Source organism: Roseivivax sp. THAF197b, from assembly GCF_009363255.1.
Taxonomy (GTDB): Bacteria; Pseudomonadota; Alphaproteobacteria; order Rhodobacterales; family Rhodobacteraceae; genus Roseivivax.
Genome location: NZ_CP045318.1, coordinates 2,437,961 through 2,495,631, shown reverse-complemented (window position 1 = coordinate 2,495,631; position 57,671 = coordinate 2,437,961). Strand labels below are relative to the sequence as shown.

43 protein-coding genes and 4 pseudogenes (2 of these 47 running past the window's edge) are annotated in these 57,671 nt (G+C 63.8%); 21 read left to right on the top strand and 26 right to left on the bottom strand.

Features of this window, described 5'->3' with window-relative positions; translation table 11 throughout:
- The 4 genes and pseudogenes from FIV09_RS12080 to FIV09_RS12065 all read right to left on the bottom strand — a co-directional run.
- Nucleotides 1–106, bottom strand: partial view of a Gfo/Idh/MocA family protein gene (locus FIV09_RS12080; RefSeq protein WP_152450181.1) — the start only. 1,085 nt of this gene lie to the left of the window's left edge; only the first 106 of its 1,191 coding nucleotides appear in the window; its start codon is at nt 104–106; its stop codon lies off the left edge, out of view.
- Nucleotides 96–1,034 carry a PDR/VanB family oxidoreductase gene (locus tag FIV09_RS12075; protein ID WP_152450180.1) on the bottom strand — a complete coding sequence of 313 codons (939 nt, stop codon included), beginning with the start codon at nt 1,032–1,034 and terminating at the stop codon, nt 96–98. The genes FIV09_RS12080 and FIV09_RS12075 overlap by 11 nt, the downstream gene beginning before the upstream one ends.
- Before the next feature lie 144 nt (nt 1,035–1,178).
- Nucleotides 1,179–1,397: a hypothetical protein gene (locus FIV09_RS12070; RefSeq protein ID WP_152450179.1), complete on the bottom strand. Its 219-nt coding sequence runs from the start codon at nt 1,395–1,397 to the stop codon at nt 1,179–1,181.
- A gap of 276 nt (nt 1,398–1,673) precedes the next feature.
- A pseudogene (locus FIV09_RS12065) lies at nt 1,674–2,570 on the bottom strand (LysR family transcriptional regulator).
- 506 nt (nt 2,571–3,076) lie between these two features.
- Between FIV09_RS12065 and FIV09_RS12060 the strand changes: the two are divergent.
- Together FIV09_RS12060 and FIV09_RS12055 are read left to right on the top strand one after the other, a co-directional pair.
- Nucleotides 3,077–3,430, top strand: coding sequence for a cyclophilin-like fold protein (locus FIV09_RS12060; protein WP_152450178.1), 354 nt, complete (start codon nt 3,077–3,079; stop codon nt 3,428–3,430).
- Between the two features lie 51 nt (nt 3,431–3,481).
- The gene (locus FIV09_RS12055) at nt 3,482–4,228 is read left to right on the top strand and encodes an SDR family oxidoreductase (RefSeq protein ID WP_152450177.1); all 747 of its coding nucleotides are present in this window, start codon (nt 3,482–3,484) and stop codon (nt 4,226–4,228) included.
- A gap of 155 nt (nt 4,229–4,383) precedes the next feature.
- Here the strand turns inward: FIV09_RS12055 and rhaI are convergent, their stop codons facing one another.
- Both rhaI and FIV09_RS12045 read right to left on the bottom strand, forming a co-directional pair.
- Nucleotides 4,384–5,667 (bottom strand): L-rhamnose catabolism isomerase, encoded by a 1,284-nt coding sequence (gene rhaI / locus FIV09_RS12050; protein ID WP_152450176.1) that lies wholly within the window; start codon nt 5,665–5,667, stop codon nt 4,384–4,386.
- A complete protein-coding gene (locus tag FIV09_RS12045) occupies nt 5,664–7,703 on the bottom strand; it encodes a bifunctional rhamnulose-1-phosphate aldolase/short-chain dehydrogenase (RefSeq protein WP_371417777.1) in 2,040 nt (679 codons plus the stop codon). Before FIV09_RS12045 ends, rhaI begins: the two co-directional genes overlap by 4 nt.
- A gap of 250 nt (nt 7,704–7,953) precedes the next feature.
- Here FIV09_RS12045 and FIV09_RS12040 point away from each other — a divergent pair, with 250 nt between their 5' ends.
- The 7 genes from FIV09_RS12040 (at nt 7,954) to FIV09_RS12010 (ending at nt 15,154) form a co-directional block, all read left to right on the top strand.
- Nucleotides 7,954–8,757, top strand: coding sequence for a DeoR/GlpR family DNA-binding transcription regulator (locus tag FIV09_RS12040; RefSeq protein ID WP_152450174.1), 804 nt, complete (start codon nt 7,954–7,956; stop codon nt 8,755–8,757).
- Nucleotides 8,758–8,796: 39 nt separating this feature from the next.
- Nucleotides 8,797–9,798, top strand: coding sequence for a rhamnose ABC transporter substrate-binding protein (rhaS, locus tag FIV09_RS12035; RefSeq protein ID WP_152450173.1), 1,002 nt, complete (start codon nt 8,797–8,799; stop codon nt 9,796–9,798).
- Between the two features lie 108 nt (nt 9,799–9,906).
- Complete coding sequence (locus FIV09_RS12030) at nt 9,907–11,430, top strand: sugar ABC transporter ATP-binding protein (RefSeq protein ID WP_152450172.1); 1,524 nt, start codon at nt 9,907–9,909, stop codon at nt 11,428–11,430.
- 9 nt (nt 11,431–11,439) lie between these two features.
- A complete protein-coding gene (locus tag FIV09_RS12025; RefSeq protein WP_172975701.1) occupies nt 11,440–12,423 on the top strand; it encodes an ABC transporter permease in 984 nt (327 codons plus the stop codon).
- Nucleotides 12,420–13,418 carry an ABC transporter permease gene (locus tag FIV09_RS12020; RefSeq protein ID WP_152450171.1) on the top strand — a complete coding sequence of 333 codons (999 nt, stop codon included), beginning with the start codon at nt 12,420–12,422 and terminating at the stop codon, nt 13,416–13,418. Before FIV09_RS12025 ends, FIV09_RS12020 begins: the two co-directional genes overlap by 4 nt.
- 6 nt (nt 13,419–13,424) lie before the next feature.
- Nucleotides 13,425–13,739: an L-rhamnose mutarotase gene (gene rhaM, locus FIV09_RS12015; protein WP_152450170.1), complete on the top strand. Its 315-nt coding sequence runs from the start codon at nt 13,425–13,427 to the stop codon at nt 13,737–13,739.
- Entirely contained in the window at nt 13,736–15,154 is a 1,419-nt protein-coding gene (locus tag FIV09_RS12010) for an FGGY-family carbohydrate kinase (RefSeq protein ID WP_152450169.1), read from the top strand. The genes rhaM and FIV09_RS12010 overlap by 4 nt, the downstream gene beginning before the upstream one ends.
- Here the strand turns inward: FIV09_RS12010 and FIV09_RS12005 are convergent.
- Nucleotides 15,143–16,162: a LacI family DNA-binding transcriptional regulator gene (locus tag FIV09_RS12005; RefSeq protein WP_152450168.1), complete on the bottom strand. Its 1,020-nt coding sequence runs from the start codon at nt 16,160–16,162 to the stop codon at nt 15,143–15,145. The two genes, FIV09_RS12010 and FIV09_RS12005, sit on opposite strands and share 12 nt — an antisense overlap.
- Before the next feature lie 244 nt (nt 16,163–16,406).
- On the opposite strand from FIV09_RS12005, the gene FIV09_RS12000 reads away from it, so the two are divergent.
- From FIV09_RS12000 to FIV09_RS11980, 5 genes are all read left to right on the top strand, one after another.
- Complete coding sequence (locus tag FIV09_RS12000; protein ID WP_216646427.1) at nt 16,407–18,722, top strand: alpha-L-rhamnosidase; 2,316 nt, start codon at nt 16,407–16,409, stop codon at nt 18,720–18,722.
- A gap of 37 nt (nt 18,723–18,759) precedes the next feature.
- A complete protein-coding gene (locus FIV09_RS11995; RefSeq protein WP_152450167.1) occupies nt 18,760–20,037 on the top strand; it encodes an ABC transporter substrate-binding protein in 1,278 nt (425 codons plus the stop codon).
- 71 nt (nt 20,038–20,108) lie between these two features.
- The gene (locus tag FIV09_RS11990; protein ID WP_152450166.1) at nt 20,109–20,969 is read left to right on the top strand and encodes a carbohydrate ABC transporter permease; all 861 of its coding nucleotides are present in this window, start codon (nt 20,109–20,111) and stop codon (nt 20,967–20,969) included.
- Nucleotides 20,966–21,790 carry a carbohydrate ABC transporter permease gene (locus FIV09_RS11985; protein WP_152450165.1) on the top strand — a complete coding sequence of 275 codons (825 nt, stop codon included), beginning with the start codon at nt 20,966–20,968 and terminating at the stop codon, nt 21,788–21,790. Before FIV09_RS11990 ends, FIV09_RS11985 begins: the two co-directional genes overlap by 4 nt.
- Nucleotides 21,791–21,794: 4 nt before the next feature.
- A complete protein-coding gene (locus FIV09_RS11980) occupies nt 21,795–22,775 on the top strand; it encodes an ABC transporter ATP-binding protein (protein ID WP_152450164.1) in 981 nt (326 codons plus the stop codon).
- A 556-nt stretch (nt 22,776–23,331) separates the two neighbouring features.
- Here FIV09_RS11980 and istB read toward each other — a convergent pair.
- From istB to FIV09_RS11965, 3 genes and pseudogenes are all read right to left on the bottom strand, one after another.
- The gene (gene istB / locus FIV09_RS11975) at nt 23,332–24,123 is read right to left on the bottom strand and encodes an IS21-like element helper ATPase IstB (RefSeq protein WP_152452563.1); all 792 of its coding nucleotides are present in this window, start codon (nt 24,121–24,123) and stop codon (nt 23,332–23,334) included.
- A pseudogene (istA, locus tag FIV09_RS11970) lies at nt 24,113–25,674 on the bottom strand (IS21 family transposase). The gene istB and the pseudogene istA overlap by 11 nt, the downstream one beginning before the upstream one ends.
- A 362-nt stretch (nt 25,675–26,036) precedes the next feature.
- A pseudogene (locus FIV09_RS11965) lies at nt 26,037–26,222 on the bottom strand (IS3 family transposase); the annotation flags it as partial.
- Nucleotides 26,223–26,282: 60 nt separating this feature from the next.
- Here FIV09_RS11965 and FIV09_RS11960 point away from each other — a divergent pair.
- The 3 genes and pseudogenes from FIV09_RS11960 (at nt 26,283) to FIV09_RS11950 (ending at nt 30,032) form a co-directional block, all read left to right on the top strand.
- Nucleotides 26,283–26,986 (top strand): annotated as a pseudogene (locus FIV09_RS11960) (IS6 family transposase).
- A gap of 518 nt (nt 26,987–27,504) precedes the next feature.
- Complete coding sequence (locus tag FIV09_RS11955) at nt 27,505–28,560, top strand: polysaccharide deacetylase family protein (protein WP_152450163.1); 1,056 nt, start codon at nt 27,505–27,507, stop codon at nt 28,558–28,560.
- On the top strand, nt 28,557–30,032 hold the full coding sequence (locus tag FIV09_RS11950) for an FAD-dependent oxidoreductase (RefSeq protein ID WP_152450162.1): 1,476 nt from the start codon (nt 28,557–28,559) through the stop codon (nt 30,030–30,032). The genes FIV09_RS11955 and FIV09_RS11950 overlap by 4 nt, the downstream gene beginning before the upstream one ends.
- Nucleotides 30,033–30,090: 58 nt before the next feature.
- Here FIV09_RS11950 and FIV09_RS11945 read toward each other — a convergent pair whose 3' ends face one another.
- From FIV09_RS11945 to FIV09_RS11895, 11 genes are all read right to left on the bottom strand, one after another.
- Nucleotides 30,091–31,416, bottom strand: a complete 1,326-nt coding sequence (locus FIV09_RS11945) for a nucleotide sugar dehydrogenase (RefSeq protein WP_152450161.1) — start codon at nt 31,414–31,416, stop codon at nt 30,091–30,093.
- A complete protein-coding gene (locus tag FIV09_RS11940; RefSeq protein ID WP_216646426.1) occupies nt 31,413–32,519 on the bottom strand; it encodes a glycosyltransferase family 4 protein in 1,107 nt (368 codons plus the stop codon). Before FIV09_RS11940 ends, FIV09_RS11945 begins: the two co-directional genes overlap by 4 nt.
- A 440-nt stretch (nt 32,520–32,959) precedes the next feature.
- On the bottom strand, nt 32,960–34,486 hold the full coding sequence (nhaC, locus tag FIV09_RS11935; protein WP_152450159.1) for a Na+/H+ antiporter NhaC: 1,527 nt from the start codon (nt 34,484–34,486) through the stop codon (nt 32,960–32,962).
- Nucleotides 34,487–34,569: 83 nt separating this feature from the next.
- The gene (putA, locus tag FIV09_RS11930) at nt 34,570–38,232 is read right to left on the bottom strand and encodes a bifunctional proline dehydrogenase/L-glutamate gamma-semialdehyde dehydrogenase PutA (RefSeq protein ID WP_152450158.1); all 3,663 of its coding nucleotides are present in this window, start codon (nt 38,230–38,232) and stop codon (nt 34,570–34,572) included.
- A gap of 335 nt (nt 38,233–38,567) precedes the next feature.
- Complete coding sequence (locus tag FIV09_RS11925; protein WP_254702215.1) at nt 38,568–39,842, bottom strand: ABC transporter substrate-binding protein; 1,275 nt, start codon at nt 39,840–39,842, stop codon at nt 38,568–38,570.
- Nucleotides 39,843–39,885: 43 nt separating this feature from the next.
- Complete coding sequence (locus FIV09_RS11920) at nt 39,886–40,857, bottom strand: branched-chain amino acid ABC transporter permease (protein ID WP_152450157.1); 972 nt, start codon at nt 40,855–40,857, stop codon at nt 39,886–39,888.
- A complete protein-coding gene (locus FIV09_RS11915) occupies nt 40,854–41,768 on the bottom strand; it encodes a branched-chain amino acid ABC transporter permease (RefSeq protein ID WP_152450156.1) in 915 nt (304 codons plus the stop codon). The genes FIV09_RS11920 and FIV09_RS11915 overlap by 4 nt, the downstream gene beginning before the upstream one ends.
- Nucleotides 41,765–42,499 (bottom strand): ABC transporter ATP-binding protein, encoded by a 735-nt coding sequence (locus tag FIV09_RS11910; RefSeq protein ID WP_152450155.1) that lies wholly within the window; start codon nt 42,497–42,499, stop codon nt 41,765–41,767. The genes FIV09_RS11915 and FIV09_RS11910 overlap by 4 nt, the downstream gene beginning before the upstream one ends.
- Nucleotides 42,492–43,265, bottom strand: a complete 774-nt coding sequence (locus FIV09_RS11905) for an ABC transporter ATP-binding protein (protein WP_152450154.1) — start codon at nt 43,263–43,265, stop codon at nt 42,492–42,494. Before FIV09_RS11905 ends, FIV09_RS11910 begins: the two co-directional genes overlap by 8 nt.
- Nucleotides 43,262–44,344: an aldo/keto reductase gene (locus tag FIV09_RS11900; protein WP_152450153.1), complete on the bottom strand. Its 1,083-nt coding sequence runs from the start codon at nt 44,342–44,344 to the stop codon at nt 43,262–43,264. The genes FIV09_RS11905 and FIV09_RS11900 overlap by 4 nt, the downstream gene beginning before the upstream one ends.
- Nucleotides 44,341–44,715, bottom strand: a complete 375-nt coding sequence (locus FIV09_RS11895) for a TIGR04076 family protein (protein ID WP_152450152.1) — start codon at nt 44,713–44,715, stop codon at nt 44,341–44,343. The genes FIV09_RS11900 and FIV09_RS11895 overlap by 4 nt, the downstream gene beginning before the upstream one ends.
- 99 nt (nt 44,716–44,814) lie before the next feature.
- Here FIV09_RS11895 and FIV09_RS11890 point away from each other — a divergent pair, with 99 nt between their 5' ends.
- Together FIV09_RS11890 and FIV09_RS11885 are read left to right on the top strand one after the other, a co-directional pair.
- Entirely contained in the window at nt 44,815–45,486 is a 672-nt protein-coding gene (locus tag FIV09_RS11890) for a GntR family transcriptional regulator (protein WP_152450151.1), read from the top strand.
- A complete protein-coding gene (locus FIV09_RS11885) occupies nt 45,479–46,975 on the top strand; it encodes an aldo/keto reductase (protein WP_152450150.1) in 1,497 nt (498 codons plus the stop codon). The genes FIV09_RS11890 and FIV09_RS11885 overlap by 8 nt, the downstream gene beginning before the upstream one ends.
- A gap of 16 nt (nt 46,976–46,991) precedes the next feature.
- Here FIV09_RS11885 and FIV09_RS11880 read toward each other — a convergent pair whose 3' ends face one another.
- The 4 genes from FIV09_RS11880 to FIV09_RS20415 all read right to left on the bottom strand — a co-directional run bounded on the left by FIV09_RS11880 (nt 46,992) and on the right by FIV09_RS20415 (nt 52,736).
- Nucleotides 46,992–49,013, bottom strand: coding sequence for a S8 family serine peptidase (locus FIV09_RS11880; RefSeq protein ID WP_152450149.1), 2,022 nt, complete (start codon nt 49,011–49,013; stop codon nt 46,992–46,994).
- Nucleotides 49,014–49,022: 9 nt separating this feature from the next.
- Nucleotides 49,023–50,204: a phosphatase PAP2 family protein gene (locus tag FIV09_RS11875; protein WP_152450148.1), complete on the bottom strand. Its 1,182-nt coding sequence runs from the start codon at nt 50,202–50,204 to the stop codon at nt 49,023–49,025.
- Nucleotides 50,205–50,238: 34 nt separating this feature from the next.
- On the bottom strand, nt 50,239–51,897 hold the full coding sequence (locus FIV09_RS20420) for a winged helix-turn-helix domain-containing tetratricopeptide repeat protein (RefSeq protein ID WP_172975700.1): 1,659 nt from the start codon (nt 51,895–51,897) through the stop codon (nt 50,239–50,241).
- Nucleotides 51,898–52,082: 185 nt separating this feature from the next.
- Nucleotides 52,083–52,736 carry a hypothetical protein gene (locus FIV09_RS20415; protein WP_172975699.1) on the bottom strand — a complete coding sequence of 218 codons (654 nt, stop codon included), beginning with the start codon at nt 52,734–52,736 and terminating at the stop codon, nt 52,083–52,085.
- A gap of 311 nt (nt 52,737–53,047) precedes the next feature.
- Here FIV09_RS20415 and FIV09_RS11865 point away from each other — a divergent pair, with 311 nt between their 5' ends.
- Entirely contained in the window at nt 53,048–54,496 is a 1,449-nt protein-coding gene (locus tag FIV09_RS11865) for a hypothetical protein (protein WP_152450146.1), read from the top strand.
- 108 nt (nt 54,497–54,604) lie between these two features.
- Nucleotides 54,605–56,512 carry a hypothetical protein gene (locus FIV09_RS11860; RefSeq protein ID WP_152450145.1) on the top strand — a complete coding sequence of 636 codons (1,908 nt, stop codon included), beginning with the start codon at nt 54,605–54,607 and terminating at the stop codon, nt 56,510–56,512.
- 207 nt (nt 56,513–56,719) lie between these two features.
- On the opposite strand, the gene FIV09_RS11855 is transcribed toward FIV09_RS11860, so the two are convergent.
- On the bottom strand, nt 56,720–57,671 hold the 3' portion of the coding sequence (locus FIV09_RS11855; RefSeq protein ID WP_172975698.1) for an NAD(P)/FAD-dependent oxidoreductase. 14 nt of this gene lie beyond the right edge of the window; the window shows 952 of its 966 coding nt (coding positions 15–966); its start codon lies off the right edge, out of view; it ends in the stop codon at nt 56,720–56,722.

Genomic DNA, 57,671 nt, shown 5'->3' with positions numbered 1-57,671 from the left:
CCGCCGCCACAAGTCTGACGCGCGGGTCGGCGCGAAAGGTGGGCAGCATAAGTACGAAGGCGCGGCCAAGCCCGGCCACGCCGAGGCGGACGGGATCAGAGGTCAAGGACCAGATCCCCTTCCTTGGCACGCGACACGCAGATCATGATGTGATCCGATTGCTCGTGATCCATCAGGACCATGTCGCGGTGATCGGCCGTGCCCGAGATGAGCTTGGTCTTGCATGTCCCGCATGTGCCGCTTTCGCAGGAGCTGACGGTCGACACCCCGGCCTCGCGTAGCGCCTCCAGGATTGAGCGGTCCGCGGGGACCGTCACTGTCTTGCCGGATTTCTGCAGCGTCACCTCGAAGGGGCTGTCGTCTTCGCGCACGACCTCGACCGGTTTGAAGTCCTCGAAGTTGACCCGTCCCTCGGGCCAGTGACCGGAGATCGACACGATCTCCTCCATCAGCGGCTCCGGCCCGCAGCAATAAACCCGCATGTTCTGGGGTTCTTCGAAGTGATCCCAGAAGTCGTAGACCTCGTCTTCGTCGCCGTTGTCGTGATGCACGACCAGCTTCTCGCCGAAGGCCTCGACCATGTCATCGAGGTAGGCCGTATCCTCCTTGGTGCGAGTGCAGTAGATGATGTTGAAGGGCTTGTCTTCGCGCTTGAGGTGCTGCGCCATCGCATAGATCGGCGTGACCCCGATGCCGCCCGCGATCAGCAGGTATTCGGGGGCCTCCTCGAGCGGGAAGCTGTTTTCCGGCTCCTGGATGCGCAGCACGGTTCCTTCGGTCGCATCTTCATGCATGGACGAGGATCCACCACGTGACTCTGCCTCGCGCTTGACCGCGATCTTGTACGCCTCAGGCGCCGTGCCGTCATTGACGAGCGAGTAACGGCGCATCGCCCCGGACGGGGTTTCGATGGTGATGTGGGCACCTGGCTCGAAGCTCGGGAGGGTCACATCCTCCACGGGTTCCAGGGTGAATTCGCAGATATGTTGGGTGAGCGGGCGTCTGGCCGCGACGCGCATTTGCAGATGGTCCATATCTAGGCTTCATCCTCCTCTTGGCGTGCCTGAAGAAGGGGTGGCACGGTCGAATTCTGTAATACTTAGAAACCTAAGTTTCTGTCAAGGGAAGGCAACCAATGGTCGTCTTGGTTACTTTGTGTTGAGGTAAGTTTCTGATATCTATGATAAGAAAATTAGGGTCAGGACAATTCTGCCCAGCTCGCGCTGCACGGCGATTTCTGTGAGGCGTATCGACACAGGAGAAGGATGGGGTGCTGGCTGTTCGGCGAAACGGCCGTAGCGTTCGGAAAGAATCCGGTCTTTGGGCAGGTCGTACTTGCGACGCCAGTAGTAGACGGTTGCGTCTCTGATACCGTGCGTCTGGCACAGATCGGGCATTCTTATGCTCGCTTAATGTTACGTCAGCCTGCAAATGATCTGCGCTCCGCTGAAACGTTACCAAATTATCGCCTGTCACCTCAGTTGGAGAATGGGCCGACCGCAAATCAGGTTCTTGTCGGCATAGCCGGCCCTATGGCGCGGTCCTGAAAGATGCGCTTCGCCACGTCGATCGCCCGCATGTTGATTTTCGTCCCAATTGGTGCGTCTGCGACATAAGCCAAAAGTTGATCGCTTGTGCGGTCACGCCGATTAAGGGCGCGCCTTGTCCTCGCCTCATCCGTGTTCCCGCAACGCATCGAGAACCACTTGGAAGGCCGAGGAAGGGCGCAGGCGGCCTGGGTAGTAGAGGTAGAAACCTGGAAAGGACGGGCAGAACGCATCGAGACAGGTCTCGAGCCGCCCCTCGGCGATCGGTCGCGCCGCGAGGCGTTCGGGCACAAGCGCGAGGCCGATCCCGTCGATGGCAGCCTGCATGACCGGCCCGATCGCATTGAATCAGGCCTGACCGCGCACCTTGATGGTGATCTCGGTGCCATCGGGCTCCTCGAACTCCCAAGCATAGAGCCCGCCGTAGTTCGACAGCCGCAGGTTGACGCAGGCATGATCGGACAGCGCTTGCGGCGTCTCCGGTCGGCCATTGGCCGAGAAATATTCTGGCGCCCCGACGCAGATCATGCGCTCGTCCGGGCCGATGCGCGTGGCAATCATGCCCTCGCTCACCTGCTCGCCAAAGCGCACTCCCGCATCGCATTGCGAGACGGCGAGGTCGGTGTAGCCGTAATCGTTCACCAGCTCGACGTTCACCGAGGAATGCGCGCGCAGCACCGGAGCAAGCTTTGGCCAGAGCAGCGTTTCGATGGCGTAATCGGTGGCGGCAATGCGCACGGTCCCGGTGGGCTGGTCCCGCGCATCGTTGAGTGCCAGAAGCCGCGCCTCGATCTTGTCGAAGCATGGATTGAGCGTCGCCAGGAGGTCCTCGCCTTCGAGCGTCGGCGCGACCGACCGCGTCGTGCGGGTCAAAAGGCGTAAACCGAGCCGCTTTTCCAGCGACTTGATCGTGTGACTGAGCGCCGATTGCGACACGTTCAGACGGGCGGCTGCGCGGGTAAAGCTCCGTTCTTCGGCGACTGCTGCGAGCGCAATGAGGTCGGTGATGTTCTCGCGAAGCATGTGCGCTGCCAGGGGCTTTCGGGTCTGTTGAAACGTTGGGCAAGGATATATGCGCTGGGCTCATATTGTCCACCGATTGTGCGGCAATCCCTTGTCCAATTCGGCATCTGTACCGTGCTTGCCTCGGTTCTCGGCTAACCGCCCGCCACTTCTCTAGAATTGAATGATGAAGAACTGGGGTGCTGACTTTGACATGATGCCATGGCTCGCCCCCGGAACGAGCACCAGATCACGCAGCTCGCCAGCATTTGCTCTGAAAGCCCGTGCCGTTCATGGCGGGGACGCGGGATGCGTTCATGAACGTGGGAGGCCGGGACCGGTTGGACTGATGAGTGGCCTTCATGAGTGGCATTAGGCGACGGCGGATTATCCCGCAGGGGCTCGCCCCTATCTCCTACATATCAAAACGATGCGAGTGCGCGATGAGACAGCAGGATTTGCGAACGGTGGCTTTCATCGCGGCGCTTTGCGCCGGAGGTCAAGCAATCGCGCAAAAGGAGACCGCAATGATCCCGATTACGATCACCATCGGCGACGAGACCCTTGCCGCGACGCTCGACGACAGCCCGGCAGGGCGCGACTTCGCGACGATGCTGCCGCTCGAGCTGACGCTGTCCGACTATCACGGCATCGAGAAGGTGGCCGATCTGCCCCGTGCGGTCGACACGAGCCAAGCCCCCGAGGCTTACACGCCGGAACCCGGCGATATCACAATCTATGCCCCCTGGGGCAACCTCGCGATTTTCTACAAACCGTTCCGGGCGTCCCGCGGTCTTGTCCGGATCGGTGCCTTCGACGACCCCATCGGTCCGCTGCTGAGAAACGGCACGTTCGACGTCAGCATTGAGCGGACCGATTGACCCATCCGGCGGCGCATTCGCCGTCAATGACCTGAAACATGGAGTTAAGACATGACCGACAACATCACCGGAAAAGTTATCGTTATCACCGGCGCGTCCAGCGGTATGGGCGAGGCGACCGCCCGCGATCTTGCAGCAAAAGGCGCCAAGGTCGTCCTCGGCGCACGTCGGCAGGAACGGCTCGACGCAATCGTGGCGGACATCGAAGCGGCGGGCGGGGAAGCTGTCGCGCTCGCCACCGACGTCACCAAGCGCACCGAAGTTGACGCGCTGGTGGCCAAGGCGAAGGAAACCTTCGGCCGTGTGGACGTGATGTTCAATAATGCGGGCCTGATGCCGCTTTCGCCGATGGAAAGCCTTCGCGTGGATGAGTGGGATCAGATGGTGGATGTCAATGTGAAGGGCACGCTCTACGGCATCGGCGCGGTGCTGCCGATCTTCAAAGAGCAGAAGTCGGGCCAAATCATCAATGTGAGTTCCGTCTACGGCCACAAAGCTGTTGCAACCGGCGCCGTCTATTGCGGCACCAAGTTCGCGGTGCGCGCCATCTCTGAAGGCTTGCGGCAAGAGGTGAAGGACTACAACATTCGTGTCACGGTGATTTCGCCCGGCGCTGTCGACACCGAATTGACCCAGCACATCTCCGAGCCTGAGCTTGGCGATGAGATCCGCGGCTTCGTCAAGGACATCGCCGTGCCGTCCTCGACCATGGCCGACATGGTCGCCTTTGCGGTCTCTCAGCCCGAGAATGTGGACGTCAACGAAATCCTCTTCCGTCCGACCGTCCAGCCGGTCTGATCCGCTTCTCCACTTCCCTTGACCCTGCGACTGAGCCCCCGAAAATTTCGGGGGCTCATCATTCAGAACGCTGGTCTTTACCTGGTGCGGTCGCATGCCCAGAGCTGCGCACCGGTGTTGTGCGGCACTGGAAATACGCCGTTGGAATGCAGCGCTCAGACGATCCCGCCGCCTGCACCTGTCACGGCGGGTCGCTCTGCTGCCACGCGGGCGCGGTAGCCTGACTGCCTGTAAGCGGCAATCGGATCGATGGCGGCACCCGCCTCCTTGCGGGCCATTGCGAGGATCGGCTCCACGTCTGTGCGGAAGGCCGCCTTCAGGGTGGCAGACGACATCAGCGCGTCGTTTTCCGCCTGGTATCCGGCCAGCGCCTCGCGATCCACCAAGAGCGCCTGTGCATAGGCGCGGCGCACCTCGTTTGCCGAGCTCATCAGGCTTTCGATGGGATCGGTCACGTTGTGGCTCTGATCAAGCATATGTGCGGGATCGAACCCGGCTTTGCCTTCTGCGATCACCAGTTCGTTGAACACCAAAAACAGCCGGTAGGGATCGATCGAGGCGGTGTCGAGATCGTCATCGCCGTATTTGCTGTCGTTGAAGTGGAAGCCACCCAGCTTGCCCGCCCGGATAAGGCGCGAGACTATCATCTCGATATTCACGTTGGGCGCGTGATGGCCCAGATCGACCAGGCAGAAGGCGCGCTCGCCCAGATGTTGGGCGATCATGAGGTTGCTGCCCCAATCCTGCACCACCGTCGAGTAGAAGGCGGGCTCGTACATCTTGTGTTCGGTGAAAAGCCGCCAATCGTCCGGGATCCCGGCATAAACGTCTTCCATCGCGGACAGGTAGCGGTCGAATTGGCTGCCCAGATCGGTCTGACCCGGGAAATTCGACCCGTCGCCGATCCAGACCGTCAGCGCCTGCGAGCCGATCGCCTGACCAAGCTCGATCGTTTCGAGATTATGCGCCACCGCCTGATCGCGCACGGCCTTGTCGGTATGCGAAAGCGACCCGAACTTGTAGCTCAGCGCCTGATCGGGCTGGTCCTGGAAGGTATTGGAATTCATCGCATCGAAGCGCAGTCCCAGCTCTTTCGCCTTGTCGCGCAGATCGGCCGGATCGGCCTTGTCCCAGGGAATGTGAAGCGAAACGGACGGCGTCGCGGCCGTCAGCTGGTGCACCACACCGCAATCGTCAAGCTTGTCGAAGATCCCCCGCGGCTCGCCAGCGCCGGGGAAGCGGGCAAAGCGGGTGCCGCCGGTACCAACGCCCCAAGACGGGACCGCGACACCGTAGGCCGCCACCTTGGCTTTCACGGCATCGATGTCGATGCCGCGCCGCTCCAGCTGGGCGCCGAGGGCGTCGTAATCCTGCTGAAGCGATGCCTCCGCCTTGCCATTGGCGTCAGCGATCAGGTTTGCATCAATGGGGAGGGTCATCGCGTGAAGGCCTCCTTGTTGCCCGCATCCACGTTGAGGATGTTGCCGGTGGATTTCGCCGAAGTGTCGGCTGCGAAGAAATAGCAGGCCTCGGCGATGTCCTCGGGCAGGACAGAGCGCTTCAGCAAGGAGCGCTGACGGTACATCTCCTCCAGCCCCTCCTTGTCGGTGCCATAGGTGCCCGCGCGCTGTTCCAGCCATTCGCCTTCCCAGATCTTGGAGCCGCGCAGCACCGCGTCGGGGTTCACCACATTGACCCGGATGCCCGCCTCGGCGCCTTCAAGAGCGAGGCAGCGGGCGAGGTGGATCTCGGAGGCCTTGGCCGTGCAATAGGCCGACGCATTGGGGGACGCGGCGAGGCCGTTCTTTGAGGCCACGAATACGATGGATCCGCCGATCCCCTGGGTCCGCATCAATTTGAACGCTTCGCGCGACACCAGGAAGTAGCCCGTGGACAGGATGTCCATGTTCTTGGACCACAGCGCCAGCGACGTCTCCTCGACCGGGGCCGAGGAGGCGATGCCCGCATTCGATACCAGAAGGTCGATCCCGCCGAACTCCACGGCCGCGTCCGCAAAACTGCGCGCCACGGCCTCTTCCGAGGTCACATCCATCACCACGCTGCGCACGACGTCCGCGCTGAACTGGTCTGCAAGCGCGGTTTCAGCCTCGGCCACGGCATCGGCGTTGATGTCCGCCAGCACCACGCAGGCCCCTTCGCGCAGGTAGCGCGCTGCGGTGGCGGCACCGATGCCGCCCGCGCCGCCTGTGACCAGCGCCACACGGCCTGCAAGGCTTTTGGGTTTGGGCATGCGCTGCAGCTTGGCCTCTTCGAGCAGCCAGTACTCGATATCGAAAGCTTCCTGTTCGGGCAGGCCCTGATATTCGGAGACCGCCGATGCGCCACGCATGACGTTGATCGCGTTGACATAAAACTCACCAGAGATCCGCGCCGTCGCCTTGTCCTTGGCGAAGGTGATCATACCGACGCCTGGCACCAGGTAGACCACGGCATTGGGGTCGCGCATAGCGGGGCTGTCGTCCCGCTTGCAGCGGTCGTAATAGGCGGCGTAATCCGCGCGGTAGGCCTCGATTTGCGCGGAAAGCCCCTCGAGCACCGCATCCAGATTGCCCTGTGCTGGATCGAAGTCGACGACCAACGGGCGGATCTTGGTGCGCAGGAAGTGGTCGGGGCAGGAGGTGCCGAGCGCGGCCAGCGGCTCCATATCCTTGGCGTTCACGAATTCGAGCACCGCATCGCTGTCGTTGAAATGGCCGACCATGTGCTGGTTGCCGGACACGAAGCCACGGATCGCGGGCATCAGGCGCGCGGCGATGTCGCGGCGTGCGTCCGCGGCCAGGCTTTCGTGCTTTGCGCCGCCGAAGGCCGGGATGTCGGCAGTTTTCGTCTCCAGCCATTCGGTGGCTGTGTTGATGACGTCGATGGTGGTGTCGTAGCAGGTCTTGGCGTCATCGGCCCAGGTGAACAACCCGTGGCTTTCCAGCACGACGCCATCCGCATCAGGGTTCTCGAGGCAGTATTTTTCCAGCCACAGGCCCAGCTCGTAGCCGGGTTTCTTCCAGGGCAGCCAGCCGATCCGGTCGCCGAAGATTTCCTGCGTAAGCTCTTTGGAATTCTTTGATGCCGCGATGGCGATGATCGCGTCCGCATGCACATGATCGACGTGCTTCCGCGGCACATAGGCGTGGAGCGGCGTGTCGATCGACGCGGCACGGCTGTTCAGATTGAAAGTGCAATGGGGCAGGTACCCCACCATTTCGTCTTCGAACTCGACGCCGCGGTAGAGGCCTTTGAGCGCCTGCAATTTTTCCATGTAAAGCGTGGCGAAGCCGTCCATCTGGATCGAGCCGATATCCCCGCCCGAGCCCTTGACCCAAAGCACTTCAACCGGGTCGCCGGTCAGCGGATCGGTCTCCGTCACCTTGGCCGAGGTGTTGCCGCCCCCGTAATTCGTGACGCGCTTGTCGGAGCCGAGGATGTTGGAGCGGTAGAGCAACAACTCCGATTCGCTCATGCCGGTCGCGCGCTCCGCGTCCCAGCGATTTTCGAGCAGAGATTTCTGTATGCTTTTCAACACATTGTCCTCCAAGGCGACGGATCGCTCGCGTTTCATTTCGAGGCAGATCGTGTTCGGGGTGCGGCGGATTGTCAATCATAAACAGTCAGAATCACTCATGCTGCACCGCAGAATGAGTGAAAATGATTGTTTATGATTGACAGAAGGCGCGAATCCGGCGAGCGTTAAAGCGTCAAGGGAGGCGATAATGCACGAGAAAGAGCGCCACAGGGTCATTCTGTCAGCGATCCAGGATCGTCCTGTGGTGACGGTGGTGGAACTCTGCGCGCTCACCGACGCCTCCGAGGCGACGATCCGCCGGGACATCGCGACGCTGCACACCCAGCGCAAGCTGCGCCGTGTGCGTGGCGGGGCCGAGGCGCTGCATCCGCCGCAATTCGTCGGGCTGGCGGGGCGGCCATACGCGGTCAACGAGACGCTGCGCAGCCGGGAAAAGCAGGCCATCGCACGGGCGGCTGTGGCGCTGTGCGAGGATGGCGAGAGCATCATCATCAATGGCGGGACGACCACATTTCAGATGGTGCATCCGTTGGCCTCGCGTCGCTGTCAGATCTTCACCAACTCGTTTCCCATCGCCGAGCATCTGCTCAAGCATTCGAAGAACACGATCATGCTGTCGGGCGGCGCGATCTACCGAGAGCAGAACATCATTCTTTCGCCGTTCGACAATGACGTGACGCGCAATTTCTACGCCCGGCGCATGTTCATGGGGGCGCAGGGCCTGGGGCCTCTGGGTCTGATGGAGGCAGATCCGCTGCTGATCCAGGCCGAGCAGAAGCTGATCGGTCAGGCGGACGAGTTGGTCGTGCTGGTGGACAGCTCGAAATTCGAGAACCGCTCGAGTCTCGTGCTCTGCCCGCTCAGCCGGATCAGCACCGTGATCACCGATGAAGGAATTTCGGACAAGGCCGCCGCCATGCTCGAGGCCGCGGATGTGGAGTTGATCGTCGCCCGGACGGGCGGTGCTCAGGAAGCGGATGGGGTCGCCTGATACGGCTCCGCCTAAACAGCGAAAAAGGGAGGAAATCACATGATCCGTCGCAATTTCACGAAACTGGTGGCCGGCATGAGCCTGGCCGCAAGCCTGATGGGCACATCCGCCATGGCGCAGGACAACATGCGCATCGCGGTGGTGGTCAAGGCGCTGGGCATCGGGTTCTTCGAAGCCGCCGCCAAAGGCGCCGAGGAAGCCGCGGCCGAGCTGGGCAATGTCGAGATCATCTATACCGGCCCGACCGATACAACCGCCGAGGGCCAGATCGAGGTGATCAATTCGCTGATCGCTCAGGGCGTCGATGCCATCGCGATCTCCGCGAATGACCCCGACGCGGTCGTTCCCGCGCTGAAAAAGGCGATGCAGCGCGGCATCACCGTGGTGTCCTGGGACAGCGGTGTCGCCCCCGAGGGCCGTCAGGTGCACCTCAATCCGTCGTCCAATCCGCTGATCGGCAACATGATCATCAAGCTTGCTGCCGACAATCTGCCTGATGGTGGTCAGGTCGCAGTGCTGTCGGCGTCGGCCACGGCCACCAACCAGAACATCTGGATCGACGAGATGAACAAGGTGATGGACAATTACCCGGGCATCGAAGTCGTCGGCACGGTCTATGGCGATGACCTGGCCGACAAGTCCTACCGCGAAGCGCAGGGCCTGATGCAATCCTATCCCGATCTCGATGCGATCATCGCGCCCACGAGCGTAGGCATCGTCGCCGCGGCACAGGCGGTCGAGGATGCAGGCAAGGTCGGCGAGATCAACGTCACCGGGCTGGGTTTGCCCTCGGAGATGGCAGGTGCCATCGAAAGCGGCGCGTCCAAGTCCTTCGCGATCTGGAATCCGATCGATCTGGGCTATTCGGCCACGATGATCGCCCATGCGCTGGCCACCGGCGAGGCGACCGCGGAGCCCGGCGCGTCGATCCCGATGGGCCGGATGGGAGAGGTCACGCTGGATGACAGCAATTCCGGCGCCATGGCCGATCCGTTCGTCTACGACAGCTCGAACATCGACGAGTTCAAGTCGATCTTCTGAAGCCCGAACGGTCCGGGGATCTGATCTCCGGACCCGCGCCGGCTGCCTTTGACCGGGGCACCGCAAGGGCTGCGTGCATTTTAACCTGCAACGGTGAGAGGAGAGGTCATGCTGATGCAAAGCGCAGAGCAACAGGCGGCGGCCACGGACCGGCCCGTCCTGGCGCTCGACGGCATCACCAAGACATTCCCGGGGGTCAAGGCACTCGATCAGGTGTCGCTGCGGCTCTATCCGGGGCAGGTGACCGCGCTGGTGGGCGAGAACGGCGCGGGCAAGTCGACGCTGGTCAAGACGCTGACGGGCATCTACCAGCCCGATGGCGGACGCATCGAGCTGGACGGCGCGCCCGTGCGCTTTGCCACGGCGCAGGCGGCAGCCGATGCCGGGATCACTGCGATCCACCAGGAAACCGTGCTTTTCGACGAACTGACCGTGGCCGAGAACATCTATCTGGGTCACGCACCGCGCGGCCGGTTCGGTCTGATCGACTGGGCCGCCATGGCCCGCGGTGCCAGCGAGATCCTGCAGGGGATCGGCGCCGACATCGACCCGGATGCGCGGCTGCGCGATCTGGGCATCGCCAGCAAACACCTGGTCGCCATCGCGCGTGCCCTGTCCATTGATGCGCGTGTGGTGATCATGGACGAACCGACAGCGGCCCTGTCGCACAAGGAAATCCAGGAGCTTTACGAGTTGGTCGAGGCGCTCAAAGCGCAGGGCAAAGCGATCTTGTTCATCAGCCACAAGTTCGATGAGATCTTCCGCATCGCCGACCGCTACACCGTCTTCCGTGACGGCCAATTCGTCGGTGACGGGCGCATCGCGGATGTGAGCGAGGCGGATCTCGTGAAGATGATGGTGGGTCGCGATGTCAGCCAGATCTTTCCCGAGCGCAACCGCGAACTGGGCGAGGAAGTCCTTCAGGTCGAGGGCTACGCGCATCCCACCGAGTTCGCCGATATCGGGTTCAGCCTGCGCCGAGGCGAAATCCTGGGATTCTACGGACTTGTCGGTGCCGGCCGGTCGGAATTCATGCAGGCCCTGTTCGGGATCACCCGGCCATCTGCGGGCACGGTGAAGGTCGACGGACAGGAGCGCGCGATCCGGTCGCCCGCCGATGCCATTGCGCAGGGCATCGTCTATGTGCCCGAGGATCGCGGCAAACAGGGCGCGATTACCGCGTTGCCGATCTTCCAGAACGTCACCCTGCCGTCTCTGGGGCGGACATCGCGCAACGGGTTCTTGCGCCTGGCCGAAGAGTTTCAGCTCGCCCGCGATTATACCGAACGGCTGGACCTGCGCGCGGCCTCGCTCGATACCGAGCTGGGCACGCTGTCGGGCGGCAATCAGCAAAAGGTCGTCATCGCCAAATGGCTGGCCACGCAGCCCAAGGTCATCATCCTCGATGAGCCCACGAAGGGCATCGATATCGGCTCCAAGGCGGCGGTGCACGCGTTCATGGCCGAACTGGCCGCGGAGGGGCTGGCGGTCATCATGGTCAGCTCCGAGATCCCCGAAATCCTCGGCATGTCGGACCGGGTGATCGTCATGCGCGAAGGCCGCATGGCTGACGAACTGGAAGGCGATGACCTGACCCCCGAAACCCTTGTGCGGCACGCAGCCGGTATCTGAGGAGGCATTATGCTGACCCGATTTCTTGCCTCTCGCGAAGCGCTGCTCGTTGCGGCCATCGGCCTGCTTCTGGCGGTGATCGCGACGCGTTTTCCCGCTTTCGTCACGCCCGCCAATCTGGCGGATGTCTTCAACGACACGTCGCCGCTCATCCTTCTGGCCATCGGGCAGATGGTGGTGATCCTGACGAAGTGCATCGACCTCAGTGTCGCGGCGAATCTGGCATTGACGGGCATGGCGGTCGCGATGCTGAACGTGGCCTTCCCGGGCCTGCCCGTTCCGCTCTTGATCCTTGCGGCCATCGGCATGGGCACGGTGATGGGGATGGCCAATGGGATTCTGGTGTGGAAGCTGGCGATCCCGCCCATTGTCGTGACGCTTGGCACGATGACGATTTTCCGCGGCCTGATCTTTCTGCTGTCCGGTGGCGACTGGGTGAACAGCCACGAGATGAGTGACGCCTTCAAGGCCTTCCCGCGCGCCGAAATCCTGGGCCTGCCGATGCTGAGCTGGACCGCGATCCTGGCCATTGTCGCCTTCACCGTGCTGATGACCCGCACCACTTTGGGCCGTGCGGCCTATGCCGTTGGCGGCAATCCGCATGCAGCGACCTATACCGGCATCGATGTGGGCAGGACGCAGTTCTGGGCCTTCACCCTGTCGGGCGCGCTTGCCGGGCTGACCGGCTATCTGTGGGTGTCGCGCTATGCCGTGGCCTATGTCGACATCGCCGGCGGGTTCGAGCTGGACGTTGTCGCAGCCTGCGTCATCGGCGGCATTTCCATCGCAGGGGGCATCGGCACGGTGGGCGGTGCGGTGCTGGGCGCGCTGTTTCTCGGCGTCATCAAGAACGCGCTGCCTGTCGTGAATATCTCTCCCTTCTGGCAGCTCGCCATCTCCGGCGCGGCGATCATCATCGCCGTCGCGGTGAATGCGCGCGCCAACCGCACCAAGGGACGCATCATCCTCAGATCCGCGGAGCAAACGGCATGACTGACACCGCACGTTTCATCCCCGACCGTCTGCAATCCCCGCTGGAGCGCCGGTTGAAAAGCTGGGAAAGCCTGCTGTTGCTGGTGGCGATCTGCATCTTCGTCGCCAACTCCTTCGCCTCGCCCTACTTTCTGAACGCGTGGAACCTTTCGGACGCGACCTTCAACTTCACCGAAAAGGCAATGATCGCCTTTGCCATGGCGCTGCTCATCATCTCGGGCGAGATCGATCTGAGCGTTGCAGCGATCATCGCGTTGGCCTCGACCGCCATGGGTGCGGCGGTGCAGATGGGGGCGGGCGTGCCGGTTCTTGTACTTGTGGGACTTGGGACCGGGCTTCTTTGCGGGGCATTCAACGGGTTTCTGGTGACCCGGATGGGGCTTCCGTCGATCGTGGTGACCATCGGCACCATGAGCCTGTTCCGCGGCATCAGTTACATCGTCCTCGGGGATCAGGCGTACAAGGGGTATCCGTCCGACTTTGCCTTTTTCGGGCAGGGCTATGTGTTCTGGGTGATTTCCTTCGAATTCGTCCTCTTCGCTCTGCTCGCGGTGATCTACGGCATCCTGCTGCACAAGACGAATTTCGGCCGCACGATCTATGCCATTGGTAACAACCCCACGGGTGCGCTGTTTTCCGGGATCCGCGTGGCGCGGGTGAAGTTCATCCTGTTCCTGCTGACCGGCCTCATGTCCGGCGTCGCGGCGATCTGTTTGACCTCGCGGCTGGGCTCCACCCGGCCTTCCATAGGTTTCGGTTGGGAGCTCGAGATTGTCACGATGGTGGTTCTGGGCGGGGTGAACATCCTGGGTGGATCGGGAAGCATACCGGGTGTCGTGATCGCGGCCTTCGTCATGGGGCTGGTGACCTTCGGTCTGGGTCTTCTGAACGTGCCTGGGATCGTCATGTCCATCGTCATAGGCGCGCTTCTGATCGGGGTCATCGCCCTGCCGCGGCTGTGGACGATGTGGCGCGCGAAGGCCGCAAAAGGGTAACCGACTATGGAGAAATACGCGTTCAAGATGCAGCTCAACCCGGGCTGCGAGGCTGAATATCGTCGCCGCCACGATGAGATCTGGCCCGAGCTCGTGGCGTTGTTGCACGATACAGGCGTGTCGGATTACTCGATCCATCTCGATGCGGAGACGGGGCTTCTGTTCGGCGTGCTCTGGCGCCGGGACGATCACGGAATGGACGCGTTGCCGGACCATCCGGTGATGCGCAGATGGTGGGCGCATATGGCCGACATCATGGCGACCCATTCTGACAACGCGCCGGTGGCCACGCCGCTCAAGACAGTGTTTTACATGCCATGACCGGGAATATCGCCGTCATAGACATCGGCAAGACCAACGCCAAATTGGCGCTGGTCGAGCGTGCAACCCTGACCGAAAAGGCGGTTCTCACCCGTCCCAACGCGGTCCGTCCCGGCCCGCCCTGGCCGCATTTCGACGTCGACGGCCATTGGGATTTCCTGTTGGAGGGGCTGGCCCAATTCCATCGCGCCCACGGGGTCGATGCAATTTCGATCACGACACATGGCGCCTGCGCGGCGCTTCTGGCTGCGGATGGCACGCTGGCCGCGCCGATCCTGGACTACGAGCATTCCGGCCCTGACGAATTGAGCGCCGAATACGACGCCATCCGCCCGGATTTTGCCGAGACGGGCTCTCCTCGGTTGCCGTTGGGGCTGAACATCGGCGCGCAGCTTTTCTGGCAGTTTCAGACCGATCCGGGCCTGAAGGCGCGCACGCAGAGCATTGTCACCTACCCGCAATACTGGGCGCACCGGCTGACCGGCGTGGCGGCGACGGATGTCACGTCTCTGGGGTGTCACACGGATCTCTGGGCGCCGGGGCAGGGACGGATTTCGTCCTTGGTGGACCGGCTGGGCATCGCCGGGAAGATGGCGCCCCCACGCCAGCCCTCGGACGTGCTGGGTCCGATCCTGCCGGAGGTGGCCGCGAGCACGGGGCTCGCCCCGGACACGCCCGTGGTCTGCGGCATCCACGACTCGAACGCCTCCCTTCTGCCGCATGTGCTGGGCCGCGATACGCCCTTTTCGGTTGTGTCGACCGGGACCTGGGTCATCTGCATGGCCATGGGCGGGCAGGGCGTTACACTCGATCCCGCCGCCGACACGCTGATCAATGTCAACGCCCTTGGCCAACCCGTGCCCTCGGCGCGCTTCATGGGCGGGCGGGAACACGATCTGGCGCTGCAGGGCGCGACGCCGGGTGCCGTGTCGGTGCAGGATCTGGATGCGGTTCTTGACGCCGAGATCATGCTCTTGCCTGCGCTTGCGCCCGAAAGCGGGCCTTTCCAGGGACATTCCGCGCGCTGGATTGGCCCGGAGCCTGCGGTCGGATCGGGAATGCGCAGGGCGGCGGTGGCCTGTTACCTCGCGCTGGTGACGAACCACTGTCTGTCCGAGATCGGACAGGCCGGGCCGATCATGGTCGAGGGGCCGTTTGCGCGGAACCGGGAGTATCTTCAGATGCTTGGCGCTTTGGCCGATGCGCCGGTCATAGTGTCGGACAGCGCGACCGGAACGAGCCAGGGGGCGGCGTTGCTGTTGCCCGGCGCTGACAGCGCGACACGGGACGATGTCGCCGCTGAGCCTGCGGACCCGGCGCGTGCCGCCCGTATGCGCCGCTATGCGGACAGCTGGGCGCAGCTTGCAAGCCAGCGGGCCGATGCGCTGATGTGCACTGGCGCGTCAGGCGCTTGAGCGCCGGATCAGGTCGGGCGTGATGTCGATATGCTCGGCCACGGCGCGCCCCTTAATGCGGGACATCAGGGCATCGGCTGCGTGCTGGCCCAGCTTGAAGCCGTGCTGGTCGATCGAGGTGAGATCCACGAGCGGCAAAGCTGCTGGGGTCGAGTTGTCGAAACCGACGATAGCCACGTCCTCGGGCACGCGAATGCCGCTTTTGCGCGCGGTGTTGAGCATGGGAACGGCGTGGATGTCGCTCCAGCAGAAGATCCCGCCCGGTTTGGGCAGATCGCGCAGCATCTGCAATTGCGTGTCGGTGTCCTCGCCCGTGATGCTGCGCGCCTCGATGACGCGGATATGGTCCTCAAGTCCCGCTTCCTGCATGGCGTCGCGATACCCTTTCTCACGCAGATCGAAGACCTCGAAGCCGCCTGCGCGCGATGGCGCGGTCAGCATCCAGATGTCGCGTCGACCAGTTGCGATGAGTTGGCGCACGGCGATTCGCGCGCCCTGTGCATCGTCGCAATTCACCGTGTCGAACCTGTCCGCCGAGGGTTCGTGATGGCCGATCACAACCGTGGGAATTTGCGTGGCATAGGCGGCAAGAATTTCGGCCGACAGACGCGGTGCCACGAGGATGAGGCCGTCCATCCGCATATCGATCATGCCGTCGATCAGCGACCGCTCGACGGTCATTTCCGCCTCGCCGACGGACAGCATGAGACGCATGCCCTGCGCCGACAGGCTTGCCTTGATCCCGTCCACCACATCGGCAAGGAACGGGTTGTGCATGTCTACCAGAAGGACGCCGACCGTATCGGTCGCGCCGCGCATGCCTCGCGCGGCGAAGCTTGGCCTGTATCCAAGTTTTTCCACGGAATTCATGACTTTGGCGCGCATATCAGCGCTGACGCCATAGGCATTGTTCAGGACTTTCGAGACCGCGGTCACCGACACGCCGGCGTCTGCCGCGACCGTTCGGATCGTGGCCCGCTTCTCCGGTTTCGAAATTTGATCCGCCATGTCCGCTCCCGTTTGTCGCCCCGCAGGCATGCTGCTGCACGCTCACGTTCCATCGCTCCGGCAAGAGACGTCCGGACACGGCGGGCCGGGCAGGGTCTTCCCGGACAATACACTTAATCCTCCGAATTGAGTCTTGCCTGCAAGCAATTTGTGTGTATCGTTTTACGGGAAACGTTTTACAAAAGCGTTCGATGAGGAATTCAGCGCAGCTTCGTCATGGGGCGAGTGGCGCAAGGGAGGACAGATGGGATTGGATCTTTCGGCCGAGATGACCGCGCGCCAGGCGTCGCGCGCCTGGACTGGTGAGATGATCGCTCCTGCGCATGACGCGGGCGAGGCGGGGCCGTCGCGTTGCGTTGCGACCGCTTTTTCGATCAGCGGCGCAGCCCAGCCGGTGCTGCATGTCTCGGCTCAGGGCTTTTACCGCGTCTTCCTCAACGGCACACGGGTGGGCGACGATCTGCTCACGCCGGGGTGGACGGCCTATCACGACCGGATCGCCTATCAGTCCTACGACCTGTCCGGGCTTCTGCAGGACGGTGAGAACCGCATCGAGATCTGGCTCGGCGATGGCTGGTATCGGTCCCCGGTCATGTCGCGCGATCGCAACGCGCCCAATGTCTGGGGCGATCGCGTGGGCGCGATTGCCGAGATCGAGGATTCAGGCGCGATCGTGCTCAAGACGGATGGCAGCTGGCGCGCCGGGCTGACCGCCGTGACCCGTGCGGGCATCTACCACGGCGAGGATTATGACGCGCGTCTCGAAGACGGCGCCTGCGACGAGGCGGTTGAGGTGCTGCCGTTCGACACGGCCAAGCTGGTGCCGCATGAAGCGCCGCCGGTCTGCACGCTCGCTCCCTTCGATCCGGTCGAGAGTTGGCAGGATAATGCGGGCCGCACGGTCTACGATTTCGGACAGAATGTCGGCGGTTTCGTGCAGATCACCGTGTCGGGTGCGCCCGGAGCGGAGGTCTTTGTCGAGCATTCCGAAGTGCTGGGCCCTAACAAGGAATTCGACAACCGCAATTACCGCAAGGCACGCGGCGCCTATCGCTACACGCTTAAGGGCGAGGGCAATGAGACCTACGCGCCGATGTTCACCTTCATGGGCTACCGCTATGCCCGCGTGACTGTGACGGGCGAGGCAGAGATCATCGAGATCCGGTCGGTTCCGATTACGTCGATCCACGAACAGGCGGGCGGGTTCACCTGCGCCATCCCTGAAGTGAACCGTCTTGTCGAAAATACGCTCTGGTCGCAGCGCGCCAATTTCATCGAGGTTCCGACCGATTGCCCGCAGCGCGACGAGCGCATGGGCTGGACCGGGGATGCGCAGGTGTTTGCGGGCACGGCTTGTTGGCTCGGCGATGTGGAGCGGTTTCTGAAGAAGTACCTGCGCGACGTCATGTTCGATCAGCGTGAGAACGGCGCCGTGCCGCATTTCTCGCCCGATCCGACCTATCTGACAGGCACGGACGCCGATGGGGAATGGGCCGGTTCAACCGGGTGGGGGGACGTCATCACCATCGTGCCGTGGCAGCTTTATCTGCATTACGGCGATGAGGGCGTGCTGCGCGAATGTTTCCCGGCCATGGTGAAATGGCTCGATCATCTGTGGTCGATTTCGGACGGCCCGGTGATCTATCCGGCGGGCGAGTGGATGGTCAAAGGCTTCACGTTCGGAGACTGGCTGCAGCCCATCGGCGACAACCGGAAGCCGCGCCCGACCATCGGCGACGATTGCGCGGCGACAATCTACCACTTCATCTCGACCGCGCTTACCTCGAAGATCGCGGGGATCCTGGGCAAGCCCGAGGAGGCCGAGCGGCTCGCAGCGCGCGCAGAGGACATCCGCGCGGCCTTCGTCCACGAATTCGTAGCCCCCTCCGGCCGTCTGGCCCATAACGATCAAACGTCCTATGCGCTTGCGATCCTGTTCGATCTGTTGCCGCCCGAACATCTGGAAAAGGCCAAGTTCCATTTCCGCCGGGCCATCGAGGACGCGGATTACCTCATCGGCACCGGGTTCATTGGCACGCCCGCGCTTCTGCCTGCGCTGAGCAAGGCCGGCATGAACGATCTGGCGGAGAAGGTGTTTCTGAACCGCAAGGTGCCGGGCTGGCTTTATCAGGTAGAACGTGGCGCGACGACGATCTGGGAACGCTGGGACGCCATCGGCGAGGACGGCACGATCTACGAGCCGTCGATGAACAGCTACAACCACTATGCCTACGGGGCCGTGTGCCAGTGGCTGTTCGAATGGGTCGCGGGCGTGATGCCTCAGGAAGACGCGCCGGGTTTCGACCGCGTTGCGCTGGCGCCGGTCATCCTGCCGGAATTGGGGCATGCCGCATCCTGGCACCAGTGCCGCCATGGCCGGATCGAGGCCGGCTGGGAGATCGCGGATAGCCGCGTGCGCTACACCGTCACCCTTCCGGAAGGCTGCGAAGGCGTCTTTGCCGCGCAGAATTACGGTCACGTCACGATTGATGGGACAAAGACGTCCGGGGAGGCGCCGACGCTCGGTGCCGGGCGTCACGTCATTGAATTCGATCTCTGAAGATACGTCATTTGGTTCCAAGCAAGGGAGGAAAGCCATGAAATCCTTGGGATATACGATTGCAGCATCAAGCTTTGCGCTGACGGTTTCGTCAGCGGCGGTGAATGCGCAGGAAGTGTCGATGCTGGTCGGAAGCAACCCCGATACGGTCGCGATCGCAGAGGCGCTGACAGCCGCCTATTCCGCGAACAATCCCGGCGTGACCTTCGATATCGAGATCCGTCCCGGCGGCAGCGAGGGCGACAACCTCGTCAAGACGCGCCTTGCAACGGGTGAAATGGCCGACGTGTTCGAAAACAATTCCGGGGCCCTGCTGGCCGCGCTGCGCCCGAGCCTGACGCTCGAGCCGCTGAACGATCTGCCGAACATGGACAAGCTTCTCGAAAGCTACACCTCGACCGTGTCGGATGCTGACGGAAATATCTACGGTGTGCCGTGGAACATGGCTGTGGGCGGCGGGATCATCTATCATCGGCCCACCTACGAGGAACTCGGTCTCGAGATCCCGACCACCTGGGACGAATTCATGGCCAATAACGCCGTGATCGCCGAGCAGACCGACAAGGCGCCGATCATCCAGACCTATCGCGACACCTGGACCAGCCAGATCGTGTTCCTTGCCGATTACTTCAACGTGCAGGCCGCCGAGCCGGGTTTTGCCGAGGCCTTCACGGCCAACGAGGCAAAGTTCGCCACAACGCCTGCCGCGCTGCGCAGCTTCGAAAAGCTTCAGGAAATTCACGATTCCGGTTATCTGAACGAGGATTACGCTGCAGCCACCTACAATGACGGTCTGCGCATGGTCGCCAGCGGCGAGGGCGTGCATTACCCGATGCTGACGGTGGGCTTCAACGCCATCAAGCAGAACCATCCAGAGCTTCTGCAGGACGTGGGCATCTTCGCGCAGCCCGCGAATTCGGACGCGAATGGCCTGACTGTCTGGATGCCCGACAGCTATTACATGCCCAAAAGTGGCGGCAACAAGGAGACGGTGCGCGACTTCCTGAACTGGGTTGCCACGCCCGAGGGCTGCGAGACGATCGTCGAAGCCGTGGGCGCCAACGGTCCCTTTGTCGTTCAGGGCTGCACGCTGCCCGATGACGTGCTGCCCGGTGTCGCGGAGATGCTGCCCTACTTCGCTGAGGAAGGCCGCACCGCGCCTGCCCTGGAATTCCTGTCGCCCGTCAAGGGCCCGGCGCTCGAGCAGATCACCGTCGAGGTTGGTTCCGGCATCCGCGATGCGAAATCGGGTGCAGAACTCTATGACCGCGATGTGGCCAAACAGGCCAAACAGCTGGGTCTGCCCAACTGGTAAGCCCGCCCGCTTCGCTCTGACACAAGTGCCCGTCCCGCTCAGGGGCGGGCCTGCAACCCAGAGGCCCGAGCATGACGCGACGTTCTCCATATCCTTATTGGTTCGTGATGCCCGCAGCGGTGATCTTCACCGTGCTGTTTCTGGCTCCGACCGCGCTGTCTTTCTGGTTCAGTCTGACCAACTGGGATCTTTTCCAGGCCAGTTTCATCGGACTGGATAACTTCTACGATTTCCTGAGCGAGCCCTATCTTCTCAGAGGTCTGACCAACACGCTGATCTTTGCCATCGTGACCAGTGGCCTCAAGACGGTTCTGGGTCTTCTGTTGGCCGTGCAGCTCACTTCCGGGATTTTCGGGCAGTCGCTTTTGCGCTCCGTGGTGTTCTTTCCCGTGCTGGTGTCGACCATCGGCGTCGGACTTCTGTTTGCGGAAATGATGCATCCGACCGATGGCGCGATCAACGTGGCCTTGTCCTATATCGGGATCGACGGGCCCGGCTGGCTGACCAATCCGTCGCTGGCGCTCTATTCCGTAGCGCTCGTCGATGTCTGGCGCGGCGTGGGCCTTGCGACGCTGATTTTCATTGCCGGTCTGGCAGCCATCTCTCCCGAATACTATGAGGCTGCCCGGATCGACGGAGCCACGCGCACCCAGCAATTCTGGCGCGTGACCGTGCCACTCGTGCAGCCTGCGACCAACGCCGTGATCATCCTGTCGCTGATCGGTGGCCTGCGGCTGTTCGATCTGATCTGGGCGATGACCCGTGGCGGTCCCGGCTTCTCGTCCGATGTCCTGGCCAGCGTGATCTACAAGCAATACCAGTCGGGCTTTTACGGGCTTTCGACCGCAGGCAACGTGATCCTGTTCGCCTTGATCGCATTCATCATCGCGCCGCTGGCCTGGTGGTTGAACCGCCGGGAGGTCGATCAATGACACGCAGAGATTATGTGGTCGGCATCCTCTCGATGCTCGTGGCCTTCGTGATATTCGTCCTGCCGTTCCTGTTCGTCGCGATCAACGCCGTGAAATCTGCGGCAGACGCCTCTGAGTTGGACTTTTCGCTCCCCGAGGAGTGGCTGTTCTGGCAGAACCTCGTGGCGGTGGTGCAGGCGCGCGATTACCAGCTGCTTCTGGCGTACTTCAATTCGATCGTCATCACCGTGGGCTCTGTCGCGATCCTGGTCGTGGTGGGGGCGATGGTGGGCTACATCCTTCAGCGCCGTCCGTCGAAATGGAGCAAGGTGATCTATGCCTTCGTCTTGTCCGGTCTGATGATCCCGCCTGCCGTCGTGCCGACGATCTGGGTGTTGCAGGAAATCAATCTGTTCAAGACGTTACACGGCATGATCCTGATCCAGGTCGCCTACGGGCTGGGTTTCACCGTGCTTCTGTACCGCGCCTTCATCTCCACGATCCCGCGCGATCTGGACGAGGCCGCGTTGATCGACGGCGCAAAACCCTGGCAGATTTTCTTCCGGGTTATCCTGCCGCTTCTGAAGCCCGTGACGGTGACCGTGATCGTCGTGCAGTCGATCACCATCTTCAACGACTTCACCCACCCGCTCTATTATCTTCCCGGCGCCGAGAACGTGACCGTGCAGCTGACGCTCTACAACTTTCAGAGCCAGTTCCTGTCGCAGATGAACCTGTTGTTCATGAACATTCTGCTGGTCACGATTCCGCCGCTGATCGTCTTCATCTTCTTCAACCGCCAGATTGTCGCCGGCATGACCTCCGGCGCGGTGAAAGGATAAACAAATGGCCCGTGTCGTTCTCAAGGATGTCCGAAAAAGCTATGGCGAACACGAGGTGATCCACGGCATCGACCTGACCATCGAGGATGGTGAGTTCTGCGTCTTCGTCGGCCCGTCGGGATGCGGCAAGTCCACGCTCCTGCGCATGATCTCGGGTCTGGAAGAGGTTACCTCCGGCAGTATCGAGATCGACGGGCGTGACGTGACCCATGCGGAACCTTCAGATCGTGGCATCGCGATGGTATTCCAGTCCTACGCGCTCTATCCGCATCTCACGGTTGCCGAGAATATCGGTTTCGGTCTGTCGCTCGCGCGCAAGCCCAAGGACGAAATCCGCAAACGGGTCGAGGACACGGCCAGGATCCTGCAGCTCGAGCATCTGCTCGACCGCAAGCCGAAGGCGTTGTCCGGCGGGCAACGTCAGCGCGTCGCCATCGGCCGCGCGATTATCCGCAATCCTGACGTGTTCCTGTTCGATGAACCCCTGTCCAATCTGGATGCCGCGCTCAGATCGCAAATGCGGATCGAGCTGACGGACCTGCATGCGGAGTTCAAGGCGACGATGATCTACGTCACCCATGACCAGGTCGAGGCGATGACAATGGCCGACAAGATCGTGGTGCTGAATGGCGGGCGGATCGAACAGGTCGGATCGCCGATGGAGCTCTATGACAACCCGGCCTCGGAATTCGTGGCGGGGTTCATCGGCAGTCCGAAGATGAACCTCTACGATGGTGAGGCCGCGGCCAAGATGGGGTGCAGGACCTACGGCATCCGTCCCGAGCATTTGAAGCTGTCAGACAGCGACGGCAAGTGGAAGGGGGCAGTCCGCCATGTGGAGCGGCTTGGCGCCGATACGATCGTGCACCTGGAGACCGAAGCGCTTGGTCCGATGATCGCGCGCGTCGAGGGCAGCCGCAATTTCGCGCCCAATGATACGGTCTATGCCTCGCCCGTTGAGGGGCGCGAGGTTCTGTTTCGGTAAGCGTCGATCGGGAGGTTTTACGCCGTGAGTTGGTCCGGTTTTGGGGTTATCGCTTCGGATCAATCCTAAACGCTGAACGCAACAAACGCCCGTGCAAGGGCATGAGCCAAGCCGCTGGCACGCGGGCACCCTGACGAGGGTTCGGTGAAGGCACCCCGAGGCAAGAATGCCGTCTTGGTGGGTTCTTTAGACAGCATGAGGCAGGGATGGTCATCCCGAGCTGAACTCAGCGGGATAGCGTCGGCTCGACGGTGATGCGCTGACGCAGATCGGTTCCGAAAATCGCGGGCAACCCGATCTCTGGGTGAGGAATGGGACAGAGAACGCCCATCTGCCATCCTGACGACGGGACCGCGCTGTGCCTAGGCTCCGGAATATGGAGTTCACAGAAATTCGCCGCTAACCATGCCTCCGTCTACAATCACGTCAACCAGGACCGCGACCTGCCGAGCCGAGAGATATTCAAGGCGTATTGCGCCACCGTGTTGGGTGTCACTGAGAACTGACCCAGCATTGTCATCGAGATCTGACCCGCCCGGTCGTTATGTTTGCTAATTCATGATGGGGTCAATGCTGCTGCCTCCTTCCTTTTCTTTTTCGCGGTCTCGGAGCTGGCCTTGAAGCGGTAGCTGTCGTTGCCGGACTCGAGGATGTGGCAGCGATGGGTCAGGCGATCGAGCAATGCGGTGGTCATCTTGGCATCGCCGAAGACGCTCGCCCACTCGCTGAAGCTCAGGTTGGTGGTGATGATGACGCTGGTGCGCTCATAGAGCTTGCTGAGAAGATGGAACAGCAGCGCACCACCCGAGGCGCTGAACGGCAGGTATCCCAGCTCGTCGAGGATCACCAATTCGGTTTTCACCAGTGCCTCGGCGATCTGTCCGGCCTTTCCCTGTGCCTTTTCCTGCTCCAGCGCATTGACCAATTCCACCGTCGAGAAGAAGCGCACCCGTTTGCGATGGTGCTCGATGGCCTGAACGCCGAGGGCGGTCGCGACATGGCTTTTCCCGGTTCCGGGGCCGCCGATCAGCACGACGTTCTCAGCCGCGTCCATGAACTCGCACCGATGGAGTTGCCGCACGAGGGCTTCGTTGATCTCGCTTGCGGCGAAGTCGAAGCCGGACAGGTCCTTGTAGGCCGGGAAGCGCGCGACCTTCATGTGATACGCGATCGAGCGCACCTCGCGTTCGGCCATTTCAGCCTTGAGCAGCTGCGAGAGTATCGGCATGGCGGCCTCGAACGCCGGGGCACCTTGCTCCATGAGGTCATGCACGGCCTGCGCCATGCCCGGCATCTTCAGGCTGCGCAGCATGATGACAATGGCGGCTTCAGCGGGGTCATGACGCATGGCGTGTTCCTCCCCGCAGGCCGTCATAGCGTGCGACGTTGGCCTCAGGTTCCTTCGTGAGGACGAGACTTGAAGGCGGCGTCACGTCCGGCTGGTCGCTCGGCGTGCCATCCACCAGCCTGTGGAGCAGGTTCAGCACATGGGTCTTTGTCGGCACGCCCGCCTCCAGCGCCATTTCCACGGCGCAGAGCACGGCCTGTTCCTCGTGATGCAGAACCAGGGACAGGATCTCGACCATCTCGCGATCGCCGCCGGGCTTGCGCAGCATCTGTCCCTGCAACTGACGGAATGCCTCCGGCATCTCGACAAACGGGGCGCCGTTACGAAGCGCGCCAGGCTTGCGCTGAACAACGGCAAGGTAATGGCGCCAGTCATAGATGACGCGGCCGGGTTGCCGGTGTGACCGTTCTATGATGCGCTGATGCTCGCAGACCACGTGCCCTTCGGCCACGATCACCAGACGTTCGGGGTAGATGTGCAAGCTGACAGGGCGGTTCGCAAAACTGGCAGGCACAGAGTAGCGATTACGCTCGAAGGTGATCAGGCAGGTGGGTGACACCCGCTTGCTTTGCTCGACATAGCCATCGAAGGCCGTGGGTAACGGCATCAGAGCAGGCTTCTCGGCCTCCCAGGCATCGGCGATGGTGCCGGGCAGGCTGCCATGTCTGGTCTCGGTCCACAGCGCCTTGCACCGCTGTTCCAACCAGATGTTCACTGCATCAAGATCCGGAAAGGCCGGCATCACCTGCCAGAGCCGGTGGCGCGCATCGCGGACGTTCTTCTCGACCTGGCCTTTCTCCCAGCCGGCGGCTGGATTGCAGAACTCGGGCTCGAAGACATAGTGGCTGGTCATGGAGAGGAACCGCGCATTCACATCGCGCTTCTTGCCAGCGCCCACACGATCCACCGCCGTCTTCGCTCGACCATTGTCCTCGGACCAATGGCGGACAAGGTCTCGCTGTCGTAGATCCCGCGGCCTGGCACGCCCTCAAAGACCCGGAAGGCGTGCCAGTGCGCGTCAAACAGCATCTCATGCGTCTGCAACAAATAGGCCCTGACCAGAAACGCCCGGCTGTGCGACAGCTTGACGTGAGCCACCTGTAGCTTGATGCGCTCGCCGCCGACATGCGCCCAGTCCTCGCTCCAGTCAAACTGGAACGCCTCGCCCGGCTCGAACACCAGCGGCACAAATGTCCCGCGATCCGTCGTCAGCTGCGTGCGTTGCCGGTCTCCCTTCCAGGTCCGCACGAAGGCTGCGACCCGCTCATACGAGCCGTCATAGCCAAGCTGAACCAGATCAGCGTGCATCTGCTTGGCGGTGCGCCGGTCCTTGCGCGACTTGCGCTGCTCGGTCACCAGCCAGCCTGACAGCTTCTCTGCATACGGGTCCAGCTTGCTTGGCCGCGCCGGTGTCTGAAACTGCGGCTCAACGATCCCAGCCCGCAGATACTTCTTGATGGTGTTGCGAGACAGCCCGGTCCGCCGCGCGATCTCGCGGATGGGCATCTTGTCCCGCAATGCCCAACGTCGAATGACGCTCAATAATCCCATGTCGATCACTCCGAAAACCCCCGACAAATCCCGTCAGGGGCAAGGTTCCACATGGGTCAGTTCTCAGTGACAATTTAGACTGCTGCTGGGTCAGTTCTCAGTGACATCCAACAAACCAATTCAGATGTACGTTGGTTCGCCTCCAAATTTCGATCGTTTGATCAAAGTTGCGAAGGCGCGCATAAAAGCAAAGAAGGGTAATCCTGGCTTGATGGCGATGGCTTCTTGAGGGGTGCTTTCAGACAAACTCAGCAAGACACGTGTCAGGGTAAATCCCCGGATGTACAGGTGATTTGGAAGTAGAAATTTCTCTGCCGGACGAATGGAGAGAATGGCCTGCTTCCGTTTCCGTGGACACGGGTTTAGATTTGCATTGCTCGGTCCTCGAACGCCGTGGGGCTGAGATAACCCAACTTCGATTGGCGTCGTCTCGGATTGTAGAAGCGCTCTATGCAATCGAAGACGTCGGCGCGGGCGGCATCGCGGGTGCGGTAGACCTTTCGTGCCGTCCGCTCGATCTTAAGCGATGATAAGAAACTCTCCATCGCAGGGCACTGTCAGAGGAACTGGGACTTGAGCGGGGCAGGGCGGTTGCGTAGCGTCGGGCGATGATCAAGCGCAGCCCGTTCTGGTATTAAAGACCAGCCCGGAGATCATTCGTCTGGCGGTGATGCTATATGTTCGGTTCCCGCTGTCGCTGCGGAACGTCGATGACCTTCTGCACGAGCGCGGCATCGAAATCAGCCACGAGACGGTGCGCTACTGGTGGAACCGCTTCGGCCCGACGTTCGCCGCCGAGATCCGGAAACGCCGGATCGAGGGGCTTCGATCGAGCCGGTGGCGTTGGCGCCTCGACGAGGTGTTCGTCACGATCATCGGCAAGACGCACTATCTCTGGCGGGCCGTCGACCACGAAGGCGAGGTGCTGGAAAGCGTGGTCACCAAGCGCAGCGACTGCAAGGGGGCGCTGAAATTCCTGCGGGAACTGATGAAACGGCACGGGCGGGTCGAGGTGCTCACGACGGACACGCTCCGGTCCTACAGCGCGGCTGTGCACGATGTCGGCCACATCAACCACGAAGCCGAAGGGCGCTAGATCAACAACCGCGCCGAGAACTCGCATCTATCATTGCGAAGACGCGAGCGCGCGATGCTTCGATTCCGGCGGATACTAAGTCTTCAGAAATTCGCCGCCGTCCACTCATCCGCTCACGATCACTTCAACTAGGAGCGCAGTCTCTCCAGCCGCGACATCTTCAAGCAGAACCGCGCAGCTACTCTCGCCGAGTGGGGCGGTCTCGGCGCGGCATAAAGGTCAGCGCGACTGCCGCAGTAGAGACGAGTTCGAATTGGTCTGCCAGCACCGCCATCATTACCTTTTGAACCCGTCGATGTCGCCCGGCCTCCGCTATTTCCGAAGGGTGTGTCACATGGCGGCTCTGTAACGCAGATCGGCAGATGGCCGGAATTTTTTCCCGGATGGAGGTATTCCGCAGATTCCGTGACGGGTACGCGGAGCGCGGTGTGACCGTTCAGAACATCGATCCGTGCCTCGGGTTCGGTGACCTGACGGTCGAAGTCCCGTGTGATGAGCCGTCGGCTCAGCAGCTTCACGCAAATCATCGATTGCCCGGCAAGGCATTGCGCAGCCATGTCACGATATAAGCCTGCCACGAGATTTGCGCATCAGAGCCCGCCCCGTAGCGATGGAGGGGAAAGACCAAAAATTGACAAACGCCGGAATTCGGGGAAACATTCGAGAATTACTTTTCGAGCCTTTTTTCTGGCGTTTCTTCGGGATCCGTCCCGGCAGTGATCGAGTATTTATTGATGACCCGCGTTGGCATTGCGACGAAGCCGGACGCAACGCCCCGTTCCCGGGGCGGCTTTGTTCTTTCGCTTGATTTCGAATTGAACTGGGGCGTCGTGTCGAACGCCTCAAACGCAGCCTATTGGCCCAATATCATCGGGGCGCGCAGTGCCATTCCGAAACTTCTCGATCTGTTTCGGGAATATGATCTGCGCTGCACCTGGGTCACGACGGGCCTTTTGTACTTCGACCGGCGGGACGACATGCTGGCCGCGCTGCCACGTACGCAGCCGCGCTACGAAGACGCGTCTTTGTCGAGCTATGCGCATCTGGACGGCGTCGGAGCGGACGAAGACACAGATCCCCTGCATTTCGGCTTGTCGCTGATCCGCAAGATCAAGGCATGCCCCGGTCAGGAGATCGGCACGCACACGTTCAGCCATTATTTCTGCCGCGATGCGGTGGGCGACCCGAAGCCGTTCGAGGCCGATCTGGAGGCCGCGCGGCAAGCCGCGGCGCGGATCGGGGTGCACTGCACCAGCATCGTCTTTCCGCGCAACCAGGTGACGGAGGAGGCTCTGGAGGTCTGCGCGCGGCACGGGCTCACCGCGTTTCGGGGCAATGCGCGCGGATGGATCTACCGGAGCAATGGCAGCGCGGATAATGGCCCTTGGAAGCGGCTATTCCGCCTGCTCGACAGCTACCTGCCGATCGTGGGCGATCAATCCGTCACGCCAAGCGTCGAACACGGCATGGTCAATATCCCGGCATCGTGCTTCCTGCGGCCCTATTCAAAACGCCGCGCAGCGCTGGAAGGGCTCCGCCTCAGCCGCATCAAGCGCGAGATGCGCCGCGCCGCAGAGCGGGACGCGTTATATCACCTCTGGTTTCACCCGCACAATTTCGGCGCCGATCAGGACGAGAACATGGCCGTGATGCGGGACATCGCCGCCGAGGCGGTGCGTCTTGATCGGGAATTCGGTTGGCCGTCGAAGACAATGGCCGACATCGCGCAGGAGGTCCTGCCGCAGAACGCGGAGTTTGCGGGGTCCATCAGGGTAGGGGGCGGATCATGACCCAGTCCGAGACGGATGTTGTCATCATCGGGGCCGGACCTTCAGGTCTGAGCGCCGGGTACGAACTGATCCGGCAGGGCGTCTCACCGATGATCGTGGAGCGCACGACCGAGGTCGGCGGTCTGATGCGGTCCATTCCGAAAGGCGCCTACATGCTCGATATCGGTCGCAAGGAAATGTATTCGCGCATCCCCGAAGTGGTCGAATTGTGGGACACGCTTCTGGGCGAGGATTACCGCGCCTATCCGCACCGGGTCGGCAGTCTTTATGGCGGGCGTATCGTCGAGATCTCGGGCGAGTATCGCGGGCTTTTGCGCGGCGTTCCCCTGCCGCTTCTGATCCGGGGGGCGCTCAGCCTCGCGAAGGGGCGGATGCTGGGCCTTGTGCGCGCGCCCGCTTCTTATGAGGAGCATTGGCACCGCAAGGTCGGCGCGGTGTTCTCGCGCCTTTTCGCGCAAGGCTATTGGGAGAAATTTCGCGGCACGGAATGGCGTGAGATGCCGGTCCCGGAAAGTGCGCCGCCTGGGGCAGGGGCCTCGTCGGCCTCCTATAGCCAACAGGCGGTCAGCGGCGCGCTTGGGGCTGGTCGCAAAGCCCCGGCATCGAGAAAGAACTGGCGCCATCCGCGGCTTGGTACCGGGCAATTGTTCACCCGGCTGCACCGCGAGATAGAGGATGCGGGCGGGCATGTGCAGTTCGAAACCGAGGTCGACAGGATCGAGCAGCAGCCCGATGGCTCATGGGCGCTCGATCTCAATCGGGATGGCACGACAGAGCGGGTGCACGCACGGCATGTGATCTCGAGCCTGTCGGTGGAGCGCCTGTCCGAGGTGCTATTTCGGGGCGATGCGCCCTTGCTCAAGCGGTCGCGCTCCCGCGATCCGGTCTTGTACGAGACGCGGCATGTGCTGCTCGTTTACCTCTTCATCGACGGCGCGCCCCGGTTTCCGCATGCCTGGCTCGAGGTGAACGATCCGGATCTGCGCTGCGGCCGGATCACCAATTACACTGCCTTCGCGGGGGACATGGTGCCCGAAGGCAAGACCTGCCTTTGCGTGGAGTTCTTCTGTTCCGAGACCGCCGATCTTCTGGGCCAGGACGATGATTTCCTGACCCGCGCCGCGATTGAGGAATGCAACCGGGCCGGGCTTCTCGACCCCTCTGAGATGGAGGGATCCTGGGTCATGCGGCTGGCTCGGACCAATGCCGCCTCAAGCTGGCGCGAGCTGCAATCCGAGGATCGGCGCGAATTGCTCGATCAGCTCAAGGAGATTCCGACCTTCTTCCATGTGAACCGTCCGGGCTGCGACTGGGCCAGCCTCGCGGGGCTTTTTGCCGGACGGGCCGTGGCCACCGGCAGCCGGGCGGAGTTCGACGAAAGGGCTGATCCCACGCAACGGCTTCCCGAACTGCCCGAACGCGCGCCGACACCTCCGCAGAGCGAAGGTGGCGACCTTCTGCAATCGGCGTGAGTGGTTTCGCGAAACGTCGGTTTGGCCTATCGTCCGCGGCTGTGCATCGCACCCGGCGTCACAGGCTCCAATAGGTGATACCGTCCGGCAACGTGTCGCGATCGATGACGGAGCGGACATCGACCAGCACGCCCCCCGGCTTCAGCATGTCGTAAAGCGCGTCGAGCCGTTCCAGATACAGGCGATGCGGAACAGCCAGCACAATCGCATCGAGCCCCTGCAGGGCGGTATCGTCGCATAGCGTCACGCCAAGATCGGCCTCTGCATCGGCGGCAATCGCATGCGGGTCATGCACCATCGGCCATATCCCGTGCGCTTCGAGGTCGGCCAGGATGTCGGGCACGCGCGAATTGCGGATGTCGGGTACGTCCTGCTTGAAGGTCAGACCGAGGATCGCGACGCGGGCGCTGTCGAGCGCGATGCCTGCGCCGACCATCAGGCGGATCAGCTTTTGCGAGATGAAGCGCCCCATGCCGTCATTGATCCGACGTCCGGACAGGATGACCTCGGGGTGGTGGCCGACGGCCATGGCCTTCTCGGTCAGGTAATAGGGGTCAACGCCGATACAATGCCCGCCCACGAGACCGGGAGAGAAGTTCAGGAAGTTCCACTTGGTGCCTGCCGCTGCCAGCACATCCCGCGTGGGGATGTCGATCCGCTCGAAGATCAGGGCGAGCTCGTTCATCAGGGCGATGTTGAGATCCCGCTGGGTGTTCTCGATCACCTTGGCGGCCTCGGCCACCTTGATCGAGGGCGCGATATGCAGGCCTGCCTCGATGATTTCGCCGTAGGCCTCGGCGAGGCGCGCCAGGGTGGCGGGGTCCTGTCCCGCGACCACTTTCGTGATGCTCTCCAGACGATGCGCCTTGTCGCCGGGATTGATCCGTTCGGGGGAATAGCCCAGCGTGAAATCCCGCCCGGCCACCAATCCCGATGCCGCTTCGAGAGCGGGGCCGCAGACCTCTTCGGTCGCGCCGGGATAGACGGTGCTTTCGAAGACGACGATATCGTCCGTCGCCAGATGCGGGCCGATGGTGCGGCAGGCTGCCAGCAGGAGCGACAGATCGGGGCGATGCGCCTCGGTGATCGGGGTGGGCACGGTCACGACGTAGAGGGTCGCCGCTGCCAGATCGGCCGCGTCGTCGCTGACCATCAGTGTGCTTGCGCTCAGCTCATGGCCGGCGATCTCACCCGTGCGGTCATGATGGCGCCTGAGTTCGGCGATGCGCGTCTGCGACAGATCGAAGCCGGTGACGGCGTCAAAGCGCCGGGCAAAGGCCACGGCGACGGGCAGGCCCACATATCCCAGGCCAATGACACAGATCCGTTCATCGGTGCGCTTCACGCGCTCCGGCGCGACAGGGCTCTCAACATCGATCTTCATGGCGCCGTTCCCTCCAGACCCATCGCCGTCAGCAATGTCTTGTTCACGATATGCACGTCGAATACCTGCTCTGCGCGCTGCCTGCCGCTTGTTCCCATCGCCGCGGCGAGGCCCTGTTCGGTTGCGAGGCGCTGCATGGCATCGGCCAGCGCCACCGCATCGCCTGCAGGCACGATAAAGCCGTCCTCGCCGTCGATGATGCTATGCGCGCATCCCGGAACATCGGTGGTGATCACCGCCCGCCCCATGCTCATGCCCTCAAGAACGGTGCGCGGCATTCCTTCGCGGTGAATGGCGGGCAACACGATGACGGAGGCCGCCTTGATGAAGGGCCGGACATCATCCGTCGCCCCGAGATAGGTCAGGATATTCTCCGCCTGCCAGGCTTCGACATCGCAAGGGCGATAGGAATCGGGATTGGCGTCGAGAGGGCCAAGAAGCGTCACCTCTGCCATGATGCCGCGATCGCGAAGAATGCGCGCCGCCTCCACATAGATGTCGATGCCTTTGCTCTTGAGCAGACGGGCAATCATCAGGAACCGGACCGGCCCGTCGGGCTGGGGGCAATTCTCATAGCGGGACAGATCGACGCCGGAGCCCGGAACCTGAAGCAGCGCCACATCGGGCGGCACCAGCCCGAAACGCCGAATATCGGCTTCCTCCACCGGATTGTAGACAAAGCCCAGATCCAGGTTTTTCAATGCCCGCCGATAAAGCCAGATTGCCAGAAAGCGAACGAGCGCGCGCTTCCCGGTCGGCGCTTCTTCGGAAAAGGCATAGCCGAGCCCGGTAAACAGCGCGTATCGCCGTTTCACGCCCGCGCGCCGCGCTGCGATATTGCCGTAGATGATCGGCTTCATCGTATAGGGCAGAACGACATCCGGCCGGAAGGACCGCAGCTCGTCGGTCAGAACGCGCAAAGTGGTCATGTCTTCGCGAGGGTTGATCCCTGCACGCGACATCGGAATTTCATGATGGGAAACGCCGATGCTCTGCAATTCCCGGGCTGTCTCGGGCGTGATATCCGGCGCAAAGGCCCGAACCTCATGGCCAAGATCGACCATGCGGCGCAGCAATTCGAGCCGGAAATTCGTCAGCGACATTCCGAGACTTGCAATCACCGCGACGCGCTGCCGAGAAGAGGCGCCGCACTCCATCCTCCTACACCGCCGCTATGCGCGAACAGAAGGTGGGCGCGAAAAGATAAAATTGAACCCCGAATTTCATACCTGGCAATCCAAGCGTCATCGTTACGAAAAAGAACTATCTAATAATGGCGGTCTGTCTCGACCCGCAGGCTAATAACGGAAACGTTATCACAAATATCGGCGGCGCAGTAAAAAAATGCGGCCTTTTTTGAGGAATTGAACGGCGCGCCCAATGAAATCGCCAAGACGCACGGAATGCGGGCGTAGGTTGTGCGTCTGTCGGAAAAGGGGAGGGCGCCGGGATGCGCGTGCCTTGAGGGCAAGGTAGTGTCGCGGTCAGCCCTCAGGGCGGGTGAAGCGGGCCAGATGAATATCCGGCCCGTTTCCTTGGTCGGTTACTCGGCAGGTTGCGCCGCGCCGCCCATCTTGGCGCCGGGGCCGTCGAAGCCATGCTCGCGCAGGTCCTTGATCGCCTCGTTGCTGTCTTTCCAGCCCTGGATTTCCTCGGCCGTCGCCTTGGGCGAGAAGAGCCCGGTCAGCGCGTAGACGATGCCGATCACCGGTGCCAGCCAGCAGGCAAAGGACAGCGGAATATAGAGCAGGTTCTCCACATTGCCGTCCGCAATGCCCAGGGCCAGCGCGCTGATGACGAAGGCACCGCCTGCGTTCCACGGGATCAGCGGCGACATGAGCGTGCCGCCTTCCTCGATGGCGCGGCTCAGGTTCAGCGTCGAGTAGCCCATGCCGCGATAAACGGGCGCATACATCCGGCCCGGAAGCGCGATCGAGAGGTAGGGATCGCCCGCGACGAGGTTGGTGGCGACCGAGGTGCCGATGGCCGAGGTCTGGATGCCTGCAAAGCTCGTGACCTTGGTCATGATCGCGTTGATGATCGTCTCCAGACAGCCCGTGCGCTCCAGCGCGCCGCCGAAGCCGAGCGCGATCAGAACGAGGCTGATGGTCCACATCATCGACTGGATGCCGCCGCGATTGAGCAGGCTGTCGATCTCGGACACGCCCGTCTCGATGGAATAGCCGCTATTGGCGAAGGTGAAGACATCGTGCAGCCCCGCCCCCTGGAAGCCGATGGCCATGAGGCCGCCCACGACCACACCGGCAAAGAGCGACGGGATCGGCGGCTTCTTCGTCACGGCAAGGCCGATGACCAGAAGCGCCGGGGCGAGAAGCCAGGGCGAGATCCAGAAGTTCTCCTGCAAGGCGACGGTGATGCTTTCGATCCGCTCGAAGGACGTGCTGCCGTCACCCACCATCGAGAAGCCCGCCCAGGTATAGATGCCGAGCGCGATCAGCATGGCCGGCACGGTGGTCGGCATCATGTTCTTGATGTGATCGAAGAGGTTCGTGCCGGTCACCGCCGGGGCGAGGTTCGTGGTGTCCGACAGGGGCGAGATCTTGTCGCCGAAAAAGGCGCCGGAAACGACCGCGCCTGCAGTCCAGTACATCGGGATATCAAAGCCCGCACCAATCCCCATCAGCGCAAGGCCCACGGTCCCGACCGTCCCCCAGGACGTGCCCAGCGACAGCGAGACGATGGCGCAGAGGATCATCGCCGCGGCGAGGAAGATCTCTGGCGATAGCAGAACGAGGCCGTAATAGATCAGCGTCGGAACCGTGCCCGAGGCAATCCAGACCCCGATGATCATGCCCACCGTGATGAGAACGGAGACCGAAGGCAGCGACACGTTGATGACGTGAAAGACGCCGTCCTGGATATTGGGCCAGCTGTGGCCAAGGTAGATGCCGACGATCGACGTGATCGCGAGGCCGATGGACAGCGGAATATGCGGTGTGAAATCGTCGAAATAGAAAAGTTGCACGGCCAGTACCGCGAGGGTCAGCACCACGGGGACGAGAGCCAGACCCAGCGACGGTGCGCGTGGTTCCTTGGTATCGGATGACATGGGAAATCTCCCTGTTTCAGGTTCCGTTCTATCGATTGGGGAAGCAATTTTTAGGCGGGCCCGTACGTGGCGGGCCCACCGTCTTATTCCGCGGTCGCCAAGAGGCTCGCATTGCCCCCGGCGGCGGTCGTGTCGATGCAGAGATGGCGTTCCACCACGAACCGCTCGGGGCAGATGACCTGCGTCTCAAGCGGCACGATCGGGCCGTCACGCTCCGCCAGGGCCAGCCGCAGATCGCGCGTCCAGTCGGAGGCGCCCGCTGCCGCAACGGTCGCGATCCCGTCGAGGGTTTTCAGAGTGTCGGGCGCGACGGTCCCGTCGATGGCCAGGGCAGGCGCGCCTGCATCGATCAAGGGTTGCGCCGCAGCGGCAGCCCCCGGTGCGACGATCAGAACGCCACAGCCTGCGCCGAGGGCCTGAACAGCTTGAGCCAGCGCCACCTCGGTTGTGGGACCGAGGCACAGCACATTGCCCTTGGGATACATGCCCAAACGGTTGCTCTCGCCGGTGGGTCCGGGCAGCGTCTGTGGCGTCATGTCGAAGGCCGCCGTCTCGTTGAGCGCGCGCCGCACCTCGCCCTTGGAGCCCGAGAGCGCCTTGCGCAGCACCGACACCCGGTCATCCACACGCGCAGCCCAGTTCCGCGCATCGATCTTCGCGATGGCCTTGGCGATACGGGCGGCGTCGACCGCTTCGCCCTTGGGCGCGTCATAGCTGCCGGTCTTGCCCGTGCGCCGGAACCGCGTGAGGTAGAGCGGCCCGCCCGCCTTGGGCCCGGTGCCCGACAGACCCTCGCCACCGAAGGGCTGGGAGCCCACGATCGCGCCGATCTGGTTGCGGTTGACGTAGGTGTTGCCGACCTCGATCCGCTCCACGATCTGTTGCACGCGGTCGTCGATCCGGGTGTGCAGCCCGAAGGTCAGGCCGTAGCCCTTGGCGTTGATCTCATCGACGACCCTGTCGATCTGCGTCGCCTTGAAGCTCGCGACATGCAGGACGGGGCCGAAGATTTCCTTCTCGAGATCGCCGATCCCGCCGACCTTCACGACCGCAGGACGAACGTAAGAGCCTTTCTCGGGCGCGGGCAGCGTCTTGAGCACGCGTCCGGCCTTCTCCTGCTGGGCGGTGTAGTCCGAGATGCCCTTGCGCGCCTCCTCGTCGATGACGGGGGAGACGTCGGTATCCACGCGCCACGGATCGCCGATGCTGAGCGCATCCATCGCGCCGTAGAGCATGTCGAGAAGCCGCTCGCGCGCCTCGTCCTGAACGTAGAGCATGCGCAGCGCCGAACAGCGCTGGCCCGCCGACTGGAAGGACGAAATCAGGATGTCGCGCACCGCCTGTTCCGTCAGCGCAGTGGAATCGACGATCATCGCGTTGAGGCCCCCGGTCTCGGCGATCAGGATCGCGTCAGGCCCGGCATTCTTCACAAGCGCCTTGTGGATGATCTGCGCCACCTCCGTGGAGCCGGTGAAGCACACGCCCGCAATGCGCGGATCGCTGGTGAGCGGCCCACCCACGGTCGGGCCATCGCCCGGCAGAAGTTGCAAAGCGCCTTCAGGCAAACCAGCCTCGCGCATCATCTCCACGGCGCGCGCGGCGATCATGGGCGTCTGTTCGGCCGGTTTCGCGAGGACCGAATTGCCGGTGGCGAGCGCCGCCGCGATCTGGCCGGTGAAGATCGCCAGCGGGAAGTTCCACGGGCTGATGCAGACGAAGATCCCGCGCGCCTGGCCCGGCTCCTCGTCTTCCAGACGCTCGGCCTCGTTTGCGTAATACCGCAGGAAATCAACCGCTTCGCGCACTTCCGCGATGCCGTCGAGCAGTGTTTTTCCGGCCTCGCGGGTGGTGATCGCGCAAAGCTCGGCGATGTTGTCCTCGTATAGGTCGGCGACCTTGCGCAGGATACCCGCACGCTCCGATACGGGGCGCTGAGACCATTCCTCAAAGCCCGGACCTGCCGCGTCGAGTGCCGCTGCCACCTCCTCGGACGTGGCTTCATGGACCTTTCCAACCACATGGCTCAGATCCGCAGGTGATAGCGCATCGCGCGCTTCGCCCTTGGGCGCGGGATTGCCGACCAGCATCGGTGCGGCGCTCCATGTCTTGTCGGAGAAGGCCTCGCGTTTGGCCAGAAGCGGCAGGATCGAGGCCGGCTCGTTGATGCGGAAGCCGCGCGAATTGGGCCGGTCGGGGAACAGCTCGCCCGGTAGGCGGATCGTCGGGTTGGCGATCTCGTCTAGCTTCTCGACCTCGGTGATGGGATCGCGGGAGATCTCTTCGGAGGGGATGCTCTCGTCGACGATCTGGTTCACGAAGGACGAGTTCGCGCCGTTCTCCAGTAGGCGGCGCACAAGGTAGGCCAGAAGGTCGCGATGTGCGCCCACGGGGGCGTAGATCCGGCAGCGCGTATCCTCGGCCTGCTTGATGATGCCGTGCAGCGACTCGCCCATGCCGTGCAGGCGCTGGAACTCGAAGCTGTCCTTGTCATTGCCCGCCATCGCGATCACGGCGGCGCAGGTATGCGCGTTATGGGTGGCGAATTGCGGATAGATCCGGTCGCGCCGCTGCATCAGCATGCGCGCGCAGGCCATGTAGCTGACATCGGTATTGGCCTTGCGAGTGAAGACCGGGAACCGCTCCACACCCATTTCCTGCGCAAGCTTGATTTCGGTGTCCCAATAGGCACCCTTGACGAGACGGATCATGATCTTGCGATCCAGCCGCTCGGCGAGGTCATAAAGGTACTCGATCACAGGTGCCGCGCGGCGTCCGTAGGCCTGCACGACGACGCCGAAGCCTTCCCAGCCCTCAAGCTCGGGATCGGACAGGAGCTCTTCGATGATATCGAGCGACAGATCGAGGCGGTCCTGCTCCTCGGCGTCGATGTTGAAGCCGATATTGGCCTTCGCGGCCTGACGCACGAGTTCCTTGGCACGCGGGACAAGGACCGACATCACGGTGTCCTTGTGGGTGTATTCATAGCGCGGATGCAGGGCCGACAGCTTGACCGAGATACCGGGGCTGGAGCGCACATCGCCCTTGGCCTGCTTCGAGATCGCTGAGATCGCCTTGGCATAGGCGTCCTTGTAGCGCAGCGCGTCCTCGTCCGTGCGGGCCGCTTCGCCCAGCATGTCGTAGGAGTAGGTATAGCCCTTCTTCTCGAGCTCGCGGGCGTTCTTCATGCCTTCTTCGATGGTCTGACCCAGCACGAATTGCCGGCCGAGGATCTTCATCGACTGACCAACGGCGGTGCGCACGACAGGCTCGCCCATGCGGCGCACGAGGCCGCGCAGCGCGCGGGTCGGGCCCTTGGGATCGTCATCGAGCACCTTGCCCGTGAGCATTAGCGCCCAGGTCGAGGCATTGACCAGCGAGGACGAGGAATGCCCCAGATGCGCGCCCCAGTTCGAGGGCTCGATCTTGTCATGGATCAGATCGTCGATCGTCTCAGCATCGGGCACGCGCAGCAGCGCTTCGGCGAGGCACATCAGGCCCACGCCCTCTTCTGTGGAGAGGCCGTATTCGGCCAGAAACGCCTCCATCATCGAAGGCGACGTCTCCTTGCGGACGCGGTCGACATATTGCGCGCCCGCCTTGGCGATCTGCTGTCGCTCCGCGTCGGAGAAATTGCAGCGTTCGATCAGCGCGCGGATGACCTCGGCTTCCTCGGACGTGTAATTTTCGCGAACTTTCTGTCGAAGGGTTCCTGGATCAGAGGGATCCATGGGTGTGAGCTCGTTCATGTTGGCCTCCCGAAGGATTGCATTGACGTGCTGCGGAGACGGGCCTTCTGAAAATGTAACTTTTATTATTTTAAATCAGAGCTTTAGGTTCGGCGGATCGTCTCCGGGAAAGGGTGAAGCACAAAGATACACCAAAACTGCTTTAATGGGCGGCGTCAACCGTTTCGCCCGGCCTTCGCGGATGCGGCGCAGAGCCGCGCACAGGATTTGACCGGTTGCGCGCGACGCGCGGCGACCTGCGAGTGCTTTGGCTCTGGGATATGGATTGAAGGGTCGCCGGAAACCGCGCTTCCGGCCAGACGCGGCACCGGGCGAACCCGGCGCCGCGCCGCATTTCAGTCCTTCAGCGAGGCCATGAAGGCATCGACATCGTCGAGCGACAGGTATTCGACCTCGTCGATGCCGTCCTCACCGAACTTCCACACCACGGCCGGGGCGGAGACATCGCCGTTGGGATCGAAGCGGACATTGCCCGTCGCGCCCTGGTACATGACGCTGCCGCCATCGGCGAAGATCTGCGACGCTTGGGTGAAGCCTGCGCCATCTGCCGTGATCGGGGTGCCTTCGGGGTCGGTGACGCGCGGGATCGCCGCGGCAATCTCGGCGCCGGACGCGTCCTTGCCCGCGGCCTCCATCGCCAGAAGTCCGATCATCGTGGCATCATAGCTGTTGGCCAAGCCGGGGCCGTTGGGCGGGCCATCGAAGCGCGCCTCGAAGGCATCGACGAAGGCCGTGGCGCTGTCGGCACGCGGCGAGGCGGTATCGGTGCCCCAGGCATTGGCAAGGTAATCCATGCCCACATTCTCGCGGAATTCGTCCGATTTCAGCGAATTGGCGAGGATCATGTTCTGCGTCCCGCCGAGCGAGATCCATTCGCGCACGGCCGCCGTGCCTTCGTTGGGATAGAGCGCGAGGTAGATCGCGTCGGGCTGCGCAGAAAGGGCGCTCGCGGCCTCGGCGCGGTAGCTCGGTTGCGCGTCGTTGATGGCCACGGAGGCGGTCACCTCGATCCCGAGCGCTTCGAGGTCGGAAGCGACGAGCTTGCCGATATCCTGGCCCCAATCGTCGTTCTTGTAGAAGATCGCGACCTTCTTCCAGCCCTGATCCTGCGCGACCTTGGCGCCGACCGCGGCCTGAACACCCGTCGTGGCGAAGGTGCGGAACCACAGCCCGTCGGTCTTGCCCTCCTCCGAAAGCGCTGTGAAGGCCGTGGAGGAGGAGCAGCACGACATCTGCATCACGCCCGCAGGCACCGTCACCGAGGTCAGGATCGGCATCGACACGCCCGAGGAGACCGCGCCCAGAAGAAGCGGCACCCCGTCGAGATCGACCAGCGCCTTGGCCGCGTCCACGCCGACCTTGGGGTCCACTTGCGTGTCGCGCAGGATCATCTCGACCTGGCAATCATTGACGCCGCCCGCCTCGTTGACCTGATCGACCACCCATTGCGCGGTCTCGGCGATGGGGCGGCCCCAATCGACCGAGGTGGGCAGGACCGCGCCCACCTTGACGCTGCAGTCCTGCGCCTCCGCGCGGTCTGCAAGGCCCATGGCCGCAAGGGCGAGGCCCAGGGCTGCGCTCGTGCGCAGGATGCTCCGTGTCTCCATCATCTGTCGTACTCCCGGTTGGTTGGCTTCTTGGTTTCTTTGTTGTTCATTCCGCGGCGATGGTGCCGGGCCGGGCGCGTCCCGATTGCGACACGACCAGCCGCTCGGGGAAGAGCCCCTGCGGTCGCCAGAGCAGCATGCCGACGATCACCGATCCGATTAGGACATATTGGACCGAGCCTGCATAGATCTGCGCCTCGACGGGCGCATAGCGCGACAGGGCCCAGCCGCTTGCCGTCCAGGTGCCCCAGATCAGGAACGCGCCGATGATGGCGCCGCGATTGTTGCCCGCCCCTCCGACGATGAGCATCGCCCAGATCTGGAAGGTCAGGATCGGCAGCACGTCCTGCGGGCTGACGAAGGCATAGAAGGTGGCATAGAGCCCGCCCGCCATGCCCATGATGACGGACCCGGTCACGAAGGCGGTCAGGCGGACCCTGGCGGGGCTTTTGCCCAACGAGCGCGCGGCCTCCTCGTCCTCGCGAATGGCCCGCAACAGGCGTCCGAAGGGCGAGCGGACGAGCCGTTGCAGGAACAGATAGGTCAGCGCCAGCAGCACCGCGACGAAGGCGAGATAGAGCGCGTTATAGGTCAGGCCCGGTCCGATCAGATCCTGCAAGGGCCGCTCGAACCCGCGCAAACCCTTGGCGCCGCCCGACAGCCATTCGGCATTGCGCATGACATTCTCGAAGGCGACGGCGACGCCGAAGGTCGCAATGGCCAGGTAATCATGGCGCAGCTTCAGCGTGAGGCGCCCGACGCCCCAGGCCAGAAGGCCCGCCGCCAGCATGCCGCCCAGAAGTGCCAGCGGGTAGGGCAGGGCATAGCCGCCCAGGTGGCCGTCTTGCGGCGTGCTGCCCAGGATCAGCGTGCCGTAGGCGCCCGCGCCGAAGAACGCGGCCACGCCCCCGTTGAACAGACCGGTATTGCCCCATTGCAGGTTCAGGCCCAGCACGGCGATGGACAGGATCGTCGCCACCGTGGCGAAGAAGACGAGGTATGACAGAAGCCCGATCATGCGCGCTCCGATGCGAAGATACCGCTCGGGCGGATGGTCAGAACGAGAAGGATGATGAGGAATGGCACCGACGGGCTGTAGCCCGAGGGCAGCACGACCAGCGCGAGGTTGGCGGCCAGGCCCACCAGAAAGCCGCCCGCCGCCGCGCCGTAGATCGAGCCGATCCCGCCCACGATGGTGGCGGCAAAGACCGGCATCAGCAGATCGCGTCCGATCATCGGCGTGATCTGGTTGGTCAGACCATAGAAGACGCCCGCCGCCGCCGCGAGCCCGCCGCCGATGAGCCAGACCGCGATGATGACACGGCGCAGGTTGACGCCGGTGACCTGCGCCAGCGATGCGTTCTCCGCCACGGCGCGCAGGCTGTAGCCGAAAGTCGTGCGCGACAGCACGAGATGCAGGATGACCATCAGCAGAAGGGCCGCGGCCAGGGTGAAGATCTGGTCGGGCCGTACGAGGATGAGCGGATCGAGGCTCAGCACCATCGCGAACGGGATCTCGCGGCTGTAAAGCGTCGTGCCGAGCCCGAAGACCAGCCCGATCACGTTGCGCAGGATCAGCGCCACGCCGAAAGAGGCGAAGACCATGGATAATTCTTCGCCGCGCTCACGGATGCGCTTGAAGACGAGCTTGTCGATCAGAACGGCGGTGGCCGCTGTGATCGCCATGGAGATCAGCACCGCCAGCGCCAGTGCGAAACTCATCGACAATGGCCCGATCTGTGCCGCAAGCGGCGGCGCGATGCTGGAAAAGAGCTTGTCGAAGACGAGCGCGGCATAGGCGCCCACGGACAAGAGCTCCGCATGCGAGAAGTTGGCAAAGCGCAGCATGTGCATGACCATGGTCAGACCGATGGCGCCAAGCGCGTAGATCGCCCCCACGAGAATACCGTCGACGAGGTGCTGGATCATGTCTCCACCCTCATGCGTTTGCCGCCGAGATAGATCTCGGCCACGACCGGATCACCCATGAGATCCGCCGCCTTGCCGTCGATCTGGTTCCGCCCCTCGGCGAGGATGTAGCAATGATCCGACAGGCGCAGGGCCTGGGTCACGTTCTGCTCGACCAGAAGGATGCTCACGCCGGTTTCGGTCAGGGCGCGCGCCATCTCCAGCACCTCTTCGGCGGCTTTTGGCGACAGGCCCGCCGAAGGCTCATCCATCAGGATCGTGCTCGGCTCGGTCGCCAGCGCATTGGCAAGCGCCAGGAATTGCCGCTGCCCGCCCGAGAGCGATCCGGCCTTGTCGTCAAGCTTGGCCGCGAGCGCCGGAAACTGCGCCAGAAGCTGCGCGCGGATCGCCTCGCGTCGCGGGCCGGCCCGCCGCAGGGCCAGGTCGAGGTTCTCGGCGATGGTCAGGGAGCGGAAGATGTTGTCCGTCTGCGGCACGTAGGCGATGCCGTGGGCGGCCATCCGGTCCGGTCGCAGCCCGGTGATGTCGGTCTGCTCACGGCGCACCGTGCCGCCGCTTACGGGAACGAGCCCGGCGATGGCCTTGATCAGCGTGGATTTGCCCGCTCCATTGGGGCCGATGATGGTGGTGATTTGTCCCGCGCGCGCGATGAGATCGACATCAAACAGGATCGGCAGGTCGCGCACGTAACCGGCGGTGATCCCGGAGAGTGTCAGCGCGGGATCAGGCATGCACCATGGTCCCGAGATAGGCCTCGAGCAGGACCGGATTGGCCTGCGCCTCGGCGGCACTGCCCTCGAACACCACGCGGCCCTCGGCCAACGCGATGATCGGGTCGCAATGGCGCATGATGAAATCCATGTCATGTTCGATGATGACGAAGGTCTTGCCCTGCCGGTTCAGCGTCTCGATCTTCTCGATCAGGGTCTTGGTGAGGCTGGGATTCACACCCGCCGCAGGCTCGTCGAGCAGGATGATCTCCGGATCGCCCATGAGCACGCGGGCCAGTTCCAGAAGCTTGCGCTGCCCGCCCGAGATCTGCCCTGCCGGATGATCGGCGAGCGGGGCGAGCGTCACGAAATCCAGCACTTCGAGCGCGCGTTCGCGGATGCGCGCCTCCTGCCGGGCCACGCGGCGCGCGCCCAGGAACGGGCCCCAGATATGCTCCCCGGTCTGGCCCGTGGGGGCCATCATCACGTTTTCCAGAACCGACATGCGTGCAAAGGGGCGGGGGATCTGGAAGGTCCGCCCCAGCCCCTTGGCAAAAAGCGCGTCAGGCGGCGCGCCGGTGATCGGCGCATCATGCATCCGGATCGTGCCGCTTGTCGGCGGAAGGGTGCCGGTGAGCAGGTTGAACAGCGTGGATTTGCCCGCGCCGTTGGGGCCAATGAGGCCGGTGATGGTGCCGCGCCGGACCTTGATCGAGACCGCGTCGACGGCCTTGAGCGGCCCGAAGCTGCGCGAGAGTTGCGCGGTTTCGAGAAGCACCTCGCTCATGTGGTCGAGCCCAGGACCGCGTCGGCGGGGTTGGTGTTGAGATTGTATTTCATGATCCGCCCGTGGCGGCTTGTGCGGTCGCCCTCAAGTCCGAAGACGGGGCCATTCGGGCCTGCGGATTTCGCGATCACCGCGCCGATCTCGGCGTGATCTTCGGCGGTCAAGTCCACGTCGAAGACCTGCAGCGTCTTGGGCAGGTGGCGGGCATACCGCGCGCCGACGATGGCGGCGGCCACATTCGGCTGATCGAGCACCCAGGCCGTCGCAACCGACGACAGCGACGCGCCGTGCCGTTCGCCCACCGCGTGCAGTGTTTCCAGAAGCTCCTGGAAGAGCGGCCAGGGGCCGAACTCGTCGATGATGAGGCGGTATTTCACAAGGCTGCGGTTCTCGAACGCAAATCCGGGATCGGGTTTGCCCAGCCAGGCGTCGGTCAGGAATCCGCCTGCAAGCGTGCCGTAACAGAGAAGCTGCATGTCGACATCGGCGGCCCACTCCGCCAGCCCGCCTGCCGCGCGGCGGTCGAGGACGGAATATTGCACCTGCGTCGAGACGAGATCGATCCCGGCCTCCACGAAGGGCCGGGTGTCGGCCACGTCCCAGTTGGTGACGCCGAGATTGCGGATCTTACCCGCGCTCTGGCAGCGTTTCAGCACCTCCATCGCCGAGACCGGATCGCCGAGCGATGTGTCCCACCAGTAGAATTGCACGAGGTCCAGTCGCTCGACATTCAGGCGCTTGAGCGAGCGGTCGATGATCGCCTCGACCTCGTCGGCGCGCAGGTCTGGCAGGCGGCCCAGATCGGGCACGAGTTTCGTGTGCACCACGACCCGGTCTGACGCCTGCGGGCCACGCCGCCTGCGCAGATCGGCGATGAAGGCGCCGATCATTTCCTCGACGCCGGTATAGATGTCAGCGCAATCGAAAGTGGTGATGCCCGCGTCGACGAAGGCCTCCATGTCGGCGATAGCCGCGCTGCGATCCACCGCCCCGTGATCGCCCGCCAATTGCCAGCCGCCGCGGATCACCCGGCTGATGCGATGGTCTGGGCGCAGGTCGGTGGTGGCGACGCGGCTCATGCCTTGTCCTCCTGCCAATAGGGGGTGCTGCGCGCCTCCGGCAGGCCGGTCGTGGCGGCGTGGCTGAAATGCCGCTTGCCTTCGCGGATGATGCGGAACCGCCCGCCGCAATGCGGATCGGGGCAGGCGATCTCGGCGTCGGTGGACATCCAGTCATTGGGGTCGGTCATGCGTTGCTTGGCGGGCAGGAGCGGCAGAAGGGCCGCCAGCGCATAGGCCGATACCTTCTGGCCTGCCTCGAAGATCAGCGTTTCGCCCTCCATGCGGAAGGACTCGCCCTCGATATGGCGGCACACGGCGTCGCGACCGTCGAGCACCGTCTCGATGCGCAGATCGTAGAGCCAGAAGCCGTCATCGGGAGCGTTCACCATGTCGAGACCTTTGATCTGTGATATTTGATCTTGTGTAAAACCCGGATGCGGTGTCAAATCTTTTCTGTGCCGCCCGAGGCGCAGGCAGGGAGAGTGCTCATGAACCAGCCGCGATTGGCCCCGATCGATCAGTCCAAGCTGCGCGAGACGGTCTATGATGCGCTGCGCCAGGCGTTCACGCGGGGCGAGTTTGCCCCCGGCGACGTGGTCAGCCTGCGCGATCTGGCAGCCCAGCTTGGCACCTCGATGACACCCGTCCGGGAGGCCGTGCGGCGCCTCGTGGCGGAAGGGGCGCTCGTGGATACGCCGAGCCGGACACTCATGGTGCCGCCGTTCAATGCCAGCCGCATCACCGATCTGAAGGCGGCGCGGCTCGCGCTCGAGGCCCTCGTGCTAGAAGGGGCCATGGCCCGGATGACCGACGCCGACATCGCCGCGCTTGAGGCCATGCTGGACGATGCGGGTGCCGACGGGATCCTGCCCGATCTCGAACTGAATTACGCGTTTCACTTCGCGCTTTATCGCATCAGCGGGTCGGAGGTTTTGGTACCGCTGATCGAGGCGCTCTGGATGCAATACGGTGCCTATCTGAACCTCGTCATCCGCGAGCATTCCGCCCAAACAATCGACGAGCACCGCCATCACCGCGAGATCGTCGCAGCGCTCAAGGCAGGCGACATGGCGACCGCCCGTGCGGCGCTGATCCGCGACATCGAGCGCAGTTTCGCCATTCTTGCCCACCGGATCGATGAGGCCGCCCGACATGACTGACATGAAAACCCCGGAAGCCCGCATGCCTGCCCGCACCAGGCTTGGACAGCTCGATATCGCGCGCACTCTCGTCGGGTTGTGGCAGGTGGCCGATATCGAAAAGGATGGCACGGAGATCGACCCGGAAAGAGGCGCCGATCATCTCGCCGCCTATGCCACGTCCGGGTTCGACACGTTCGACATGGCCGATCACTACGGCAGCGCTGAGATCATAGCGGGCCGCCTTCTGGCCCGGCATGCCGGGGCGGACCGCCGACCCCTGGCCTTCACGAAATGGTGTCCGCCGCCCGGGCCGATGACGGCCCAGATCGTGCGCGCGGGCGTGCAGGACCGGCTCGACCGGCTGGGTGTGGACCGGGTCGATCTGCTGCAATTTCACTGGTGGAGCTTTCAGCATCCCGGCTGGCTCGATGCGCTGCACGAGATGGCGGAGCTGCGCGAAACAGGTCTGATCGGCGAACTGGGTGTGACGAATTTCGACGCGGATCACCTGCGGGTCGCTCTGAGGGACGGGGTGCCGCTGGTCAGCAACCAGGTTTCGTTTTCACTGGTGGACCGCCGCGCGGCAGGGCCGCTATCGGATCTGAGCTGCGAGACCGGCGTGAAGCTCTTTGCCTATGGCACGCTGTGCGGGGGTTTCTTGTCCGAGAAATGGCTGGGCGCCGAATACCCCGCTCAGATCGGCGACTGGTCGAAGATGAAATATCGTCGCTTCATCGACACGATCGGCGGCTGGGAGGCCTTCCAGGCGCTACTGCGCGCGGCCTCGACGATTGCGGCCAAGCACGGCGTGTCCGTCTCGAATGTCGCAACGCGTTGGGTGTTGGAACAGGACGCGGTCGCGGCGACCATCATCGGCGCGCGCTTGGGCGAAAGCGACCACATGGCCGACAATCTGCGCCTGTTCTCCTTCGCCCTCGATGCCGAGGATCACGCGGCGCTGGGCGCGGCTTTCGCGGCAACCGATCCCGTGCCAGGCGATTGCGGGGACGAGTACCGCAAGCCGCCCTTCCTGACCGCCTCGGGCGATCTCTCGCACCATCTCGACAGCATTCCGCTCGCCCATGAGGCCGAGCCCGCGGCGCGTCCGGGGGCGGAGCGCGTGCTGACCGGGTCGGAATGGGAGGATATCGCGGGATATGCCCGCGCACAGCGCGTGGGCGCACGCGTTTTCGTCTCGGGCACCACCGCGACGGCGGGGCTGTCGCACAAGGTGGCACCCGAGGATGCCGGGGCGCAGACCACCTATGTGCTCGACAAGATATTGGCGGCGCTGTCGGCGCTGGGCGCGGGGCCCGAAGACGTTGTGCGCACGCGCATCTACATCACCGACGAGGCCGATGTCGCCGCGATCTCACGCGCGCATGGGCGCGTCTTCGGTGCCGTGAAACCCGCGAATACGCTGGTCGTCGTGGCAGGTCTGATCGGGGGCTACAAGGTCGAGATCGAGGCCGAAGCGGTCCTGTCGGACGCGGCGCAGCAGGCCTGATCCCGCGCATTGGGCATCAGCGATCCAGCGGTGGGGATTTGACCGCGCCTGCGCCCACGCGCGTGCGTGCGGGGTGATCCCGCAAGGGCACGCCCTCGCGTTTGGCCACCGCCTTGGCCCAGTCCCGCGCGGTCCCCTCCCAATGGGCGATATCGCGATGCGCCAGCCGCGCAACCTGCGGGGCGGCCACGCTCGTTCCCGCGAGCCGCACCCAGGATCCGCTTCTTGATCCCGCGGACAGGACGCCGCGCAGCACGAAGCTGTCATCGCCCCGCGCCGCAAGGTCCGGACCCTCCCGTTCCGGCGCGCGTCCGCCCGGCACGGGGTTGAGCGGACCGGCTGCGGAATAATCCGACAGGACCGCCTCTTCGGCCACATAGGCTGCGACGACCACGGGCATCGCCCCGCAGGCAAAGCCGCTAAGCGTGCCGGAGCGGCGCACGGGGCAGGACGCGTCGGGCGGATCGACGGGCAGGGGGGCGCCGAACCGGTCGAACCGTACGTAGTCGGGATTGTTGAAGAAGGATTGCCTGCCGCCGGGCTCCTGACCGGGCAGGGTCTCATCCCGCCTGATCCAGACATGGATGGGCTCAGGCGGGGCATTGGCCGTCCGCGTGATCTCCAGCGTCCAGAGGCCCGCCGGGGCCAGATCCGAGGTCTCTTCGAGATGGGCGGTCGGATTGCTGGACAGTGTCACCAGACCGCGGCCCGTCTGCCCGCCGACGTATTGATAGGCCAGCCAGGCAATCGCCGCGCCCTGATCGTTGACGAGTTCGGCATGCTGACCGGGCTCTGCCGCGATCTCGACGGCAGCCCCATCCGGGGTCCGCACAGCGATCCGGGCCATGTCCGGCGGCGCATCGCCCGCGCTGACCGGCAGCCAGATCTGCACATGGGACGGGGTCCGGTCATCGGGCTGCACGCAGAGATCGAGGATGACCGTCTCGGCAGCATCGACCGCAACGACCGCGTGCAGCCGTTCGAGATTGGCATTGCCCGCGGGCAGGGTCAGCCATGCGGTTTGGCATTGCCCCGCATCATCCATCGCCTCTGCGCCGAAGTAATGATCGAACATCGTCGCAAAGAGCCCGGTGCCGTCATGCGGGCCGCCCGTGTTGCCGTAGGAGAAATTGAAGATCACCGGCGCATAGGCGCCCGTTTCGGTCCGGAAGCGGCGGGCCTGTTTCACCAGTATGTGGAACGCCAGATAGAGGATCGGCACCATGTCCAGCCCAGTCGTATCGCCCACGATCCGCGAGGGCAGGGAGGCGCAGATGATGGGCTGTCTTTCCGGCCCCTGCGCCCTTTCTGCGCCCGCGGCAAGCGCCATCACATGCGTGCCGTGGGAGCGCCGCAACGCCACGCTCGAGAAGACCTGCCGCGCCGGATCGACCTGACCGGAGCGGGCATAGAACAGATCCTCGTCCAGCATGCCGTCGAAGGTGCAATCGCGCAAAAGCGCGTCGATATCGCCGCGCTCCAGCCCGCGGCCAAGGCTTGTATGACCGAACGGGCGCGGTTCGGCATCGAAGATATGCGCATAGGCGATGCGGCTCTCGGTGGCGCCCCGTCGGAACATGTCATGAGCAATGGCGATCCCGTCATCGACCACGGCCTGCACCACCGTGCCCTCCGGGACGGTGATGTCGGGCCAGTCCTGCGGGCGGGCCTCCCGGTCGAGAAACCGCTCTGGCGTCGAGGCGCCCAGAAGGACGGCGGTCACACCCAGATCGTGGCTGCGGTCATTGAGATGCGCCACGAGCGCCGTCCGCGCGAAGATCGTGACGGGCTGGCGCGGCAAGATGCGGCGGCGGTCCTCAAGGCTGTAGGCGGCCGGGATGACCAGATCGTCGGCGAAGCCCGACAGGCGGGACTGAAACGCGTCGATGCTGATGTCGGCCAGCTCCACAAGGACCGACCACCAGACCAAGCTTGGCGTTTTCGAGAAATGGTGCTCCGCGCGGCTCAGCCGAAAGTAGGTGATATGATCGATGATGTCGCCCGCATCGGGCTGCGGGTTGGGGGTCCACTTGGCCATGACGCGCCTCTAGGCCCTGGCCGCGGGATCGAGGTCGCGCCATTCATCGAGCGCCTTCTGCCACAGCCAATGCAGGGCGGGTGCGGGTTGTGTGTCGGACCCCGGCTCATGCGTCTCGAACCGGGCCCAGACATGATCGCCGGAACCTGCCTGCGGTTTCAGGCAATCGTCCTCGGCGCTGTAAAGCTGGTGCCAGTCGAAATCGTCCTCGGCGTTGAACTTCGGGGTATCGAGGCGCCCGGACGACCACGCTCCGCCCATGCACACGGCGTGGACGTGATCGGCGAGCGTCAGCCCAAGCGCCGCGCCTGCTACGCTGTCGATGGGGAAATGCACCCCCGCCACCGTCCTGTTCGTGGCGATCCGGGCCGCCTGCCGCATCAGCATGGCCCCCCAATAGGCGTGATCGCGATATTGCGGCGCGCCGCTTTCGCGCAGAAGCTTCCACAGGATCCGCGCCATGACGAAGACCTCGGTCGCGTGCCCGCTGGGCAGGGAGCCGTGCGTGGGCGTCGCGATCATCGGCTGTATCTGAGGCGAGAACTCGATGGGGCGCTTCACGGCCAGCGCGTATTTCGTGCGCTGGATCACCGGCAGGGCAAATGCGAGCGCGGTATAAAGAAGCTCCAGCGTATGCGGCGTGCGTGCCTCGTCCAGAAAGCCGATCGAGGCGAAAAAGGCGGTGGGCACGCCGATCTGGGACAGCACCTCCGCCCCGCGATCCGAGCGGAGCCGCGCATAGGAGCCGACAAGCTTGAGCTGCGTCGCGAGCTGGTCGGTCTCCGGTCCCGACATCTCCAACATTTCGCGGAACGTGACCTTGCGCTTGCGGCCGTCTCGTTCAGCCGTCTTGCGCCAGAGGGTGACGGCGGGATGGCCCTCATGAACATCGACGGAGATGTCCACGCTGGTGCCCAGTTCCGCCTGGAAGATTGCAGCGCGCACGCTTTTGGAAAGCCGGGGCAGGTTGCGGGGATCGTCGGGCAAGCCCGGGGCAGGTGGGGTGAGATCCGCCAAGGGTGCGCCCGCGATGCCGTCGCGGTTGGTGATCAGCGCCTCCCCCAGAAGCGGGCTTTCCCCGCCGGAGCCTGCCAGCGCATTGTTGCTGCCAAGTGCATTCAGCGCGTTCAGGGCATTGAGGGCGTTGAGCGCATTCAAGGCGTTCAGTGCGTTTTCCGGTCCCATGCTCATGTCGGTACCTCCGTCTTTCTATGTGCCGGACCGCCTAATGCGGGATCCCGGAGAGTTTCAGTTTCTCGGCGGCGGATCGGCCCAATTCGTAGCCGCTGCTTGGCGAATTGCGGAGCCAGTTGCTCACCCGCATGTTGGGTTGCAGGCGCATCAGTTCCGCCGCCGTGCGCCGCGCCTCGTCCATCTGATCCGCGCCGACCTGGGCGATGGCGAGGGTGCGCAGCGTGGAGACATGCGTGCGGTTGAGGCGCAGGGATTCCCGCGCAAGCGTCACCGCGCGCGGATAATCCTTGGCCGCGATATTGGCGGCGGCGGCCTGCGCCAGAAAGAAGAAGCGATGTGGATGAAAGGGCGAGAGGTGCAGCGCGCGCTCGGTATCGCGCTTGCCCTCGGCACCCAGGTCGCGAATGGCCGAGAACATGCCCCGCAGGGCCAGGCATTGCGCATCGTTGGGCGTGATCGCGAGGGCGGCATTGTAGCGGGTCTCGGCCTCGTCGAGCCGGTGCGCGAGATGCGCCAGAACCTGCCCCTCGGACACCAGCGCCAGCGTGTGATCGGGATTGATGTCGAGCGCGCGGCTGGTGAAGTCGAGCGCCGCGCGGGCCTCCGTTTGCGGATCGTCGGTCCAGCCCTGGACCGCCCGAAGCACATGCCAGCGTGCGAGCCAGGCCAGCGGCGTCGGATGATCCGGGGCCTGTTCGATCACGTAGGCCAGATAGCTTTGGGCGAGGTTGAAATCCTTGGGCGCGAAGCGATGCATCAGCCCCACCGCGCCGTGCAGCACGCTGAACAGCTTCAGATCGCGCAAGGGGGAGGACCGGATGCGGCGCACTTCGTTCATCATGATCGCCCGGCGGATCTGGGTGACGATGCGGTCGACGCAATCATCCTCCATCCAGGCGCGATGCGGCAGGGCCATGCGGTCGGACCAGAGCACACGCTGCGATGTCGTCTCGGCGAATTCCAGCAGCAGAAGGCTGGCGTCGTCCCGTTCGAACAGGCTGCCCGACAGGATGAAATCCGCGTTCAGCATGTAACGCAAGCGCGTGAGGTCGGTCACGCCCTGGCCAAGCTCCAGCGTCGAGAGCCGCGAGATCACGTTCATGTCGTTCGACCGGCTGATGCCGCCAGCGATCTCGTCTCCGAGATAGGCGTTCATGATCGCGGCGCGCCCGCTTTCCGGCGGCACGCGGAAGGGCAGGACGGCCAGCGTCGGCAGCACGTCCCTTGGATCCAGCTCCGGCAGGATGCCGGGCCGGTCTGCGTCCGTCTGGTGCGGCGCAATGGCGTCTCGAGCCATGGGAAGTGGCGTTGCATGCGCCGTCTCTGTCGGCGCGCGATCCGGGTCCTGTGGGGACTGCCCGAAACTCGAGGCCGCCAAGTGTTCGCCATGCAGCACATAGCCCCGTTTTGGCACGGTCTTGAGGATCGACCGGTCGTGATCGCCAATCGCGCGCCGGATATCGAGGATGCATTGCGTCAGGCTGTCATCGGTGACCGAGACATTGGGCCAGACCTCCGCAATCAGCGTATCGCGCGGGGAGAGCCGCCCCAGCCGTGTGACCAACATGCGCAGGACGCGCGCCGATTGGGACCGCAGAAGGACGTCGTCACCGGAGGCGGTGACCACGCGCTCGGTCTCCGGGTGGTAGATGGCTCCGCCCAGCCTGATCTGTCCCGATGCCGCCTCCATCTGTTTTGTCGAACACGCCTTTCCCGAGTTGCTGTCGACCCACGTTTCGGTCGGCATTGCCTGCGCGGCGCAGGCATGCCCTCGGTCCGCGCTCAGCGCGCCCAACTCGAACGGCAGGGGCCAGGTCCGTGACTGGTTGCCTGACCTAGGGTAAGCGTCATTTGCGAAGCAGGATAGCATAAAGATCACGCCTCCTTGCGCAGAAAGAGCGCGGTGTCGCCCGCGCGGATACAGCACAGATCGCGCAGGCAAACCGATTGCGTCGTTCGCTCCGCGCGGGCGGTCAGGACGATGCCGGCGGCGCCGGGGCAAAGCGCGCTCGGCAGGACCGGATCCTCGACAAGGATGCCTATTCTCTGCGGGCAGCCGATGCGGGTCATCACGAGCCAGCCGCGCCGCCCGATCTGGGCCTGCGACTGGAGGGTCTCGCCGCCGGAGCCGGAAAAGACGCAGACGATTTCGCGCAATTCCTCCAACTCGACGATCAGCGCGTCGACCTGCGGCAGGATCGCCGTGCAGGCGGCGGGCGTGGGCCCGCTCGTGCTGATCCCGAAGGACAAGACCGGCGCGGTCGCGGTGCAGAACAGCCAATGGGTCTTGAGCGGCGTCGCATCGGGCCCGATCCCGGTGCAGGCATAGGCCGCCCCCACATGCAGCGGGCGCGTGATCTGCGCATTCTCGATCCGGAGCATGTGGTAGGCCTGCCCGGCCAGCCAGCCCTGCGCGTATTGCGCGACATCGCCCTCGGCGACGGCATCGAGCTCGAGCGCCACGCCCGGGTAATAGGGAAAGACACGGACCGCGCGGATCGTCTGCGTGTCTGCGCTCATCAGGGTCATTCCGGCCTGCCTTGCGATTGTGTCGGATGACGCGGGCCCACCTGCTGGGAATAAGGATGCGCATGCAGGCCCGCGCTGTCGGGGAGACGCGATCACTCTGCGTGCCGGTCGGGCGCGCGTCCCGAAGACCTTCCGAAACCTTTCCGAAATTTTCCGAGCCCGCGATTTCGGATTTATATCGGATGGCTTTCAGGACGCGCGGCGCCGTGGCTGTCAGCCTGTCTTCACTGCCTCCCGCCCATCAAGGATCACTCCCGGGGGGCACCGCTCGAACAGAGCATGCAACAGGACAGGATCCGGAGGACAAAACCATGTTGGATACGCAATCCCACAACATCGCACCGATCAAGCAGGCCTTCTATGACAGCCTCGCCAAGAAGGCCGACGCGCCGGTGAAGAAAGCGCTGAACGTCCAGAACTGGACGCCGGTGGACAGCGCCGGAATGGGCGATCTGTTCTGGTACTGGAACAACGCCCAGATCTTCAACACCGGGACCTGGAACCAGTTCAACAACGTCATGCAGTTCAACACGGACGGCTACCTGCAGACCACCGACGGCAATGCGCTGAACACGGCGCTCTTCAACCTCTACACCGCGATGGCCTACGAGCTGACCGCTGCCGATCAGGCCGCGCTCAACCAGGCGAACCAGCAGGCCGACGGCATTCTGAACACCGTGGTCGGCGATTACACCTCGCTTTTCGGGGCGATCCCCGCTGCCAATTCCGGGACGGCCAGCGCCAAGCTGCTCTATATCACGGAGCAGATCATGTCCTGGGGGGATGCGGGACTGACGCTCGCAACCTTCCGCCAATCCACGAGCCCGACCACGCTTCTGCCCAATGCGCCGCTGGGCACGGGCAAGCTGATCAGCGATTTCATGACCTACCTGTCGCAGACGGCCGCGGCCGCGACGGTCCAGAACGCGGTCAATTCCTACAATGCCCAGATCGCGCAATGCGCCAGGAACCTCTCGCCCACGCCGGCGCAGGTCAAGCCGGGCTGGATGTCCGCAGCCGATATCGCGGGCACGGCCTCGATCCTGCCTTACCTCACCATCGCGGAGCCCACGAGCACGATCCAGAACGGGCTGGGCGGATCGCAGGGGTTCGATATCAGCATGTCGGTGACGAAGCTCGATCAGACCACGTCGCAGATCTCGGTCGAGGGGGGTGCGGGCGTGTCGGGCTGGATCGACTGGTTCCATATCGGCGCAGGCGCCTCCGCCAGCTACAACGCGTTCTCCTTCGATCAGAACGTCACGCAGGTGGATCTGAGCCTCAGCTACAAGGGCGTGACGAAGTTCACCCCGCAGCTGTCCGCCAGCGCCTACGATATCGGCACGGGCACCGGCTGGTGGAACCCCGCGCTGATCAAGGAAGCGGCCAATCACAACCCCGCCGTCAGCGGTGTCGCGTTCACCACGCCGCAGCCCTACAACTTCGCCCAAGACGGGGATTTCGGGGTGCTGGACGTGCTGGCCATCTGCGAAATGCCGACGATCACGATGGTCTTCCACAATGCCGATGAAAGCGCGTTCCAGTCGCATTTCGCAACGAAATCGTCCTGGAGTGTCAGCTTCCTCGGTATTCCGCTCGCGGGCGGATCGCAGAGCTACGAAAGCTCGGTCTACCATTACGACAAGACCGCGGGCACGGTGACCGTCACCATGACGCCGCCGCCTGCGGTGATCCCCGGCAACCTTCTGACCTCGCAGGCCTATGTGATCGGCGCGACCTGCGCATGGCCCGGCGCGTAACCTCGCCTTTTCGGTAACGAGTGCCGCCCATCCGGGGATCAGGAATGGTCGCCGGGTGGGTTTTTCCGCGTCGACGCGACGGCCCGGCACGACAGGATGAGGTGCGCCATGTCCGATCCGTATCACGTGCTGCGCGCAGACCTCGTCTCGACCGCGCAGAAGGCGAGCCCGATGCGCGCAGAGCCCCGAGGCCAGCCCAGGCTCGCCGATTTCCTGCCCGTGGATACATCTGGCGTGGGGGAATTTCCGTGGCAATGGAACACGTTCGGGACGTTCAACGCTGATACCTGGCACTTTCTGAATACGCTTGCCACGCGCTCTGAGGATGGGATCCTCCAGCTCAGCGCGGGGCTGACCACCTGGTATTACAATATCATCAGTGCGACGGCCTATCTCTGGACCGATCAGGATCGCGCGGCGCTTGACCAGCACCTGATCGCCGCGGGCGCAGCGCAGAGCCAGCTCATCGCCGATTACCAGACCCTGTTCGCGCCCATCACACCGACCGACAGGGCCAAAGCGGCCACGGCGCTGGGCCTGGCCGCGCTCAGCACCCTGTCCTATGTCGTGGCCTACCGGATCGGTTATATGTGGAGCGGTCGGCAGGCGGCGGGCGCGGCCCCGCTCAGCGCGTCCGAGCTGCGCAATGCGCCGCTCGACCAGCTTTTCGCGCATGCACCGCTCTACGCCCGGACGGCGCTGCGTCCGTCCTTGCAAGCGGCGCTGCAGCACGAAGCGGCCTGGGCCACAGAGATCGACGCGCTTTGGGCGAAGTCCCGCGCCATCAAGGACGCGGCGGAGAACACAAGGGCCCCCGATCCGGGCAACCGGAGTGGCATGTACACCGTGGACCGGGACGGCGTGAGCGTCGTGCGGCACAGCGTTTCGGTCAGTCCGTCCGTGAATGATATCCGCGCGGGCCTGTCCTCCGACGAGGTGCTGGAGATGTCGTTTTCCGCCACGCGCGCCGCCTCGGACGACGTGGTCGTGGCGACACCCGGCGGAGTGCGGTCACAAGTGCCCGGCGCCGTCATCGCCATGCGGGATGCGCAAGGGGCGGAAAAGACGCTCTTGTCCCATGACGGTGCGGGCGACCGGGCGCAGGTCGTCCTGCGCTTTCATGGCCCGACGGAGATCGCCTTCGATCTTGCGGCCTTCGACGAGGCGCAGGCGACTGGCTGGTTCTTCGAGGGGCCGGTGGCGGAGGCCGCGCTGAATGCCGCGCGGGATGTCGCGTCGGGTTACCAATTCCAGGTGCCGGTCTGGGGCGGTCCGGGTGGTCTGGGCGGTTCGGGCGGTCAGGCAGAGTTCGGCATTCTCGACACGCTTCTTGTCTGCCGCGAGGTGAGCGTGCAGGTGGTTTATCCCGACGGGGATTTGCAGCGTCTGTCGCGCAGCGTCCCCACAGGCGCCGGGGTCAGCGCGACACTTCTGGGGCAGATGCGACTGAAAGGCAGCTCGGCGCAATCGGTCAGCGCGCGGGTCTCGCGCGATCAGGCCACGGGTGCCCCAAGTCTTGTCCTGACCGCGGCACCGCCCGGCCAAGCGGGCACGCCCGGTCCCCTGGCTCATGTGATCGGCGCCCGGATCCGGCGTCCGTTCGGTAAGTTTGACCCCGTCGCCCCAGCGCCTCCGGTCGCCCTGACGAACGCTGGGACCTCGCAATGCCTTGTCGTCCCGAAGCCGTTCACGACGGCGCAGGCGCATCGGGCGCCGCCGCCTCAAGCGCAGACATCATCGACACCGACAGATGCCTTGGTCGCGACATATGAACGGATCTTCGGGGCGATATCCGCTGCGCAAACGGGGCCATTGGGGTCGGGCAGGAAAGCGGATTTCATCCTGCGGCAGGTCCTCGGGGCCGATTGGAGCGGACGGGAAAGCGCAGGTCAGCCACCCCTCTCGCTGGATGACATGCGCGCCGCCCGCAACCTGCGCAGCCTGTTTCCCGACATGTCCTTCGAGGGCGCGGCGCTGCTGACCGAATTGCACGCCTATCTTGCCGCGACGGGTTGAGCGCGGGGGCGTCGGCCAAACGCGGTTGTGAGCACGCTGAGGTTTCAAACGGGGCACGGTGCCATCGGCACCCAAGTATTCGCTGAGGGGATTGCGAATGCGCCGTGTAGAAGTGACGCCTGACGCGGCGACTGCAGGCCGCGCTGGCCGAGGCGTGTTGCGTGTCCACGTAATAAGGGGGCGTCCGATAACGTCCGGGGCCGGAGCCTATTCCGTCTCCGCGAGGATCGCCGCGGCCATGGCCCGACCGCTCTCGGCTGCATGTTCCACGCGGTCGCCAAGGGCCCAATCCCCGCCGAAGAGAAGCGTGCCGCAGCCGCTGGCGATGAAGGCGCGGCCCAGGGGCTGCGTCGCCTGCGAATAGCGCCAGCGATGCCCCATCACGGCGCGCGAAGGCGGCAGGGGGGCCATGGCCGCCTCCAGCTCCGACAACAGGGCCGCGCCGATCTCGGGTCGGTCCAACTCCACGTTGCGACGGCTCCAGGCCTCATCGGCATGGGCGACCCAGCATTCCGCGTCACCGGGACGCCCGGGCTTGCTGCTGTCGCGCAGGATCAACGCGAAGGGTGCGGGCGGCGTTCTTTGGATCGCGGGCCAGTCGGGCCGCTCCTCGAAGGCGACCATCAGCGCAAGCGCCGGTGCGAACCGGACGCCGTAGAGCGCATCGCGCGTCTCGGGGTCGAGCTCCATCTCCAGCCTCGGAAGCTGCGGGGCGGGGATCGTCAGGATCACGCGGTCGACATGCACGTCGCCGCCCGCACTGCCGATCGCCCAGCCGGAACCGGCGCGCCTGAGGGTCCTGATCTCGGTGTCGAACCGGATGTCGAGGCCGTCGGCCAGCGGGCGGCACATCGCGTTCATCCCCGGCACGCCGACGACATAGCGCTGCGCCTCGCGCGCCGCTTCGGTCCAGTCGGCAGCAAGGCCCTGACTGCGCGCAGCCGCCAGAAGATCCTGCAGCGCAGGCGCGTCCGCATCCACGAATTGAGCGCCGTGATCGAATTGCAGACCGTCCCGGCGGCGGCAGGCCATGCGCCCGCCGAGGCCGCGGCTCTTCTCGAATACGGTGACTTCGAGGCCTGCATCCGCGAGCCTGCGTGCCGCACTGAGCCCGGCCACGCCCGCACCGATCACGCCAATGCGGGGGCGCTGCGCCTCG

Bases quoted from the DNA above. Each gene is read 5' to 3' on its own strand.
- FIV09_RS11955 (WP_152450163.1), top strand. From the start codon at position 27,505: ATGACCCGCGTTGGCATTGCGACGAAGCCGGACGCAACGCCCCGTTCC.
- FIV09_RS12040 (WP_152450174.1), top strand. From the start codon at position 7,954: ATGCACGAGAAAGAGCGCCACAGGGTCATTCTGTCAGCGATCCAGGAT.
- FIV09_RS11915 (WP_152450156.1), bottom strand. From the start codon at position 41,768: ATGATCCAGCACCTCGTCGACGGTATTCTCGTGGGGGCGATCTACGCG.
- FIV09_RS11880 (WP_152450149.1), bottom strand. From the start codon at position 49,013: ATGGCCAAGTGGACCCCCAACCCGCAGCCCGATGCGGGCGACATCATC.
- FIV09_RS12030 (WP_152450172.1), top strand. From the start codon at position 9,907: ATGCTGATGCAAAGCGCAGAGCAACAGGCGGCGGCCACGGACCGGCCC.
- FIV09_RS11980 (WP_152450164.1), top strand. From the start codon at position 21,795: ATGGCCCGTGTCGTTCTCAAGGATGTCCGAAAAAGCTATGGCGAACAC.
- FIV09_RS20415 (WP_172975699.1), bottom strand. From the start codon at position 52,736: ATGACCCTGATGAGCGCAGACACGCAGACGATCCGCGCGGTCCGTGTC.
- FIV09_RS12045 (WP_371417777.1), bottom strand. From the start codon at position 7,703: ATGAGCGAATCGGAGTTGTTGCTCTACCGCTCCAACATCCTCGGCTCC.
- rhaI (WP_152450176.1), bottom strand. From the start codon at position 5,667: ATGACCCTCCCCATTGATGCAAACCTGATCGCTGACGCCAATGGCAAG.
- FIV09_RS11895 (WP_152450152.1), bottom strand. From the start codon at position 44,715: ATGGTGAACGCTCCCGATGACGGCTTCTGGCTCTACGATCTGCGCATC.
- FIV09_RS12020 (WP_152450171.1), top strand. From the start codon at position 12,420: ATGACTGACACCGCACGTTTCATCCCCGACCGTCTGCAATCCCCGCTG.
- FIV09_RS11925 (WP_254702215.1), bottom strand. From the start codon at position 39,842: ATGATGGAGACACGGAGCATCCTGCGCACGAGCGCAGCCCTGGGCCTC.
- FIV09_RS11940 (WP_216646426.1), bottom strand. From the start codon at position 32,519: ATGTCGCTGACGAATTTCCGGCTCGAATTGCTGCGCCGCATGGTCGAT.
- FIV09_RS12070 (WP_152450179.1), bottom strand. From the start codon at position 1,397: ATGCCCGATCTGTGCCAGACGCACGGTATCAGAGACGCAACCGTCTAC.
- FIV09_RS11860 (WP_152450145.1), top strand. From the start codon at position 54,605: ATGTCCGATCCGTATCACGTGCTGCGCGCAGACCTCGTCTCGACCGCG.
- FIV09_RS11905 (WP_152450154.1), bottom strand. From the start codon at position 43,265: ATGAGCGAGGTGCTTCTCGAAACCGCGCAACTCTCGCGCAGCTTCGGG.
- FIV09_RS11920 (WP_152450157.1), bottom strand. From the start codon at position 40,857: ATGATCGGGCTTCTGTCATACCTCGTCTTCTTCGCCACGGTGGCGACG.
- FIV09_RS12060 (WP_152450178.1), top strand. From the start codon at position 3,077: ATGATCCCGATTACGATCACCATCGGCGACGAGACCCTTGCCGCGACG.
- FIV09_RS11865 (WP_152450146.1), top strand. From the start codon at position 53,048: ATGTTGGATACGCAATCCCACAACATCGCACCGATCAAGCAGGCCTTC.
- istB (WP_152452563.1), bottom strand. From the start codon at position 24,123: ATGCGTCATGACCCCGCTGAAGCCGCCATTGTCATCATGCTGCGCAGC.
- FIV09_RS11910 (WP_152450155.1), bottom strand. From the start codon at position 42,499: ATGCCTGATCCCGCGCTGACACTCTCCGGGATCACCGCCGGTTACGTG.
- FIV09_RS12005 (WP_152450168.1), bottom strand. From the start codon at position 16,162: ATGGCGGATCAAATTTCGAAACCGGAGAAGCGGGCCACGATCCGAACG.
- FIV09_RS12010 (WP_152450169.1), top strand. From the start codon at position 13,736: ATGACCGGGAATATCGCCGTCATAGACATCGGCAAGACCAACGCCAAA.
- FIV09_RS11985 (WP_152450165.1), top strand. From the start codon at position 20,966: ATGACACGCAGAGATTATGTGGTCGGCATCCTCTCGATGCTCGTGGCC.
- rhaS (WP_152450173.1), top strand. From the start codon at position 8,797: ATGATCCGTCGCAATTTCACGAAACTGGTGGCCGGCATGAGCCTGGCC.
- FIV09_RS11900 (WP_152450153.1), bottom strand. From the start codon at position 44,344: ATGAGCCGCGTCGCCACCACCGACCTGCGCCCAGACCATCGCATCAGC.
- FIV09_RS11875 (WP_152450148.1), bottom strand. From the start codon at position 50,204: ATGAGCATGGGACCGGAAAACGCACTGAACGCCTTGAATGCGCTCAAC.
- FIV09_RS11990 (WP_152450166.1), top strand. From the start codon at position 20,109: ATGACGCGACGTTCTCCATATCCTTATTGGTTCGTGATGCCCGCAGCG.
- FIV09_RS12025 (WP_172975701.1), top strand. From the start codon at position 11,440: ATGCTGACCCGATTTCTTGCCTCTCGCGAAGCGCTGCTCGTTGCGGCC.
- nhaC (WP_152450159.1), bottom strand. From the start codon at position 34,486: ATGTCATCCGATACCAAGGAACCACGCGCACCGTCGCTGGGTCTGGCT.
- FIV09_RS11995 (WP_152450167.1), top strand. From the start codon at position 18,760: ATGAAATCCTTGGGATATACGATTGCAGCATCAAGCTTTGCGCTGACG.
- rhaM (WP_152450170.1), top strand. From the start codon at position 13,425: ATGGAGAAATACGCGTTCAAGATGCAGCTCAACCCGGGCTGCGAGGCT.
- FIV09_RS11885 (WP_152450150.1), top strand. From the start codon at position 45,479: ATGACTGACATGAAAACCCCGGAAGCCCGCATGCCTGCCCGCACCAGG.
- FIV09_RS11945 (WP_152450161.1), bottom strand. From the start codon at position 31,416: ATGAAGATCGATGTTGAGAGCCCTGTCGCGCCGGAGCGCGTGAAGCGC.
- FIV09_RS11890 (WP_152450151.1), top strand. From the start codon at position 44,815: ATGAACCAGCCGCGATTGGCCCCGATCGATCAGTCCAAGCTGCGCGAG.
- FIV09_RS20420 (WP_172975700.1), bottom strand. From the start codon at position 51,897: ATGGAGGCGGCATCGGGACAGATCAGGCTGGGCGGAGCCATCTACCAC.
- FIV09_RS12075 (WP_152450180.1), bottom strand. From the start codon at position 1,034: ATGGACCATCTGCAAATGCGCGTCGCGGCCAGACGCCCGCTCACCCAA.
- FIV09_RS11950 (WP_152450162.1), top strand. From the start codon at position 28,557: ATGACCCAGTCCGAGACGGATGTTGTCATCATCGGGGCCGGACCTTCA.
- putA (WP_152450158.1), bottom strand. From the start codon at position 38,232: ATGAACGAGCTCACACCCATGGATCCCTCTGATCCAGGAACCCTTCGA.
- FIV09_RS12055 (WP_152450177.1), top strand. From the start codon at position 3,482: ATGACCGACAACATCACCGGAAAAGTTATCGTTATCACCGGCGCGTCC.
- FIV09_RS12000 (WP_216646427.1), top strand. From the start codon at position 16,407: ATGGGATTGGATCTTTCGGCCGAGATGACCGCGCGCCAGGCGTCGCGC.